Below are 57,010 nucleotides of genomic sequence, written 5' to 3' on the forward strand. Positions count from 1 at the left end.
GGGCAGCACCGCCGAGGAGGCAACTGGCCCCGTCCTCCCCCGGCGAGACCCACACCCGCCGTTCCTTCCTCCGGGCCCGCGCGCGTGCGGCCGCCCCGGCCGGATCCACCGTGTGCACGGCACGGCGGCACGCATCCGTGAACGCCCCCCGGGTCGGCCGCGCACCCCCGGCCAGCACCCGCGCCTCGACCTGCGCCGCGAGCAGACCGTCCAAGGGGCGGACCGCGTTCTCCAACGAGCGCAACCGCTGCACGTCCAGCACCCCGGACTTCAACGCCTCCACCGCGTGGGGCAGCCGGCGCGCCACCGTGCACGCGAACAGCATCTGACCCGCCGCGGCCTGCGAGGACACCCCCAGCACCGCCGCGACGTCCTCCGGAACGAACTCGTCGAACAGAACCTCCCGGCCGGCCGCCGGCGGCCGCAGGTCGGCGAACTGCGCCAACAGCCCCAGCAGGTCCGCGTTCCCCGCCGCTATCGACCGGACCGCCGCACCGATCCGCACCAGCAGCCCACGCACCCGCCCCTCGAACACCCCCTCCGTCTCCGAGAAGTCACGGGAACCGGAACCGTCCTCGTCGACCTTCGCACTCCGCACGGCATTCATGGCACCGGCACCCACCCCACCATAGGATCGAACACACGTTCGACCATAAAGGTGTGCGCGCCACCCCGACAAGCACGAACCCAACGAGACCACACCAAGTTCACATTCGGCCCGGGAAGATTTCTCGTTGCGAACAGGCGGCGGACTCTGTCTTCGATATCTTCCCCGCTGGGCTGGGTGCGGCCTTTCGTGTCCTGGCCGTCCTCGCCCTCGGCTTGTATCTCGGATTTCTCGGCCTCAGCGAACTCCTCGCCGCCACCATCTTCGAGATTCTTCGCGCCATCGTGATCGCGGCGCTGCAGTCCAAGTGACCACCCCGATCGACCCGCCCGAAGACCGACCCCCGGCGGCCTCTGTTCGCTGGGGCACCTCGCTTTCGGCGCGGCGGCGGACGGGCGCCACAAGCCGGCGGGAAGGCCAGCAGGACATCCGTGGAAAACGGGATTTTGGCGGCAGCCACCGACGGGGCGCCCGGATCTGATTACGAGTGGGGTATCGAGGTGAACCTGGGCAAGCCCGCAGGGGCGTGGATCCTGTCCTACCGCGCCCGGGCGGCCGGCGACCCGATCTCGGCGACACAACGATTGAGACTGGGGTCGGATGATCCCATCCGCGAGATCACGCTGTCCGGTAGCCCGCCGCAGGTGTTCGTCGAGGCGATGGGACGTATGGGCTCTCGTCTCGTTGCGGGCCCGCCTCCACCCCGGCCAGCGCCGCACGCCCGTGCGAGGGCACCCCGCGCCGGAAACAAGGGCCCCACCTCGCCGCTGCGGTTGTGGGAGGTGGCGACGGGTCGGCAGGTGCGGGAACTTAGTCCGCGGCGAGCGCGGACGCGAGGTCCATCGGGTTGGGGTCGCCGTTCACGATCGAGAGGACCGGGGTGGTCACCCCGTGTTCGACGTACCGTCGCAGGCCGGCCCGGCACTGCTCGACCGTCCCGTGCACGATCAGCTCGTCCACGACCTCGTCCGGGATCGCGGCCAGGGCGGCCTTGCGATCGCCGGCCGCCCACGCGCTCCACATGCCCTCCAGCGCCGCCTGGCGGCCGAGCCACAGGTGGAACTCCCGGTACACCGGCACCGTCAGGTAGGCGGCGATCATCTTCCTGAGCAGAGGGCGGGCGGCTGCCGGGTCGTCGTGCACGTACACGAAGATCCGGGCGACCACCTCGGCGTCAGAGTTGTGTTCACGCACGTGCGGCAGGACGGTGTCGCAGTCGGCCGGCGAAAGCCAGTTAAGGATCACTCCGTCCGCCTCGCGACCGGCGAACTCGAGCATCCGAGGTCGCAGTGCGGCGACCATGATCTTCGGCGGGGCGGACGGTACGACGCCGAGCCGGAAGCCGCGGACCGTGAAGGACGGGAACTCCTCGCTGATCTTCTCGCCGGCGAAGGCCCGGCGCAGGAACCGGACGGTGTCCAGCATCCGCTGGCACGGGCGGCTGAACGGGATGGAGTTCCAGTTCGAAACGATCACATCCGACGACGTGCCGAGTCCGAGGACGAACCGGCCCGGCGCGGCGGCGGCCATTGTCGCCGCGGTCTGGGCGAGCAGCGCCGGGCCGCGGGTGTAGGCCGACACGATCGCGCTGCCGAGCCGCAGCCGTGGTTCGCCGGCGGCGAGCGCCAGCGGAACGATCCCGTCCGTCGTGGTTGCCTCGGACGACCAGACGTCGGTGTAGCCGGCGTCCGCCAGTCGCCCGCACAGTGCGGGCAGGTCCGTCAGGGGCGCATCGGCCAGCGGAATCGTCATCCCCCAGCGACCAGTTCCGGACGAGGCCGGATCCTGGCCGGTGACGGTCCCGGCTGGGGCGGGGCTGGCGCCTTGTCCGCCGGAGGGCGTCCTGCCCGCGCGGTCGCTTTCGTCGCTCTGATCGCTCGTTGTCCGAGTCACCGGCGGAGTATCCCGCAGAACATTCGCATCTGACCCGGGCAGCCGTCGTATCCGGCCGTCATCCGCCGCGATCGACCCCGGCGCCTTCGGGTCGCGTCCCGCGTACCGGCGGATACAGGATGTCGACCACTCCTGGCAGGTGGTGCTACATCCCGTGACGGGGGTGGCGCAGTACCCGACGTGCAGCGTGTCCGTCACCGCGGCCCCGCCTGGCCCAGGTGGCGATCCAGCTCGGCGTCCAGGGTCGCGCGGGCGGACAGGAGTCCTGGTGGCGCATGTGGCTGGAACAGCACGCCGTGGCTCCTGCCACCATCGTACGGGTACGGGTACGGGCATCTTTAGTGGCCCCTGGAGGTGTGTTCCGGGTCCGCCAACGCAAATAGGTCGAAGTCGCGGGGATCTGGGCCGAGAATATATTCTGGCCCTTCGTCGAGGCTGCCCGGAAACCCCACGGACAGAAACACGATGACACCTTCGATCGACCGGGAAAAGCACAGCCGTGCCCCGAAGTAAACACGTTGACCGGGATTGATCTCGTCGGCGTGCTCCAGCTTCCAGCCCGCCGCGGGCGCGGCGCGGCGGTAGAAGTCCGCTACCTCGTCGACCGTGCCCGCGGAGTACAGGCGCGAGGCATACGGGATGTTGGTGCTGTCGGTGCAGCCGTAGCTGACGCCCTGATCCTGAAGTGTTACACCGGCGGGACGCAGCTCGAACTAGGCAAGATCGTTCAGCCTCGCGTCGAGGCTCCTGTCCTGGGCTGTGCATTCTCCCTCCGGCCAGCGATCGGGCAGCCAGCCGTTTTCGGACAGACGGGGGCTCGGGTGACTCTGCAATAGTCTCTCGCCGATGTCTGAACGTGGCCGGCGCGAGGCTACCATTTTGACCGCGTCCACGGTGGTTGTGTACTGCGCCGGGAAGTGCGGGCACCTGCTGGCTCCATCTGACGAAACCGTAACCGGGCAGTCGGAGAGGGGGCCACGCCCGCGACGCTACTGCGCCCCAAGCCTTCGGATCATGAAAATACCTGTGCCATGTGCGTCAGCGGCCCACCCGGGTGATCCTCTGGAAGCTCCAAAGTTGCGTGCGTCGGGGGAGTGGTGTGGATCTCGCGGCGTTATGTTGCGAGGCGGAGCGGGACGGCGAAGTGGTGTGCGGTGATGGTCATGCCGGTGTTGAGGTACAGCCGGTGCGCGTCGGCCCGGTCGAGTCCGACGCCGGAGTCCAGGTGTACCTGCGCGCACTCGAGCTGTCGCGCCTCGTCGAGGAGCCAGTCGAGTAGACGTCTGGCGTATCCCTGCCGTCGGGCGCTCGCGATCGTGGAAAGGTCGTCGACGTAGAGGAATCGGCCGGCGGACAGGGAGTGGCGGACTCGGAAGCCGGCGACGGCCGGCGCACTCGGCTGGCCCCGTTCGAACACGCCGACCAGCCGGTAGCCCTCCAGGCGTTGCACCTCGTCGACGATACGGACGAAGTCGGCCGTGCCCACCAGCGTGGGCCGTAGCTGGGAAAGCGCGGGGAACGCTGAGGCTGTCGCCGGCGGCAGGATTTCACGGATCTGGCTGGTCACGTGGAAGGACGTTAATGCGGGAGGTCGGTGCCCGGGAGCAGGATTGTGGTAGTTCCTGCGCCAGTCGGAAATCGGCCAGTCAGGAACTCGCGCATCCCTGGGACAAGATAGTCAACGATGTTGACGGCCCCTCGTTCGCTGTCGATCTTTCAGGCCGAAAAGGGGACCCGGCTGTTCCACTGCTGAAACCGCCGTTGCCACCCCTGCGCATTCGCCCCGCCGGCAGGCCCTGCATCGCAGCGCGGCCGCGGCTCGGCGGATGAGCAGGGATTCCATCCGCCCCGCGTTCGGTGGATCCGTACGTCCTCGGCCGTAGCGCGGCGATCGTGATCTCCGGTGGGGTGCTGCTACTGTCACGTCGCATGATCGTCGATCCTGGTGTGGGTTCGACTCGCGACTGCGTCGTGCGTGCGCTCGTCGAGCTGATGGTGGGCACATGCCCGGACCGAGTGCTGCGTGTCGCGATCGACGGTCCGGACGCGGCCGGCAAGACGACGCGAGGCGGCGAGCGATGCGGTGCTCATCGTCGACGGTGTCTTCCTCCTCCGGGGCGAGCTGCGCGATTATCGGGATCTCAGCGTGTTCCTTCAGATCAGCCCTGCCGAATCGCTGCGCCGTGCGCTGCGCCGCGACGTCGCCCTGTTTGGTTCACCCGACGCGGTCCGTGAACGCTACGAGGCGCGCTACCTGCCCGGCCAGGCGCTTTACCAGGCTTCCGCCGCGCCCGGGGAACGCGCGTCGACGTGCTGATCGACTACGAGCGTCCAGAGGGGGCCCCGCGTTCTGCGTTGGCCCGTGTGAGCAGCCGGCACCGTGCTGGCAGCAGAGGAGCACCGTGAACGAGATACGGACGTTGCTCACCGGGCGTGGCCTGGTCGAATCGCCGCGCTGGCATGGTGAGCGGTTGTACCTCTCGGACTGGTCGGCGGGCGAGATCGTCGCCGTCGATCTCGCCGGCGGAAGCGAGGTGGTCGCGCGGGTGAAGTCGCTGCCGCTGTGCACCGCCTGGCTGCCGGACGGCCGGCTGCTGATCGTCTCGTCCGCGGCCGGACTGCTGCTGCGGCGGGAGCCTGACGGGGCCCTCGTCACCCACGCCGACCTTGGTGGGGTCGGCTGGAACGACATCGTGGTGGACGGGCGAGGCAACGCCTACGTCAACCAGGTCGGTTTCGACCCGGTGGGCGGGGAGTCGTTCGGGCCCGGCTCCGTCGTTGTCGTCACGGTGGACGGCTCGGTGCGCCAGGTGGCCGACAACGTCGCCTTCCCCAACGGGATGGCGGTGACCTCCGACAACGCGACCCTGATCGTCGCGGACTCGTACCGCCACTGCCTGTTGGCCTTCGACATCGGCGCCGACGGCGGGCTGTCCAACCGCCGGGTCTGGGCCGACCTCGGCGTAGGTGCCCCGGACGGCATCTGCGTCGACGCGCAGAACGCGGTCTGGTACGCCGACGTGCCCAACCAACGGTGTGTGCGGGTCGCCGAGGGCGGCACGGTGCTGCGGACCGTCGAGCTGGACCGTGGCTGCTTCGCCTGCGCGCTCGGCGGTCCCGACGGGACGGAGCTGTTCATGGTGGCCGCCGAATGGCGGGGCATGACCGAAGCCGAGATGGTCTCCCCGGGCTCCGGGCAGGTGCTCGTCACCCAGGTCGACGTGCCAGGGGCGGGCTGGCCGTGACACAGCCCGCCGTGCGTCCGGGGCCCTACGGATATGGAGCCCTACTGATCGTGGGGACGGGTCGCCGCCCACTGGGTGACAGGCATCATCGGGCGCCAGCCGGCGAAGCCGCCGACGGGTGACGCACGGCTCACCGCCAGCCGGATGAGATCCCCGCCGTGCCGGGCGTGCCACTTCGCCAGGATGACCTCGGATTCGATGGTGACCGCGTTGGCGACCAGGCGGCCGCCGGGGCGCAGCGCCTCCCAGCTGCGGGTGATCGTGTCCGGCGCGGTCAGCCCGCCGCCGATGAACACCGCGTCGGGGACGCCGGTCTCGTCGGCCAGGTCGTCGAGGGCGGCGGGGGCGGTCGCCGCGACGACCCGCAGTGCCGGCACGCCGAGCGCCTCGGCGTTTCGGCCGATCATGCGGACGCGGTCGGCGTGGGGCTCGACGGCGACGGCCCGGCAGGCAGGGTGGGCCCGCATCCACTCGATGGAGATGCTGCCGCAGCCGGCGCCGACGTCCCACAGCAGCTCGCCGGGGGCCGGCGCCAGCCGGGCGAGGGTGACGGCGCGGATCTCCCGCTTGGTGAGCTGGCCGTCGTGCTCGAAGACGTCGTCGGGCAGCCCCGGGATTCGGGGGAGGTGGCGGGTCTCCGGCCCGGCGGTCAGCTCCAGCGCGACCAGGTTGAGGTCGGCGGTGGAGTCGGGGCCGGCGTCCGAGCTGTCGGCCGAGGTCGCGGTGCCCTCGTCGACGCGCGCCTCGGAGCGGGTCTCGGAGCGGGCGCCGCCGAGGGCGCTTGCCCGGGTGTCCCGGCGGCGTTCCGCCGGGCCGCCCAGGTGCTCGAAGATCGTGACCGTGCTCCCACCGAAGCCGCGGTCGGTGAGCAGCCGGCACAGTTGCGCGGGCGTCCGGCGGTCCGCGCTCAGGACGAGCAGCCGCCGGCCGGCGGTGAGCGCCGGGTGCACCGCGGCCAGGGGACGGGCGACCAGGCTGACGATCTCGGTCGTGTCCAGCGCCCAGCCCAGGCGGGCGCAGGCGAGGGAGACCGATGACGGATGGGGGAGCACCCGGACGCGGGCGGCGCCCAGCTCCCGGACGAGGGTTGTTCCCAGGCCGAAGAACATCGGGTCGCCGCTGGCCAGCGCGCAGACCCGCGTGCCGGCGTGCGCGTCGACCAGCTTCGCCAGTGCGGGCACCAGTGGCGACGGCCAGCGCACCTGGCGGGCGCGGACCGCGGCGGGGAGCAGGCCGAGCTGCCGTTCGGAGCCCATGATGACCTCGGCCCGTGACAGTTCGTCGCGGGCGGTCCGGGTGAGGCCGTCCCAGCCGTCGTCGCCGATGCCGACCACGGTGACCACCGGGCCGCCGGCCTCCTGGTGGGTGATGTCTGTGTTCCCGGGGTCAGCCATGAGATCGACCTGCCACGGACCGCACGGTAGCGGAGCCGGCGGTGACGTGTGCCCTCTGGCGTGGTCTACCCCGGCGGCCACGCGTTCCGGTAGCCAGCAAGCTCACGTTGTGTGAGTGTTCGGGTACCCGTCGGTGTCGGGATGGTCCGCGTGCCGCTCGTCCCAGGCGGTGGGCCGGACGCGAGCATGCCCGGGCGGGCCAGCAGGAAGCCCTGGACCTGATGGACCCCGGCCTCGCCGAGGACCTCCAGCTCCCTGGACGTCTCCACGCCCTCGGCGAGCACGGTCGCGCCGATGTCCTCCGCGAAACACACGAGCGCGGTGACCAGCGCCCGGCAGGCCGGGGCGTCCTCCCCGATCTTCCGGATGATGCTCTGGTCCATCTTGATGATGTCCGGCCTGAGCTGTAGCAGCTGGTGCAGGCCCGCGTAGCCGGCGCCCACGTCGTCGAGCGCGGCGCGTACCCCGCGGCCGCGCAGGGCGTCGAGCGCGAGCATGACCGTCGGGTAGTCGTCGATGCGGCTGTGTTCGGTCACCTCGATGATCACCCGCTCCGGCGGGATGGTGGCGAGCAGGTCGATCAGCGCGCCCGACACGATGGCGGCCGGTGACGCGTTCACGGACAGCGGCAGCCCGGCGGGCAGCCATGGCAGCGCCGCGAGCGCGTTGCGGATCGCCGCGACCTCCAGCTCGACGCCCAGCCCGACGGACGCCGCGTCGGTGAACCACCGCTGCGGGGACGACTCGTCCGAGCCGGCGGTGCCGGTGCCGGGGCAGCGGGAGAGGGCCTCCACACCGGCGATGTCGAGCGTCGCCCGGTCGTAGATCGGCTGGAAGACCATCGCCGGCCCGCCGTCGTCGATCAGCCGGCTGATCCGGCGCCAGACGCGGTCCTGCTCGCGCCAGTCGCCACGGTGGTCGGAGACGCAGTTCGACAGCGCGTCGGCGATCAGAGCCAGGAACGACGCGTCGCGGTCGCGCAGCGCCGGGTCCGCGGTGCGCCCGTCCCGCCCGGCGTAGCGGACGACCTGCGGCAGACGTCCCCCGAGTGCGGCCCGCGTCCGCTCGTAGCTGGCGGTCGTGCCCACGGCGATGCCGAACGACTCGATGTCGCCGTCATAGTGCTCGACGACCAGGACGTCGGCCACCCGGCGGGTGATGACGGCCAGCTCCATCCCGAGCCGGTGCCGGGCGACCGACATCAGCCCGGCCACGACCGCGCCGCACTGCTCGGTGTGGAGCGGGTCGACCGTCGGCGAGCCGGCGGACAGGTCGCGCGGATACCGGGCCGTCGCGGGCATTGCTGCCTCCCTGGGCCGCCTTACGGGAGTCCCTGGAGGCGATACCCGCTGGTGGCGGGAGGTAGGCGTCCGCGTTCAGCCGCCGGCCGTCGTGGGGAGACCGTCAGGAGGAGAACAACATCCGGGTGAGGCGGCCGTGGCCGTACCCGTGGCCGTGGCCGTGCGAGCCCCAGGCCGGCGGGGCGTAGTGGCCGCCGGGCGCCATCGGCGGAGGCGGCTGCGCCGGCTGCGCCCACTGCGACTCCAGGCGGGTGAGCGCCTCGAGCTCGCCGTAGTCGAGGAAGATCCCGCGGCAGTTGTCGCACTGCTCGATCTGGACGCCGTTGCGGTTGTAGGTCCGCATGGATCCGTGACACTTCGGACACACCATGGTCTGGTAACTCACGGCAGCAGCCTACCGGGCGGGTCGTGTCGGTCCGTACTTTTCGCGGCTGTCAGTGTCCTGACCACGCTCGTGGCTGTCAGTGTCCCGACCACATCCGGCGGGCGCAGGCCACGAAAGCGTCGGCGCCCTCGTCGAACGGGGTGCCGTCAGTGGCGAGGTCGGTGACGGCACCGGCCGCGTACTGCACGGCCACCGCCCGCGCCGGGCCGTCCAGGGCCTCCCACGGATCGCCGTCGGGGCCCGCCGCCGGGCCGCCGGCCTCCCGGTAGGCGCCGAGGAAGGTTCCCCAGACCTCGGCGGGCAGGATGCCCGCGGCGAACCAGGCCGCCGGACGGGCCAGATCCCAGGCGGGATCCCCCCAGCCCAGGTCATCGACGTCCACGATGCGCCATCCGGCGTCCGCGGCGCTGGCCGGAGCGGAGGCCACCCGGACGACCTGGCCGAGATGCCAGTCGCCGTGGATGAGGGCCGGCGCCGTACCCGGGCGGGCCGGCGTCCGCCCGAGCCAGGACGGCAGCGTCGGGTAGGCCCGCCGGACTTCGTCCGCCAGCCGCTCGATCTCGCGCACCGACGCGTCCGAGGCGGCGCCAGCCCGGGTGGCGCGGGCCACGGCGGCTTCCATGCGGTCCAGCGAGCGCCGCAGGCGGGTACAGACGCCGGCCGCCGGGACGTGCGCCGGGGCGAGCGCGGTCAGGTCCGTGGCGTGCAGGCGGGCGAGCAGCGCGGCGGCCGCCGTCCATGGCGCGTCCTCGACGCGGGCCTCCACCTCGTCGACGCGCAGCGCCCTCCCGGCCGGCCAGGCGCTGACGAGACGGCCGCCGACCGGGGCGAGCAGGCCGCCGTGGCCGCCCCGGATGCGCAGGGGAGACAGCAGTATGTCGCCGAGCCGTGGATCAGCGGCCAGCCGCAGCCGCGCGAGCAGCGGCTGGAGCTCCTCCTCGGCCATGTGTGTCTTGACGACGAGATCACCGTGCCGGACGACCAGCCGGCCCTTGCGGTCGGTGAGCACCTCGCCTCCGGGGCGGGTGAGTTCGTCGAGCGTGACCTGGGCGGGGGACGTCCCGCGCGGAGGCCGGTGCCCGGGGGCGTCGTCGCGCTGGGCGGCGCTGCTCGTCATTGGTCCGATTTTGCCGGTGTGGTCCTGAGCGGCGCGGCCCTGGGCCGGTTCCGGACGGGACGGGTGCGGTCGAGGGCGCGCGCGGAACCCGACAGGCGCGGTGGGGCGGGCCGGGCACTACCGTCGGGCAGATGCAACCGCTGAGCCAAGCCGAGGCCGTGGCCCGAGCCGCGCTCGTCCAGGTCCACTCGTACCACGTCGACCTGGACCTGACCGGGACCTCGTCCGGCCCGCGGTTCACCTCGACCACCACGGTCTCGTTCTCGTGCCGGCAACCCGGCGCGGCCACGTTCGCCGAGCTCAAGGCGATCGGGGTCGAGCTTGCCCGGCTCAACGGGCGCGACCTCGGCCCGGGTGCCGTCGCCGGGGGCCGGCTCGTGCTGCCCGACCTGCTCGCCGACAACACCCTCGAGGTGCGGGCGACCATGGAGTGCACGAACACCGGTGAGGGGCTGCACCGGTTCACCGACGCCGAGGACGGCGAGGTCTACCTCTACGCGCAGTCCTTCCTCGACGACGCCGCGCGGATCTTCGCCTGCTTCGACCAGCCCGACCTCAAGGCGCCGCTGAGCCTGACGGTGACCTCCCCGCCGTCCTGGGAGGTGCGGGGGAACGGCGCCGGCACCCGGGTCGGCCCGGGGCGCTGGGAGTTCGCGCCCACCGCCCCTCTGTCTACCTATGTGGTCTCTCTCGTCGCCGGGCCGTACCAGGTGTGGAGCGCGACCCACGACGGGGTGGCGCTGGGGCTGGTGTGTCGGCGGTCGCTCGCGCCGTACCTGGACGCCCAGGCGGCCGAGATCTTCGAGATCACCACCGGCTGCCTCGACCACTACCACGAGCTTTTCGGCATCCGGTACCCGTTCGGGAAGTACGACCAGGCGTTCGTGCCCGAGTTCAACATGGGCGCGATGGAGAACCCGGGCCTGGTCGTCTTCCGCGACGAACTGGTGTTCCGCTCCGCGGTCACCGAGGCCGAGCGCGAGCGGCGCGCCGTCGTGATCGCCCACGAGATGGCGCACATGTGGTTCGGCGACTTCGTGACCATGCGCTGGTGGGACGACCTGTGGCTCAACGAGTCGTTCGCCGAGTACCTGGGCACCCGGGTGACGGCCGCGGCGACCCGCTTCACCGACGCCTGGACGAGCTTCGCGGTGGGCCGCAAGAGCTGGGGCTACGCGGCCGACCAGCGGCCGTCCACCCACCCGGTGGCCCCCGACGACGTCGCCGACACCGCACGGGCGCTGCTCAACTTCGACGGGATCTCCTACGCGAAGGGCGCCTCCGCGCTGCGTCAGCTCGTCGAATGGGTGGGCGACGACGCGTTCCTGGCCGGGCTGCGGGCCTACTTCACCGCGCACGCCTTCGGCAACGCCACCCTGGACGACCTGCTGACGGCGCTGGCGCGGGCCAGTGGGAAGGACCTCACGGCGTGGTCCGCGGCGTGGCTGCGCCGCGCGCAGGTCGACACGCTGCGTCCCGAAGTGATCCTCGACGACAGCGGTGCCTACGTCTCCGTCGAGATCACGCGGACCGCCCCGGCGGACCATCCCGCCGAGCGACCGCACCGCGTCGGCATCGGCGTGTACGACAGTGACCCGGACAACGCCCCGGACGGCGCTCCCGGCCCGGTGACGCTCGTGCGACGTGTCCTCGTCGATCTTCCGTCGTCGCCGGCCGGCGGGCGCACGCCGGTGCCCGAGCTCGCCGGCACCCGTCCCGGCCGGCTGCTGCTGCTCAACGACGGGGACCTCACGTACGCCAAGATCAGATTCGTCGCGGGGGAGCTGCCCGGCCTCGGCGCCGTCCTGGCTGAGCTGGGCGACCCGCTCGCCCGCGCTGTCGTGTGGGCGGCCGTCGCGGACGCCACCCGGGACGCCGAATGGCCCGCGGCAGACTACCTGGCGCTCGCCGCGCGGGCGCTGCCCGCCGAACGCTCGGTCGCCGTCTTCGAGGACGCGCTGCGCTTCGCCGCCGCGACCGTCGTCGACGTCTTCCTGCCCGAACGGGACCAACCCGCCGCCCGCGCCGCGCTCGCCGGCGCCTGCCGCCGCGTCATCGCGGGTGCCGCCGGGACGTCCGGCCTGCTGCTGGCGGCGGCCCGCGGCCTGGTGCGGTGCGCGGGGACGTCCGAGGTGGACGAGCTGCGCGGCTGGCTCACCGGCCGTGGCGTCCCCGACGGCCTCGTCGTCGACCCGGACCTGCGCTGGCTGGTGCTCGACCGGCTGGTCGTCCTGGACGCCGCCGGGGAGGCCGAGATCGCCGCCGAGCTGGACCGCGACCGCAGCACCCGGGCCGCCGAGCATGCCGCGCGGAGCAGGGCGGCGATCGGCGAGCCGGCGGCCAAGGCCCGGGCGTGGCAGGCCGTCACCGAGGACCGCGCCACCTCGGTACGGCTGGTGGCGGCCACGGCCCAGGGCTTCTGGCGACCGGAGCAGGCCGAGCTCACCGCCGGCTACGTCGACCGGTACTTCGCCGACATGCCCACGCTGGCGTCGGCCCGCTCCCCGCATGCCGTCCGGCAGGTGGCCGCCGCCGCCTTTCCCCGTTACGCGGTCGAGGCCTGGACGCTTGCCGCGGCTCAGGAGATGTTGAGCCGCGGCGACGTCGGCCAGGTGCTCTCCCGCGTGGTCGTCGACGCCGCCGACGACCTGCGCCGGGCCCTCACCGCCCGCGAGCTGCACCTGCGGGTGATCAGCGCCCCGTGAAGTCGGGGGTCCGCCGCTCGGTGAACGCTGCCCGTGCCTCGGCGTAGTCCTCGGTGGACTGCACGATCGCCATGTGCGAGGCGATCATGTCGAGGCTGGCGCGCAGGTCCATGGTCTGCGACTGGTAGACGGTCTTCTTGATCATGGCGGCGGAGATGGGGGACATGCCCGCGAGCCGCCCGGCGAACGCGTAGGTCGCGTCGAGGAGCTCGTCGTCCTCGTAGACCCGGTTCACCATGCCGATCCGCTCGGCCTCGACGCCGTCCACCGTGTCGCCGGTCAGCAGCAGTTCCAGCGCCTTGGCCGGTCCGACCAGGCGGGGAAGCAGGTAGCACCCGCCATCGCCGGGAACCAGGCCGATCTTGATGTAGCCCTCGGCCAGTCGCGCCGAGCGCCCCGCGAACCGCAGGTCGCACATCAGCGCCATGTCGAGCCCGGCGCCGACGGCCACCCCGCTGATCGCCGCGATGAGCGGCTTCTCCAGGTCGAGGACGGCGCGGGCCACCTTGTGGACGCCCTCGGTGAGCATCCGCCGGCGCGCGATCGGTGTGGGCTCGATGCCGCCCAGCACCGCCAGGTCGATCCCCGAGCAGAAGGCGCCGCCGGCGCCGGTCACGACGACGACCCGCACCCGGGGGTCGGCGGCCGCGGACCGCAGCGCCTCCGCCCAACGGTCGATCATGGTCAGGGTGAACGCGTTCTTCACCTGCGGCCGGTTGAGGGTGATCGTCGCGATGGCGCCGTCCACCGTGTAGATCAGCTCGTCGGCGTCAGGGCGGGCCGGGCGGGCCGTGTTCTCGTCGCTCATCTGGCCGTCCTACCAGTCCAGCCCCGCCGGAGGCGCTGGTGTGTGCGCGAGGCCCTCTGCAGGCGTCAGTGTGAACGTTCCCACCAGTGGTGGCGGCTGTGCCGGCCGCCACCGGCGCTCGCGGGCTCGCGGATCCCGGCGGGCTCGCTGGTTCCGGCGGGCTCGCTGGTTCCGGCGGGCTCACGGGTTCCGGCGGGCGGGGTGTCCGCGCGGCGGGGCTCGTCCGGGTAGACCGACGCCTCGTCGAGGCCCGGCCCGGCGGCAGCCCGGCCGGCGGCCGCCTGGTCCGCGGCGGCCTGATCCCTGACGGCCTGGTCCCTGACGGCCTGGTCCGATGCGGGCGCGGCCGGTTGGAGCTGGCGGCGGTGGCCGCGGGCGTGCCGGCTCGGTTCGGGATGCCCGAGGCGCCGCCGCCGCGCCGTGGCGACGTCACGGACGCCGACCACGCTGAGCCGGCCGAGCGCGCTCGCGCCGAGGAAGAGCATCGCCGCGCCCAGCCCGTAGAAGAAACTGATCATGATGAGCGCCTGGAGTCCCTTGCCCCCGAGCGGGACGCCCATCGCCGCCGGGTTCCAGATCTGTGACAGCGGTGGCCCGACGACGAACCACACCCCGGCGACCGTCGCCAGCGTGGCGCCGAACGCGGCCATCGCCCGGTTCTGGCTGAATATCAGGATCAGCCCGCCCACGACCGCGACGATGCCGGGCAGGACGGACAGCCAGAAGCGGTTGGCCGTCCACTCCCACGTCTGCGTCGTGAAGCCGAAGTCGAAATAGGGCCCTACGAACGGGATGAGGGCCCCCCAGATGCCGAGCGCCACGAGCAGGAACCCGCTGAGGGCACCCTTCGTCCGCGGGACGTGCCACATGTCGCGACCACGTGGCCGATCGATCACTGCCGTGTCCATGCCTTCTCCCTCCCCGTCCGTTACCGCGGTCCGCGGGTGGTCGCCGAACGGGTCGTGCTGACGTGGGACATCACGCCCGCGGGCCACAGAGCCAGGGCCGCGAGCACGGCCACCGTCGTGGCCACGGCGAGCAGCACCCAGGCGTTGAGGATCATCCCGACCAGCGCGAGCACCAGTCCGACGACGACGACCCCCGTGAGCGCCCACACAAGAACGGGGCGCTCACGGGGCGGGCTCGAGTGCATGGTCATCGGACACCTCGGTTCCTTGGCCGGCCACGGGCCTCCCGCATGGGCCGTCGGTGCCGAGATACCCCGTCTCCACGCATTCCAGCGGCCCGGACGTGGGATGACCTCGATTCCGTCAACTGTTCGACTACTGACGTCGGTAATCTGGCGTCCCATGGGTTGGCTGTGGGGAGCCTCGCCGGCCTGGTTCGGGGCGGCCCGGTTCCGGCCTGCCCGGCTCTGGGCGGTTCGGGTCCGGCCCGGCTGGTCCCGGCTCGCCCGTTTTGTTGGGATCCGGCGGCGTGGCCTCGGGGGTGTGGTCTGCCTGGTCGCGGTGGTGTCGGCGGTTTTCGTCCCGGCGGGCGTCGCGCTGCTGACCGTGCACGAGACAGCCCAGCAGGCCCGTTTCTACCGCGGCGCGCTGGACGAGGCGCGGGTGCACGAGCGGATCGGCGACGAGGTCCTGACCGACCCGGTGCTCACGGACGTGACCGGTGACCTGCTCGCCGACCTGCCCGTGGACCCGGACCTGATGGTCGACAACCTGCAGCTCGTCGTCCCGCCGTCGGCGCTGCGCGGGATGACCGACGGCGTCGCCGACAACGTCGCCGCCTACCTCGACGGCAGCCGCGCCGAGTTCGTCCTCGCCGTCGACCTGCGGCCGATCCTCGACAACATCGGGCGGCTCGCGTCCGTTTACCTCGCCGGGCAGGTGTCGGGCGCGCCGCGGTACCGCACAGAGGACGTCGCCGCCGCCCTGCGCGACGTCCTCGACGGTGTGGACCGGGTCAGCCAGGGCCGCCCGCCCGCCTCCGTGCCCGAGATCGATCTCACCGACGATCAGGTCGCCTGGGCGACCGACCTGCTGGTGAGCCGGGTGGACGGGGCCGACCGGCCGGTCGCGCGGGAACAGGTGCTGGTCGCGCTGCGCTCCGGTGATCTCGGCGCCGCGCTGGCGGTCGTCGGCCCGCTGATCTTCGCCGGGGACGTGTCCGCCGTCGCCGACCTGCGGTCGCGCCTGGCCGGCGGCACCGTCCTCGACCTCGGCCGCCCGCTCGCGGACGCGCCCGGCGGCCCGGCCGGCTTCGTGCTCCGCACGATCCACACGATCGGCGGCACGGGCATGCTCGCCCTCGCCGCGCTCTGCTTCGCCCTGCCCGCCGGCGTGCTCGGTCTCGCCGTCCGGCGGCGCGGACCGTCGGTGCGGCTGGTGGGCGCCGCGCTCGTCGCGGGCGGGCTGTCCGCGCTGGCCGCGGGGGTCCTCGTGACCGGCCTGGTCGGCGACCCGCTCGCGCCGCTGCGCGGGCCGGACTCGCCGCTTCCCCCGGCGGGGCGGGTCCTCGCCGGAGACGTCGGCCGCGTGCTGGTCGCCAACGTGCGCGCGACCTGGAGCGAGATCGCGGCGATACCGCTCCTGGCCGGGCTCCTCCTCGGCACCGTGACGGTGGTGGTGCGCCGGCTGTCGCGCGCCGAGTGGCGCGTGCGGCGCCTGGTGGCGGTGGGCACGACCTGCTCGGTGTTCGTCGCCGTGTCCTGGGTGCTGATCCCCGGCGAGGCGGGCACCGGCACCGCGTTCTGCAACGGCGGGGCGGACCTGTGCAACCGGCGCTACTCCGACGTGGTCTACCCGACGACCCACAACGGGATGGCGTCCGTGCAGGCCGGGTTCCTCGGCGCGGTGCAGGACCCCGACCTGGTGGGCCAGCTCGACAGCGGCATCCGCGCTCTGATGCTCGACGTCCACCACTGGACGACACCCGCGGAGATCGAGTCGTTCCTGGCCGAGCTGCGCCCGCGGGCCCGCGAGGCGCTCGCCCCGTTCGCCACCGGTGCCCGTTCGAGCCGCCCCGGGCTCTGGCTCTGCCACGGCATCTGCCAGCTCGGCGCGACCCGCCTGGACGACGCGCTGGCCGGCGTCGCGGGCTGGCTGGCGCGCAACCCGGCCGAGGTCATCACCATCATCGTCCAGGACGGCGTCGCGCCCGAACCGATCATGGCCGCGTTCCGGGTGGCGGGCCTCGGTCAGTACCTGGTCCGCCCGCCCGCGCCGGGCCGGCCGTGGCCGACCCTCGGCCAGCTGATCGACCGCGGCCGGCGCCTGGTCGTCTTCGCCGAGAACGGGGACGTGCCCGGCACCTGGTACCGCAACTTCTACCGCTCCAACGCGGACACCCCGTTCGACGTCCGGATCCCCGGGGGCTTCAGCTGCCGGATCGGCCGCGGGGCCAGCCGGCCCACCATGCTCCTCATCAACCACTGGCTCACCGACCACGCCGCCACCCGCGCCGACGCGGCGCTGGTGAACACCAGCTCGTCGCTGACGGCGCATGCCGAGCAGTGCGCCGCCCGCGGGCTGCGCCCGACCTTCCTCGCGGTCAACTTCGCGACGGTCGGTGATCTTGTCGCCACCGTCGCCGCCTACAACCGGCATTCGCCCGACTGATCGCTCGGGTGCTCCCGGTCATCGGAATGTCGCTGTATGTGAGCTGTATGTGAGCTGTATGTGATGGGAAGATTCCCTACCGGGTCGGGACGGAGGTGACATCGACCCCCCGCCGCCCCGGCCGGACCGTCTAAGCCCGCCGCCCGCTGGGGAGGAACGCCTCATGGAACCGCGGCGTCACCTGCCCTTCCGGGTCCTCGGCCCGCTGGAGGTGAATGCGTCCGACGGCCACACCGTGCCGATCGGGCAGCCGAAGAAGCGGCGTCTGCTCTCGCTGCTGCTGTTCAGCCGCGGCCGCTGGACGAGCACCGAGCGGATCCGCTCGGTGCTGTGGGACGCGGACCCGCCGCCCTCGGCCCTCGGCAACATCAAGACCTACGTCTCCGACCTGCGCCAGATGCTCCCGCCGGGGGAGACGGCCGGACTCGGCCGCATCCAGAGCCGGCCGGGCGGCTACCGGCTCAACGCCGCCGCCACCGAGGTCGACGTCTGGATCTTCGAGGACGCGGCGCGCCGCGGCCAGGACGCCCGGTGGGCCGGCGACCGCGACCGGGCCGTCGATCTGTTCGGCGACGCGCTGGCCGTGTGGCGCGGCGAGCCGTACGACGAGCTTCCCGAGGAGGTCACCCGCGCCGAGTCGGCCCGCCTGCACGAACTGCGCGCGGTGGTGCACGAGGACCTCATCGACGCGCTGCTCGACCGCGGCCAGTACGACCGGGTCCTGCCGATGCTGCGGGCGCTGACCGTTCAGCACCCGCTGCGGGAGCGGCTGTGGGGCCAGTTCCTGGTGGCGGCATGCCGCTCCGGGCACCGCGCCGAGGCGCTCGCCGCCTACCGCACCGCCTACCACCTGCTGTCCCGGGAGCTGGGCGTGGAACCCAGCGGTGAGCTGCGCCGGATCCACGCACAGGTGCTCGCCGGCGAGCTCGACGCGGCCACAGCGCCGGCTGGGGCGCCGGCCGGGGCGAACGGATGGGGCGGCGGCCGCGCGCGCCCGCGCGCCGCCGGCGGACGAGAGGAACGGGTCTGACCGTGTCGACGCAGCTGCGCAAGCACGTGATCCGCACCGAGACCGAGTACGGCGCCGTCCTGCTCGACGAGCGGACCGGCCGTTACTGGACCCTGAACCCCACCGCCGACCTCGCCGTCGGCGTGCTGGCCGGCGGTGGGACGCTCGCGCAGGCCGTGAGCGCGGTGACCGCCGCCTTCGACGTCGATGCCGCGACCGCGCGGTCCGACGTCGAACGGCTGGTCGCGACGCTGCGCTCGGCCGGGCTGGCCCGGTGAGCCGCCGGCCCCGGCGTGGCGGGGCCCAGCGAGGCGGGGCCCAGCGAGGCGGGGCCTGGTGGCGGTGGCTGCGCCGGGACGCGCTCGCCCTGCTGGCCGTCACGCTCGCCCGTGTGCTGATCAGGCTGCCGCCGGGACGGCTGCGTCGGGTGATGGAACTGCTGGCCGCCGGGACGCGGCCGGCCGGGTACCGGCAGACCCTGGCGGCGATGGAGGCGGTCACGGCGGTCAGCCGGACCTGCCGCGGCCAGTCCGGGTGCCTGCCGCGCGCGGTCGCCACCGCGCTGGTCTGCCGCGTCTCGGGGAGGTGGCCAACATGGCGGACAGGAGTACGGGCCGTGGGCTCGTTCGCGGCGCACGCCTGGGTGGAGGCCGACGGCCTGATGGTCGGCGAGTCCGTCCCGCCGGACACCTACCGGCCGATGATCACGGTCCGGTCGCGGCCGCGACCGGCCGCCCGGGTGAGGTGACCACGCCCCCGCGGCCGTGGCCGCCGACCGGCGGTCCGCCGCCCGGGCCCTCGGGGCCGTTGGGTGGCCCGCCGCCCGGGTTGTCCGGGCCGCCGGGCCTGAGGCCGCCTGGTGCCGGGCCGCCGGGGCCCCGCCCGGGTTTCGGTGACCTGTGGCGGCTGCTGCGCGGGCACGGTCGGCTGATCACGTTCGCGACCACCCTCACCGCGTTCGGCACGGTGATCGGCCTGGCGCAGCCCCTGCTGGTGCGCGCGGTCATCGACGCGGCGCGGGCCGGCGGGGTGCCGGTCCTGCTGATCGTCGTGCTCGTCGCGGTCTTCCTCGTCGAGGCGGCCGTCGACACCTGGGGGCACTACCTGCTGGAGTGCACCGGGCAGCGGGTGCTGCTGGGCCTGCGGCGCAGGCTGATCGGCCACCTGCTGCGGCTCCGTATCCGCGTGTTCGACGCCGAGCGCATCGGTGACCTCCTCTCCCGCTCGAACGCGGACACCACGGTGGTCCGGGACGCCGTGGCCTACAGCCTGACCACGTTCGTCACCAGTGTGATCGGGGTGCTCGCCGCGATCGGTCTGATGGTCTGGCTCAGCCCGGTGCTGTTCGGGCTGGTGCTGGTCGCGGTGGTCGTGGCCGGCGCGATCGTGCTGACGGCACTGGCCCGGGTGCGGGCCGTCTCGGAGCAGGGGCAGGCGAGCATCGGGCGGATGACCGCCGACCTGGAACGGGCGCTGACCGCGATCCGCACCGTGCGTGCCAGCAACGCCGAGGAGCGGGAGACCGAGCGCATCGGCGGGCACGCCGACGACGCCTACCGCGCCGGGCTGCGCATGGCCCGGCTCAGCGCGGTGATCGCCCCCGCCACCCAGCTCGCGGTGCAGGGCTCCGTCCTGGTGGTCCTGCTCGCCGGCGGTGTCCTGGTCGCCCGCGGCACGACGTCCCTGGGTGACCTGGTCGCCTTCCTGCTGTACGCGACCTACCTGGTGATGCCGCTGTCGCAGCTCATCGAGTCCGCGCAGACCATCCAGCGCGGCCTGGGCGCGCTGACACGCGTGAACGTCGTGTTCACGATGCCGCCGGAGGAGGAGCCGGCACCGGCCGGGCCCGTGACGCAGGTGAGGACCCTGGCGTCGGTGGGGGACGGGGCGTCGGTGGGGGACGGGGCGGCCGCGACGCCGGCGCTGGAGTTCCGCGGCGTCTGGTTCTCCTACGTCGAGCGGCCCGTCCTGCGGGGACTGTCGTTCACCGTGCCGGCGCGGGGCCAGGTCGCGCTGGTCGGGCCGTCCGGGGCCGGTAAGTCGACGGTGCTGGGCCTGATCGAGCGGTTCTACGAGCCGGACGCGGGGGAGATCCTCGTCCACGGCGTGCCGCTGGGCTGCTCCGAACGGGCCCAGACCCGGCGGCAGGTCAACCTCGTGGAGCAGGACGCCCCGGTGCTCAGCGGCTCGCTGCGCGACAACCTCGCCTACGCCTGCCCGGACGCCACCGACGCCGAGATCGCCGAGGTCGTCGACATCGCCCGGCTCACCGCGGTCGTCCGCCGCCTGCCCGCCGGCCTCGACACCGACGTCGGGGACCACGGGGTACTGCTCTCCGGCGGGGAGCGCCAGCGCGTCGCCGTGGCCCGCGCGCTGCTGGCCCGGCCCACCCTGCTGCTGCTCGACGAGCCGACGTCCCAGATGGACGCGGTCAACGAGCACGCGCTGACCCGGGTGATGGCGGACATCGCCGCCCGCCGGGCGCTGCTGGTCATCGCGCACCGCATCTCGACGGTCCGGGCGTCGGATCTGATCGTCGTGCTCGACGAGGGCAGCGTGGTCGCCACCGGCCGGCACGAGGAGCTGCTGCGCACCTCACCGGACTACGCCCGCCTCGCCGCCGTCGGCCTGGACCGCACGGCCTGACGGGCGGTTCACGGGCCCTGCCGGCGCAGCGTCGCCGCGGCCAGGGCCAGGGCGACCAGCGTGCACGCGGCGATGACGAGGGCATCCCGGACGACCAGCGCCGGCACCCCGGGGGAGGCGCCGATCCGGGTCAGCGCGTCCACGACGTAGGTCATCGGGAGCAGGAAGCTCACCGTGGCGAGGACGGGATGCAGCTGGCTCTGCGCCACGAGGATGCCGCACAGCAGGAACTGGGGGAGCAGGACCGGTGGCAGGAACTGCACCGCCTGGAACTCGGAGTTCGCGAAGGCGCTGGTGAGCAGGCCGAGCGCGGTGCCGAACAGGGCGGCGAGCACGGCGAGCAGGCCGAGCACCGGCAGCGGCCCGGCGATGTGCAGGTCCAGCAGGACGACGGCCGTCGTGGTCGTGACGACGGCCTGCGCGACGGCGAGCAGCCCGAACGCGATGCCGTACCCGGCGAGCAGGTCGCCGCGGCCGATCGGCGTGGTCATCAGGCGCTCCAGCGTCCCGGACCGCCGTTCCCGCAGCATGGCGACCGAGGTTAGAAAAAACATCGTCATCAGCGGAAAGACGCCGAGCAGGCCCGTCCCGGCCCGGTCGAAGGCGGTGGGGCTGTTCGCGAAGATGGCCTGCAGCAGCCCCAGCAGCGTGGGTGGGAGTACGAGGACGAGCAGGACGGTGCGCCGGTCGCGGCGCATCTGGCGGATCACCCGCAGCGCGGTGCTGCTGGTGCGCGCGAGGTTCAGCGGCTGGCGCGTGTTCCTGCCACGGGCCTCCGGCGTGCCGCGGGTTCGGGGCACGCCGAGGGCCGAGGGTGCGTCGCTCGCCCGGGAAGCGCCGACAAGCCGGGGGCTGTCCCGCGGGGGAGGCGCGTCGCCGCGTACCGGGGAGTCGGCGCAGGCCGGCGCGGACGACTCCACCAGGCACAGGAACGCGTGGTCGAGGTCGCCGGCCCCGGTCAGGGCGAGCAGGTCGGCGGGCTTCTCGTCCGCGATCAGCCGGCCCTCGCGCAGCAGCAGGAGGCGGTCACAGCGGGCCGCCTCGTCCATCACGTGTGAGCTGACGAGCAGGGTCAGGCCGCGGTCGGCCATCCGGTGGAACTCGTCCCACAGCTCGCGGCGCAGCACCGGGTCGAGGCCGACGGTCGGCTCGTCCAGGACGAGCAGCTCGTGCCCGCCGATGATCGCGGCGGCCAGCGACACCCGGGAGCGCTGGCCGCCGGAGAGCTGGCCGACCGGGGTGCGGCCCTCGGTCGCCAGGCCGACCCCGGATGCGGCGCGCTCGGCCCGGCGGATGATCTCGGCTGGGCTGAGGACCCGGTCCGCGGAGAGCGCTGCGAAATAACGCAGGTTCTCGTCGACGGTGAGATCGTCGTAGACGGAGGCGGTCTGGGTGGCGTAGCCAACCCGCCGCCGGAGCTCGATCTCGCACGCGTCGAGGCCGAGTACCCGTAGCTCTCCGCTCACTCCGCGCTGGATGCCGACGACCGCCCGCATCAGCGTGGTTTTTCCGCATCCGCTCGGGCCGATGACTCCGGTGACCGATCCGCGGGGAACCTCGAACGACAGGCCGTGCACGATTTCCCGCCCGCCGTGGCCAGCATGGCCGCCCCAGCTCGTCCCACGTCGTATGTGGAGGTCCACCGCCCGGACCGCCAGATCGTCGTCGGCCTTTGGAACACGTCGTTCCGACGTTCTCGGCTCGGCCACGGGCGTCAGCCTAACGGCATCGCGAGGTCGCCGTCGCTCGCTACAATGACCGTATGGGTGAGGTTCGCGAGAATGCTGTAGTTAACAACGATGCTGTAGTTAACAAGAATACTGTGGTTAACAAGAATACTGTGGTTGGCGGGAATTCTGTGGTTGGCAAGAACGCTGTGGTCCGAGAGGATTCTGTGGTTGGCGGGAATGCTGTGACTCGTGAAGGAATGTCGGATTCGCGAAGGGTCGCCAGTTGAAGAAGGCGTGGAAGTTCCTGAAGGAATGGTAAACGAAGAAGATGCGGGAGTTCGCGTGGATGTGTCCGCTCAAGCGGGTGGTGCGTTTCGCGAGAATTCGGTGAATGGCGCGGGGTCCGATGGGGATCCGGGTGCGACCGGTGTCTGCGACGTGCCGTCGGGGCCGGGTGTCGGCCCACGGGCCGACGCCCGCAAGGCGCACGGGCGAGCTGGGAAGCAGAGCCGGTGCGTCTCGACCGATCCCGGGCGCCACTCCAGGGGTGAGCCGGGCGCGCCGGTGGTGATCGTCGAGTACGGCGACTTCGAGTGCCCCTACTGTGCCCGTGCGGCCGCCATCCTGCACGAGCTGGTCGACTCCTCTGACGGCCAGGTCCGGCAGGTGTTCCGGCACTTCCCGGTCTTCGACATCCATCCCTACGCACTCACCGCCGCGCTGGCGGCCGAGGTCGCCGGGGCGCACGGCCGGTTCTGGGAGATGCACGACCTGCTGTTCACGAACCAGGACAAGCTGGCCGACAAGTACCTCATGGCCTTCGCCCGGTCCCTGGGGATGGAGACCGACCTCGTCGTCGGCGACCCGGCCCAGCCCTACGGCGACGCCGTCGAGGCCGACTACGCCGGCGGCGCCGAGCTGCGGGTGCAGGGCACCCCGACGATCTTCATCGACGGGGTGCGGTACCGCGGCCGGCTCGAGCTCGGGCCGTTGCGGACGGCCGTCGCCCGCACGGGTTCCGGCCGGTCAGCGGATGACCGGGATGACAGCCGGCGTCGGCGAGTGCCATGGGCGCGGCGGTAGCGCCGGGATCGCCTCGTCGGAGCCCGGCGAGCACAACGACCAGCGTTCCCCGACATAGCGCAGCACGAACGTGCCCAGCACCGCGGCGGCGAAGGAGCCGACCAGAATCCCGATCTTGGCCTGCTCGGCGAGGGCCTCGTCGGTGAACGCCAGCTCGGTGACGAACAGCGAGATGGTGAACCCGATTCCGGCGAGGACGGCCGCGCCCACCAGGTGGCCGTAGCGGACACCGCCGGGCAGCGCGCCGAGCCCGGTGCGCATGGCGACCAGCGAGGTCGCCGTGATCCCGATCCCGTTGCCGACCAGGAGCGCGACCGCGACCCCGATCGTGACCGGGGAGGTGGACGCGTCCGCGAGGGTGTGGCTGTCGAGGTGCACGCCCGCGTTGGCCAGGCCGAAGATCGGCACGATCAGGTACGCGCTGAGCGGGTGCAGGGTGTACTGCAGCCGTTCGCTGGTGGAGACGGTGGACTTGGCCGCGGAGACGGCCAGCGCGGCCCGCGAGGCCGTGGAGTCCTCCCGTAGTGCCCGGACGTAGATCGGCACCTCGTCGATCTGCTCGCGGCGCGGCGGCGCGGACGGCAGGACCAGCCCGATGATCACGCCGGCGAGCGTCCCGTGCACCCCCGACGAGTAGATCGCTACCCAGAGAACGAGCGCGGCCACCACGTACGGCGGCAGCCGCCAGACACCCATCCAGCGCATGACCCCGATCACGACCAGGACGGCGGCCGCGGCGCTGAGCCAGACCGCGTCCACCTGGTCGGTGTAGAAGATCGCCACGACGGCGATCGCGCCGATGTCGTCGACGATGGCCAGCGTCAGCAGGAACAGCCGCAACCGGTCGGGGCAGCGCGGCCCGAACAGGGCGAGAATGCCGACGACGAAGGCGGTGTCGGTCGACATCGGGATGCCCCAGCCGTCTGCGGCGGGCCCGGAGGAGTTGAACAGGAAGTAGATCAGCGCCGGCAGTGTGAGACCGCCGACCGCGGCGAGCGCGGGCACGGCGACCGTCCGGCGGTCCCGCAGTTCCCCGGTGGTGAACTCGCGGTTGATCTCCAGCCCGACGACCGCGAAGAAGATCGCCATCGCGCCGTCGTTGACCCAGTGGTGCAGGGTCATCGACAGCGCCGCGTCCCCCACCCCGAGGGTGGCGGTGGTCTCCCAGAGGTCGTGGTAACTGTCCGCGACGGGGCTGTTCGCCCAGATCAGCGCCGCCGTCGCGGCGATGACGAGCAGGACGGCGCCACCCGCCTCCGTCGCGAGGAACTCGCGGACGGACGGCGCGACCTGGGGCAGCCGGACCCGCAGCTCCGGCCCCGGCCTGGTCGGAACGGTCATGCGGCCGGGATTTCTGCGCTCGGGATCGGTGGGGTCGGGCTCATCGTGTGCGGCGATCCTCTCGAGGTGAAATCGTGCGTGCCTCCGCACGTCATCCTCGTGCCTGGCGCCGGCCTGGGCGCCCGGACCGGGTGACCCGTTCGTGGGCCGCCCCGGGCCCCGGCGGTCGGTCAGACCCGGCGGACCTTCCAGATGCACTCCGAGGGCCACCGGCGCGCCCACGCCTCCTCGGCGTTGTCGCGGTGGGTGGCGTCCGCGCCGGTCTCGGGCCTCGGCTCGACGAGGTCCTCGACGACGAACCCGCTCTCGCGGAACAGCCTGATCCAGGCCCCGTACGGCAGGTTCGCGCTGACCAGGCCGTCGGTGTCGGAGATGAGGCGCAGGCCGAAGTAGTCACCGACGAGCCGGTCGCCGGCGGCCTCGGCGCCGTCCGGGATGCTGATCTCGTAGATCGGGCTCACGTGACCGAAGGCGAGCAGTCCGCCGGGGCGCAGGATCCGGGCCGCCTCGGGGATCGCCCGGTAGGGATCGGCGAACGAGAAGGCGCCGTGATCGGCGAAGACGATGTCGAACGACCCGGCCGCGAACGGCACCTCCTCCGCGCTGGCCTGCACGAGCGGGAATTCGAGCCCGGTCTCGCGCTGGAGCCGGCGGCTGTGGTGCAGCTGGCGCTCGGAGAGGTCGAGCCCCACCGGATGCGCGCCGCGGCGGGCGAGCGCGGTCGACCACTGGCTCCCGCCGCAGCCCATCTCCAGCACGTCGAGTCCGACGACGTGGCCGAGGACGTTCAGCCGCGACTCGGGGATGCCCCACACCCCCCAGGTGATGTCGCCGGTGAACGCCTGCCCGCGGATCTGGGGGGCGTTGAACCGCTGGTAGTCGTCGGAGATCTCGTTCCACCGGGTGCGATTGTTCCGCACGTGGGTGTCGTCGCCGATCATCCGTTCGTCCGCTCCTCGTTGAACGTCGCCGCCATTGCACGTCGTGGCCACCACGCGCCGTGGCGCGATGGTGGTCGGGCGCGGGGATGCCGTGGTGGGCGCCGGTGCCGGGTTCCCGCGTCATAGCCCTGACGTGGGCGTCTGCCGCGCACGCGGCAGACGCGGCATCCGCCGGGCCCCGTGACTGTACGAGACGCGACAGAAGGGGTACACGGGGGGTGCGGCGGGCGAACCGCGCAGATCGGCTCCCGGGGCCGGGTCGTGGGGCCGGGTCGTGGGAGGGCGAATCACGACGACGGAACGGTTCGAGGTGGGACGGGAGATCGCCGCGTCGCCGGCGGGCGCGGTCACCGGATCCGGGGGCCCGGTCACCCGGTCACCCGGTCAACGCTGGTACGGGTGGGTGCGCCGCTTGTCGCGCAGGGCGGACCCCCACCAGCAGAGCTGGTCCAGCAGCGCTGTCGCCGCGCCGTCCACCGGGCCGGGGTCGAGCGGCTCGCCGTCGGCACCGAACCGGCTCCAGGCGTTGTGGAAGCTGACCGTGTCGCGGATCGTGACCGCGTGCAGCTCGGCGAAGACGACCCGCAACGCCTCGACGGCGCGCAGCCCGCCGGACATCCCGCCGTAGGCGACGAACGCGACGGGCTTGGCGTGCCACTGCGGGCCGAGTGCGTCGACGGCGGTCTTGAGCGGTCCGGGGAAGCTGTGGTTGTACTCCGGGGTGACGATCACGACCGCGTCGGCGGCGCCGACGCGGTCCGCGAAGGACTCCCAGGTCATCGGGTCGACAGCGGCCGTGTCGACAACGGCGGTGTTCGCGCCGCCGATCCCGGCGATCCCGGCGAGGTCGACGACGTCCACGGTGACGTCGGGGCGCTGCCCGGCCCGGCGGGCGAACCACCCGGCCACGACCGGGCCGAACCGGCCGGCGCGGACGCTCGCGAGCACGACCGCGACCCGCAGCGGTGTGATGTCCGGGGTGTGCTCGGCGGCACTCGGTGGTGTGTCCGCGGGCCCGGCTTCAGTCGCCGCGCGCTGGTTGGAGATCGTCAGATCGCTCATGACGGCCAGACTAAAGGTTAAACCTAACTTCAGGTCAAGGTATGGGCGCGGGACGTGGCAGGGCCTGGACGGTCGGTGGAGTCCGGGGATGGACGGGCGTTCAGCGTGGTCTGACGGTCACCCGGGTCCAGGCGCCGACGAAGACGTGGTCGCCCTCGCGCACGAGCGCCGAGTCGTCCACACCCACCCTGGCCAGGTGGGCCGCGTCCGGGCCGAGCCAGGTCCCGTTCGCCGAGCGGAGGTCGGTCACCGTGACCGTCCCGTCGGCGTGCCGCTCAAGCAGTGCGTGCGAGCGGGACACGCCAGGATCCATGGGAGGCAGCGAGAGATCGAGCTCCGGTGCCTGGCCTCGGGAGCGGCTGCGCCGTCCGATGACCGCCCGTGGGGCCGTCATCCGGATCAGCCGGCCGGCCGCGTCGGTGGGGAAGACCGCGCCGTCGTTCTCCCCGCGGTCGAAGTAGGCGCGGTCGGGAGCGATCTCGACCGCCCACGCGGTGCCCGCCGATCCGGTGCCCGCCGAACCGTTGTCCGCCGACCTGGTGCCCGCCGAACCGTTGGACGCCCACCCGTCGGTCGCCTCCGGAGCGGCGCGCGTCGCCGCGCGGCCCAGTGGGACCACGCCGACCGCCCGGGGGCCTGTCCCGGCGACGGCGTTGTGACCGCACGCGCGGCAGACGGGCTCGGTCACCGGCATGGGGAACCCGCACCCGGCGCACGGGGCGTCCGCGCTGACCTGGCCCGGAGGGTGCGGCGAGCTCACCGCCGGGCGGGCATGGTGACGGTCGAGCCCGCGTCCAGGTCCATCTCGTCGAGGGTGTCGACCTGGGGACGCAGCCGTACCGCTCCGGTGGCCGCGTCGTCGATGTCGACGACCTTCGCCAGCCGTTCGAGGGTCGCGCCGTCGTCGGCGGCGGCCGCGATCCGCGCGGCCCTGCCGAGCAGGGTGACCGCGCTGACCTCGTCCCCGTCGCGGCGTGCCGCGAGCCCGCCCTGCACGGCGCGCGCCAGCTCCGTCTGGCCGGTGTAGTGCGCGACGACCTCGTCGATGCGGGTCGACAGCTCGTCATCCTCGGACCACGCGGCGAGCACCGCCGTCCGGGAGAGCTCGTCCTCGCCCGCGATCACGCTGACGCGGGCGGCGAGCCGTTCGTTCCCCACCGGCGCCGGGGGGACGTCGACGCACAGGTGGTACTCCCGTGTCCCGGTGGCCCAGGCGCCCGTCGGATGGTCGCGGGTGAGCGGATTGACCTCGACGGCCCGCGCGGTGAGGTCCTCGAGCTCGGGCGACACCTGGCGCAGGAACCGGATCGTCGCCCCCTTGGGCGTCCACACCCGCAGGCCGACCCGGTCGATCCCGCGGGCCTGTGCCCGCTCGATCAGCGAGCGGAAGTCCTCCACCATCTCCGCCGGCTCGCGCAGCAGGGCGACGCTGCCCAGCAGGGTGGAGGCGACGCGGCGCAGCTCCGCCACCTTCCAGTCGGCACCGACGCCGCGGCAGTCGCACTGGAACCGGCCCTCACACGCGGCCAGCGCGGCGGCGAAGACGGCCTCGCTCTCGCCGTTCTGGCCGTCGGTCAGCAGGATCGCGTGGTGGATGGCGTCCGGGCGGGTGGCCATCAGGTCGCGGGCGAGCAGCAGCCACCGGCCCATGGCGGTGCCGCCGTGGGGCCGCAGCCGTTTCACCGCGGCCTTCGCGGCCTCGCGGGTCCGCGGCGACGCCTCGACGAGCTCCTGGCGCGTCGGGTACACCATTTCGGCCTGCCCGGTGCCCGCCACCACGGCGAACGCGACACCGTCGTGCAGCGTGTCGACGGCGGCCTGGGCCGCCCGGCGGGCTTCGATGATTTTCGAGTGGGGGTAGTCCATCGACCCCGAGCAGTCCAGCAGGATGACCTCGGCGGCGCCCGCCGTGGCGGCGGCCCCGGCCGTCCCGGGGGCGTCGGGGCCGTCGGGAGTACCAGGGCGGACGTCGTGCGCGGTGACGGTGATGACGGCGTGCACCTCGCCCGACCCCTCGGGCAGGTACTTGTTCTGGCTGACCTCGAGACTGAAGTCCACCATCAGGTTCTCCCTGGAATGTCGATGACGATCGCGGTCACGTTGTCGGAGCCGCCCCCGCGCAGCGCCACCTCGACCAGGTGCCGCGCGACGTCGATCGCCGGCGCGCCGGGCCCGAGCGCGTCGACGTGGCCGGCGAGCGTCTCCGCCGCGGAGGCGTAGTTCCACAGGCCGTCGCTGCACAGCACGACCCGTCCCGCGCTCGGCAGCGCGACGGCGCGGATCCGGGGAATGGCGGAGGCGCTCCCGACTCCCAGCCAGCGCGTGATCGTATGGGCGTCGCGTCCGCGTTCGGCCAGCTCAGGGGCCAGCCGGCCGGCCCGCACGGCCTCGGCGGCGACGGTGTCGTCCTCGGTGAGCCGGCGTGCGCCGGAGCTGTCGACCAGGTACGCGCGGCTGTCGCCGAGCCATCCGACGACCAGCGTCGCGTCCACGACGACGGTGCCCACGAACGTGCACGCGGGGGAGAGGCCGAGCCCGGCCGCCCCCGCGACGGCCGCGTTCTGAGCCGCCCGCGCGGCGTCACGCAGGGCGGCCGCCATCTCGCCGGCCGTGTCCCGCTCCGCTTCGGGTGTCGCCGCCCCGCCTGCCCGCCCGCCACCGAGGTAGGCCTGCTGCGGTGCGAGGCCGGGGCCCGGCCCGCCCGCCGGCACCGGAACGGCCCGGGACCGCCAGGCCTCGACCCGGTCGGTCAGCAGAGCCGTCGCGGCCGCGGCAGCGGCCGCGGCAGCCGGACCGGAGCCCCGCGCACTCGACACCCCGTCGCAGACGACGCCGACCGCGCCGAGGCCGACCGCGCCGACGCTGCTGTCGGCGGCCAACGTCACGCCCATTCCGTCCTCGTTCGAGTGGTGGACGAGGCCGCGGTCGGACACACCGGCGGCGGTGCCGAGGTCGGTCTCGTACCGGTCGACGTCGGCAACGAGTACGGCGTGCATGGCGGCGGCGGTGGTACGCGAAGCGGGGCCGGTCCCGGAGGCGGCCGTCGCGGTCAGGGCCGCGCCGCACCGCTCGCAGTACCGGTCCCCGGCGAGCGGCGTCGCGGCGCACCGCGGGCAGGCGGGCGGCGTCGTGACCGGGGTCTGCTCCTCGGGGCGGGGCAGCGGCCCTGCCGGGTGCCCGCTCACCGCCGCGTCCTCGGGCGCACGGCGTTCGCGAGATCCACCAGGTCGTAGCGCTCCTGCGCGCTCCGCGCCAGGGTGGCCAGCTCCCGGTAGGCGCGCTCCAGCCCGAAGCGCAGGTCGTCCTCGCGTAGGCGGGTGCCGGCGACCTCGACGTCCGGGTCGGGTGGCGTGTCTCCCGCGAGGAGCAGGTCCAGCGCGCAGCGCAGCAGGTCCCGGGTGAGTGCCACCCGGCGCCGCCGCTCGACGTCCAGGCCAGCGAGGATGCCCGACGCGGCGACCAGGTCGGCGGGCCGCGGCACACCGGCCGCCGTCCTGGTCCCGCGGACGAGCGCGGTCCGGATCCGGGCCTCCTGATACGCCGCCGACGAGGGCGGAACCCGCTCGTAGGCGGCGACCGCGCCGGCGCGGTCCTTCGCCGCGACCCGCACCCGGGCGAGGCCGAACGCGGCGCTGGTGAATCCGTCGTCCGTCCGCGAGACCAGGTCGAACAGCGTGGCGGCCCGGGCCTGGTCGCCGGCCGCCTCGGCCGTGACGGCCAGCGCCAGCTTGGGCGCGAGCTCCCCGGGCACCTGCGCGTACACGTCGGTGAACGCCGCGGCCGCCGCGGCGGTGTCGCCGTCGCCGTCGCCGTCGCCGCCGAGCGCGAGCAGCCCCCGGTACCAGCGAACCCGCCACTCGAACGGATCCTCGGCCTCGACCTCGTCGAGCACGGCCGCGGCGGCGGCGGTGTCCCCGTTCTCGAGGTGGGCGCGGGCCAGCCGGAGCCGGACCTCGACCGTCGCCGGGCTGATGGCCGCCAGCAGCGTGGCGAGCTGCGCGGGCGAACTGTCGGGCAGCGCCGCGAGGGTGCCCGCGGCCGGATCCTCCGGGTCGACGCGCAGCCGTGGCAGGCTCGCCCACCGCGGCCTGACGACCGACCCGTCGGCGTCCTCCCCGGTCAGGTGGACGTCCCCGGTGAACCGCCGGCTCGGCGCGGGCACGGGTGCGCCCCGTTCCGCGGCGAGGATCTCGCGCAGCACGCCGAGCAGCTCGTCGCGCATCTCGTCGGCGGAGACGAACCTGTCCTCGGGCAGCCAGGCCGTGGCCCGGCGCAGGAACAGGTCGAGCGACTCGTGGCGCGCCAGGACCTCGTGCGTCGACGCCGGCGGGAGACTGTGGACGTAGGTGGTCGTGTTCCCGCGGAAGTTCAGGATCAGCGTGGCCAGCGTCCGCCCGACCGTGTACAGGTCGGAGGCGACGGTGGGCGTCTCGGTCTCGACCTCCGGGGCCGAGTAGCCGCGGGTCCGGTAGGACGCGCCGCTCTCGTCGTCGAGCCGGCGGACCGCCCCCAGGTCGATCAGCCGCAGGCTCTCGCGGCCGAGCATGACGTTGTCCGGCTTGAAGTCGCAGAACACCAGGCCGTTGCGGTGCAGGTAGGCGAACGCCGGCAGCACGGCCAGGATGTAGGCGATCGCCTGGGTGACCGGCAGTGGGTCGGGACGCCCCCCCTCCGCCCGGCGCTGCCGCAGGACCTCGCGCAGCGACGTCCCGCCGACGTACTCCATGACGATGTAGCCGGTACCCGCGTGCCTGACGAACGTGTGGATGCGCACGATCGCCGGGTCGTCCACCGCGGCGAGGAAGCGGCGCTCGGCGATCGCGGCGGCCTGGGCGTCCGGGTCATCCTTGTCGAGCAGGCCCTTGAGCACGACCCAGAAGTTGTCCGCGACCTCACGGTTGCGGGCGAGGTAGACCCAGCCCTGCCCGCCGTGCGCCAGCGCGCCCGCGATCTCGTAGGAACCCACCCGGTCACCGGCGCGCAGCGCCGGGACGAACGAGAACTGGTGCCCGCACGTGACACAGAAGCCCTCGACGGCAGCCGGCCGGCCGTCGCGGGCCCGCCCGACCTCGGCCCCGCAGGCCGAGCACACCCGCCGGTGCTCCGGAACACACGGGTCGGTGAGCAGCAGCGACTCCGGATCGGGGGTCGGCATGTCCGGGACGTCCACCAGCCCCTCCCCGAGCCGGCTCTGGGGACGACGGGCCCGGCCCGGGCGGCGACGCCGGCGCGGTGTCCCGCCCGCCGTCAAACTCCACGACGCGGATCCGCCAGCCGACCCGCTCCCGTCCGACCCGCTCGTGCCCGACCCGCTCGTGCCAGGCCCGGTCGGGTCGGGATGGGGCGGTGGCCCCGGATCAGGCTCGGGTGGCCGGTACGCCAGCCCGGTCATGTTGCAGTACCCGTCCTCGATGATTCCGTCGCAGTCGGGTTCCGGGCAGGCGATGCCGTCGACCGTCAAGAGCGTTCCTCCGTCCACGCGGCATGGCCGCCCCCGTCACCAACCTGCCGCGCCGCCGACACCGCCGACACCCCCGCCACCTCGCCCGGCGCGGACACTGAAACTGCCACCGGCGCGGACGCCGGTGCCGGTGCCGGTGGCGGTGGCGGGATGTTCAGCAGGGCGTCGCCAAATGCCGTGACCAGGGCTTGTGCCGCGTCCAGATCAACCGGGACGGTGCGCAGCGCGGTCGCGGCGCGTTCGTACAGCTCGCCGATATGAGGCGACTCGAGCTGGCCGAGCCGGCCGGCTTTCGCGCGCAGCGCGCCCAGCAGGCCACGCAGCTCGTCCCGACGGCGCAGCAGCGCCGAGTTCGTCGTGACGGTCTCCTCCGCCGCGGCGAGCGTCTCCCGCGCGACCCGGTGCCAGGCGCCCAGGCCGTGGGCGACCAGCCGCCACTCACCCGCGGCACCGGCCGCCACCAGCCGGTCCAGCCATGGCCGCAGCCCGCTGCGCGGGCCGTCGAACCATCCGTCACCCAGCCGCACCAGGCCGGTCGGGTCGCCGGTGAGGCGTTCCACCACAGTGCGGGCGGCGCGTTCACCCTCCTGCGCGACCGACACGATCCGGTGCAGCATGTCCTCGGCCGCGGCGAGCTCCGCGTCCAGCCCGTCGAAGGTCCGGCGCAGGACGGCGACCAGCTCGCCCACCTGGGCGGCCGCGGCGATGGCGGGCCCGAGGTCGTCCGGTGTGGTCTCCAGCGGGTTGGCGGTCACCGCCACGGCGGCGGCGTCCATCGCCGCGCGGGCGGCGACCAGCTCGGGCAGGTCGGGTATCGCGAGCCGCGCGCAGACGGCGCCGGTCTCGGCGAGCCCGCGCGCGGCGTCGACGAGAACCCGGTGATGCGCGGCCCGGGCCGCCGTCACCGCCGCCAACTCGGCACGGACCGCCTCGGCGATCTCCCGGGTGCCGGCGAGGAGGCGCCCGGCCGCGCCAGCAGGCAGGTTGCCGGCCGCACTCCGCGGGAGCATGTCGGTCGCACCGGCCGGCAGCTGTCCAGGGGCAGATCCCAGCTCCCTGGGCAGCGGCGCGGATAACTCCCCGGGCGGCGGTGTGGGCGGGTGCGACGGCGGCTCGCGCAGGAACGCGTCGACCCGCGCCGCCTGCCGGGCGCCGATCCGGGAATCCGGCAGGCCGCGCAAAGCCTCGACCCGGCCGAGCACCTCGCTGACGGCGCGATGGCGTTCCCACAGCCATCCCAGCCCGGCCCGGGCCACCGCGGCGCGGGCGGCGGTCCGCCCGCGCAGCCGCGTGACGTCGCCGAGCACCTGTTCCGCGGTTGCGTCGAGCTCGAGCAGGCTCGCCGACAGCGCCGCCGTCTCCGACCGGAGAACGGCCAGCGCGTCGTCCACGTCGCGTCGCAAGGTCATCCGGATCAGTCCCGGTAGACAGGTGACGGCGGCGGGGGCGGCTGGCCCCCGTCCAGCCATCGTCGGTGGATCGCCGCCCAGGCTCCGTCGCGGTCCGCCCGCTCCAGCACGCCGTTCACGAACCGGGTGAGATCCGGCGCGTCCTTGGCGATGGCGATGCCCACGGCCACGTCGAAGGCGCCGACGCCGACGATGCGGGTCTCCGGATCCTGCTTGACCATCCCGACCAGGATGGCCTCGTCGTTGACGATCGCCTCGACCGTTCCCGCCTGCAGCGCGACCAGGCAGTCGGCCGGGCTGGCAAGCTGAACGGGGATTGGCCGCGACGGCGCGTCGACGACCTGCTGCAGCGAGGTGGTGCCGGCCGCCGCGCACACCCGCCGGCCGCCAAGGTCCGCGAGGCCCTGGTAGGGCGCGTCCTCCGACACCAGCACGGCTTTGGCCGTCAGGTAGTAGGGCGCGGAGAAGTCGACCTCGGCCGCCCGGTCGCAGGTGATCGTCGTCGTGGCGGCGACCAGGTCGAGAGCGCCGTCGTGAACGAGAGCGACCCGGTCGGCGCCGGTCACCGCCCGGAACCGGACATGGCCCTCCGCGCCGAACAGCGCCCGGCCCACCAGCAGGGCCAGGTCGACCTCGAATCCCTCGAACTCGCCGGTGTCCGGGTTGCGTGACCCGAACGGCGGCGTGTCGGTACGGACCCCGACCGTGAGGTAGCCGCGGTTGACGATCTCGCGCAGGGTGGGGCTGTCCGGCTGACCGGGCGGGGGAAGCACGACCGGCGGGCGCAGGCTCGCGGTGCGGTCGCCGCACCCCGGGGACGTGGTGGAGCGCGCCGGCAGCGGCGACTGCGGGGTGACGGCGGCCGGCAGGGGGTCGCCCGCCGCCGGCAGCGCGCTCGTCACGGTGCCGCAGGCCGCGGTGGTGCCGAGCAGCGGTACGGCGACGAAGATCATCGCTCTGAACATGGTTCTCGGCGTGATCCTCGATGTGATCCGCCGGCTTCGGTGGCCTGGCCCGCGTCCGACCCTCCGCATGATCGCTGATGCTAGATCGTCGGTACTCCTCCGATCGTGACTTGTCGTGTTCTCGTCACCCGATCTCATTTCCGGCACACAACGCCCCACCCACCCCCGAAACCCCACAACCCCAACCACTCCCGCCTACCTCATCCACCCCCGCCAGCCATCCCCGTCCCTCTCCCCGCCGGGGTAGCCGGGCCCGAAACGATGCGTGGAGCTTGGGAGAGTCCATGGACTCACTGACCCGCCACGGTCGTGTTGGGGTGGCTTTTTACTGGGTGTCAGGGTTGGGAGACCCTGCCCCGGACCGTAACGGGGCAGGTGGGCGGGGTTGGTCGCGGTAGGTGGGGGTGGATGGGGAGAGCCCGGGGAGAGTCCGGGGAGCAGGTGTGGGCGAGGCGGTTCCAGCTTCCGTCGGCGATCGCCTGGGCGAGGACGCCGTTGACGAAGCGGGTCAGATCCGGGTGGTTCAGGCTCACGCGGCGGGCGGTCACCGGTGTTGCCGAGGTGCCGTCAGCGGTAGTCATTGATTCTCGACTGCACCCCGGCCAGCGTGAGGAGCATCGCCAGCCCGAGCGCCGTGCCGGTACCGGCGGCGACACCGTCGTAGGTGCCCGCGGCGGAGCTCAGCCCGGCGGCGAAACGCTCGCGGCTCGCGGTGAACGCCGTCTCGGCGTCGCCGTCGAAGCGGGTGAACGTCGAGGTTCCCTCGTCGAGGGCCACCCGCACGGCATCCTGGAAGCCGCCGACGTCGCGGACCAGGTCCCGGACCCGGACGGCGGTGTCCTGGTAGCGCTCCCAGCCGGGTACGAGCACGTCCCGTCCCGGCGCGTCCGGGCCGTCCAGCGCCGCGGCGGTGGCGAGCGCCCCCGTACCGACCGGGCGGCCCGCCGGGTCGTAGCCGAGGCGCTCGGTCACCCGGCGCGCGTCGGCGTCGAGGTCGTCGCCGTTGCCGCGGGCGATCAGGGAGAGGCTCTCGTCGCCCCAGGCCCGTAGCGCCAGCACCCGCACCTGGGCGACGACCGTCATCGGCCGGAAGGCGTCGTTCCTGCTGTCGACCAGGCGGGCCCGGGAGACACCGAAAGCCAGCAGGGTGAGACCCGTCGCGATCACGACCAGTACCGTCGCGGCGACCAGGCGCAGATTGAACATCCGGTGCGTCCGCCGGAACAGGCGGATCTGCAGGGCGACCAGGGCCGCCAGCGCCGCCGCGCCGGCCACGCCGACGAGGACCGGCTGGTACCAGCGCGTCGCCTGGGCGTACCCGCGATCGATGTCCAGCGCGTCCTCGGCGGCCAGCCGGTCGACCGCTGGGAGGATCCTGGTCTGCATGAGTTCGGAGGCCTGACGAAGGTACGCGCCGCCGACGACATTTCCGATCCGGTTGTTCGCGCGCGCCCGTTCGATCAGGCCGGTGTACACCGGCAGCTGGGCCGCCAGGACGCTCAGCGGCTCGCGCGGCCCGCCGGCGAGCGCCAGGTCGACGATGCGCCCGCTCGCCGAGGCGATGCTCTCCTGGTAGGCCGTCCGCTGGGCCGGCGGCTCCACGCCGCCGGCCAGAAACGCGCGGGCCACGGTCGCGTCGGCCACTGAGAGTTCGGCGTGCAGCTGTTGCGCCGCCACGAACGACGCACCGGAGTCGCGGGCGAGGGCGTCCACGGCGTGCTGGCGGGAGAGCGTGGACAGCAGGCAGACGGACAGCGTCACCATCAGGACACCTACGAGCCCGGCGGACAGCAGGCGCAGGAATCCGGGTGGAGTCCGGCTCCGTCGCCGGATCGTCCCCGCCGCCGCGGCGACGGAGGCCGTGGCGCCCGAAACCGTGGAGACAGCAGTCGCCGAGCCGGACGCGGGAGCCGGGTTACCGGCGGCCGGTGCTGCGGACGGCGTTCCCACCGTGCTCATGTCTGATGATCTTAATTCTGCTGTGGCGCGGGGAAAGACCCGCGCACTGTCGGGTGCGCGTCATGGCCGCGGCGGTTTTGTCGGAGGTGCTGGCTAGCCTTGGTTCTGGGCGTCGGTGACCCGCGGCGGCCGATCGGGGCGGTGAATCAGGAGGGCGAATCGAGGTGACCTCTGATGGGTGACGTTCCTCCCGGCGGCAGAACCGGCGGGGCTGCTCTGACCGGGGCGGAGGCGGGTGTCGAGAACCTTCTCGAGCCGTACCGCCGCGAGCTGACCGGCTATTGCTACCGAATGCTCGGCTCGCCGTTCGAGGCGGAGGACGCCGTGCAGGACACGATGATCCGCGCCTGGCGCGGAATCGACCGGTTCGAAGGCCGGGCCGCGCTGCGGTCGTGGCTGTACCGCATCGCGACGAACGTGTGCCTGTCGATGCTCGGCGCCAGTCAGCGGCGGGCCCGGCCGATGGACCTCGCCGGCCCGTCGACGGCCGACTCCCCGCTGCCCGCTCCGCTGCCGGAGACGGCCTGGATCGTGCCCGCGCCGGACGGCCAGGTCTACTCCAGCGCCGCCGACGCGGCCGACCCCGCCGATCTCGCCGCCCGCCGCGAGACGATCAGGCTCGCGTTCGTCGTCGCGCTGCAGCACCTGCCGGCCCGCCAGCGGGCGGTGCTCATCCTGCGCGAGGTGTTCGGCTGGTCGGCCGCCGAGGTCGCCGACCTGCTGGAGACCTCCGTCGCCTCGGTCAACAGCGCCCTGCAGCGGGCGCGCGCCACGATCGCCGCGTCGGAGATCTCCGACGCCGACCCGCTGCGCCCCGCCGACGCCGAGCAGCGGGAGCTGCTCGCCCGCTATGTCGACGCGTTCGAGCGGTACGACCTCGAGTCCCTCGCGGCGCTGCTGCACGAGGACGTCACGATGTCGATGCCGCCGCTGGGCCTGTGGCTGCGGGGCCACGCCGACGTCCGGGCATGGATGCTCGGTACGGGCCAGGGCTGCCGGGGCTCGCGGCTGCTGCCAGCCGTGGCCAACGGCCACCCGGCCTTCGGGCAGTACCGGCCCAGCGCCACGGGTTCCGGGCACGACCCGTGGGGCCTGGTCGTCCTGGAGGTCTCGGCCGGGCGGGTCGCCGGCATCAACACGTTCCTGGACGTCGAGCGCCTCTTCCCGCTGTTCGGCCTGCCGGCCCGGTTGCCTGGCTAGTGCTGCCCGGTCAACGCCGGCCGGGCACGTCCTGTGCCTGCTGCGTCGAGGTCGGCGCGGCGGCGGGAGTGAGGCGTCCGACGAGCGGGGCGAGGCCGGTGAGAGCCAGCAGCTCCCAGACCCGTGGTGGTGCGTGCACCTGGACGAGCCGGTGGTGCCTTCGCGCGGCGAGCACGAGCCTGGCGATCGCCTCGACGACGACGGCGTCCGGCCGGCCCACCGGGGTCGTGTCGAGGAGGACGGCGGCTTCCGTGTCGGCGCGCAGGAGCTCGTCGAGCCGCGCGCACAGCTCGGGAACGGCCTCCCGCCGGAGCCCGGGAGGGAAGGGCAGCACAACCGTGGCAGCGGCGCCTGGCGGCGGCGATCCGTCATCGGGCATGATCGGCCTCCCATCCGTGGGTGCGCGTACCGTGGCCCACCCACCGACGTGGCCCACCCACCGACACAGACCGATCGGTCACCCCGAACTCATCGCCCCCGCCACCGGCCGCGCCGCCGTCACCGGTCTCGGCCTGCCCGGATCAGTCGATGACGTCCGGCTCGAGGCCCACGGTGAGCCAGTCGGCGTAGGACTGGCCGGTGACCTGCTCGAGCAGCGCGATGTCCGCGGTGAAGTAGGGCAGGACGGCGGCGCGCTGTGCCGGTGTCATCGTCGGCCTTCCGCCCCGCTGCCGCTGCAGGGCCGTCAGCAACGGCCCGCGTGGCACGGCGCGCACCGGGGCCGGGAAATGGTGCCCGATCCGCCCACCGGTGCGAAGGACGGCGCGCAGCACCGCGTTCGCCGCCGTGTCGGCGACGAACGGCGTCACGTTCTGGGACGGGACGGCGTCGAGCAGCCCGGTCTGCACGCCCAGGAACTCGCACACCCGGTCGAGCGTCGGCACCGGCGAGTCCCGCAGGTCGCGGTAGCGCAGCACCAGCACCTGCTCCCGGGCGAACAGGCCGAACAGGTGCTCGAGCTGCCGGCCGTAGAGCCCCTGACTGACGTAGTGCCAGAAGTGCGCCCAGCCGGCGTCGCGGCGGCGCTCCTCCAGAGCGCACGCCCGCACGAAGTCACGTTCGGACTCCAGGCCGGCGGCCCACAGATGCGTCCAGTTCGAGTGGGCGCGGTCGACCGGGTTGCGCAGCAGGACGACGAGCCGGGCCTTCGGGATCAGCCGGCGGATGCGGTTCTGCGCGTCGAGGTCGTACAGGTAGAACGGCGTCGCCTCGCCGCGGAGGGCGCCGTCGGGCGCGGGGTCGGACAGTGCCTCGTAGTCCGCCCGGCGCCAGACGTGCTCCTGGTAGGTCTGCGCGTCCCCGGGGCCGCCGCGCGCGGGCGGCGGGCCTTCCGAGAGGAAGAACTTCGGTTCCTTGACCCGGGAGAGGAACAGCTCGGGGTGGCGGCTGAGCGCGGCGTGCAACGCCGTGGTGCCGGCCTTGGGAACCCCGATCACGAGGAAGTCGGGCAGGGACATCGACGACTGCTCCAGGGGCCGGCGCGGCTGATGTGGGATCGGAACAGACTAAGTGACATTCCCGATTGAAAAAAGTGAAAAGCATCGCGCCGGGCACCCCCGTGGGTGTTCCGTGGCAGGCCGGCGTTCTGGCCGACGCTACGGTCGAGGCCCTGGTAGGAGCCCGGATCGACTGCGGTGAGTGACCGACCGTGTCGGTTGCCGGGTTTGTTCATCAGCTAAGTAGGATTCCGCCCGTGGTGACGTACGAGGTCGAGCGGACAGCCGTGAACGTGCCCCTGCCTACGCCGGACAACGCGGTGACGGTGGTGTCGCCCCCGGGCGAGGGGCCGGGCTTCTGGGCCGGGGCGCCGAGCGCCGTGCTCGTCGACGGCACGTTCTACCTCGCCTACCGGCTGCGCCGCCCGGTCGGGCACGGCCGCGGGTACGCGGTGGTGATCGCCCGTTCCGACGACGGTGAGCGGTTCACCCCGATCCACACGATTCACCGGGACGCCTTCCCCGCGGAGTCGCTGGAGCGGCCGGCCCTGGTGCCCACCCCGTGGGGGAGCTGGCGGCTCTACGTGAGCTGCGCGACGCCGGACAGCCCGCACTGGTGGGTCGACGTGCTCGAGGCGGACGCGCCGGACGCCTTCGACCCCGCCACCCGGCGCACCGTGCTCCCCGGCGACCGGTTGACCGCGGTCAAGGACCCGGTCGTCGTCTGGCATGACGGCCTGTGGCATCTGTGGGCCTCCTGCCATCCGCTGGACGACCCGGCGGCCACCGACCGCATGGACAGCCGGCACGCGACCAGCCCGGACGGGCTGACCTGGACGTGGCAGGGCACGGCGCTCGCGCCCCGGCCCGGCGCGTGGGACGCCCGCGGGGTCCGGATCTCGGCCGTCCTGCTCGGCGACGCCGGTGACGGCGTCGGGGGCGGCGTCGGCGTCGGGGGCGGTCTCGACGGCGCGGGCGCCCGGCTGGACGCCGTCGCCTACTACGACGGCCGGGCCAGCGCGACGGAGAACTGGTCGGAGCGCACCGGCATCGCCGTCGGTGGGCTCGACGGGTTCGCGGCGGTCGGCGACACTCCGATCGCGGTCTCACCGTACGGCGGCGCGCTGCGGTACGTCAGCGTGGTGCCGCTGCCCGATGGCGGCCACCGGCTTTACTACGAGCAGGCCCGTCCCGACGGTTCGCACGAGCTGCGCACCGACCTGCACCCCCGGAGCTGACCCGGCCCGCACGCGCAGCCCGAACCGCACCATCCCCGCCACCACTGGTGGCGGGTCATGTGCCTGACCGGCGTCGACTACTTCTCCACGCTGGGCTACCAGCCGGGCATCGCCATCCTCGCGGCCGGCGCGGTGAGCCCGATCGCCACGGCGGTGCTCGTCGCCGTGACACTGTTCGGGGCGCTGCCGGTCTACCGGCGGGCGGGTCGCCGGCGAGAGCCCGCGTGGTGAGGGCTCGATCGCGATCCTGGAGAAGCAGCTCTCCTGGTGGAAGGGCAAGCTGCTGGTCCTGGTGCTCCTCGGCTTCGCCTGCACCGACTTCCTGATCACGATCACCCTCTCGGTCGCGGACGCCACCGCGCACATCCTGGAGAACCCGTACGCGCCGGACCTGCTCGCCGGCCACGAGGTCGCCGTCACGCTGGTGCTCCTGGCCCTGCTCGCGGCCGTGTTCCCGCGCGGGTTCACCGAGGGGCGGTGGGGATCGCCGTCGTCCTGGTCGTGGTGTACCTGGCCCTGATCGTCTTCCCGAAGCTCGCGCTGGGACTCTCCGGCTTCGAGACCGGTGTAGCGGTGATGCCGCTGATCCGCGGCGGCCCGGACAGCCCCGACAGCCCCGACAGCCCCGACTACACCGACTACACCGCCGACACCGACGCGAACCCCGCCGGCCGGATCCGCGGCGCGCGGCGGCTGCTCACCACGGCGGCGCTGATCATGGCCGTGCTGCTGCTCACCAGCAGCCTCGCGACAACGGTCCTCATCCCCGAGCGGCTCGCGGAGCCCGGCGGCCCGGCGAACGGGCGGGCGCTGGCGTGCGCCTCGACGAGACGGCCACCCGGTGGGTCACCGAGGCGGCCCGTTCCGGGGCGCTGCACCTGGTCGCCAACGAGTTCGACACCGGCGACGCCGCCGAGTACGCCGACAACCCGGACTCGTCGGAGTTCGAGGGGCGGCTCGACGTCTGCGGACGGGAGCGGCACGGGTACCGGATCCTGCAGCTGACCAGCAACTCCGTCCCGAACGCGATCGCGGCCCTGCTCCTGCACCTGCGCGACCTCACCGGCACCAGGCCGAACGTGTACTTCGAGTGGTCCGAGGGCAACCCGCTGCAGAATCTGGCGCGCTTCGTGTTCTTCGGAGCCGGCGAGGTCGCCTCGACGACCCGGGAGATCCTCCGCGAGGCCGAGCCCGACCCACAGCGCCGCCTGTTCGTCCACGTGGCCTGAGCGGTTCCGACGAGGGGGTGTGGCGCTCGCCCATGGCGCCGGCCCTAGGACGGTCGACCGCCGTAGCCTCGTCCCTCGTGAGACGAGGCGGCAACGGCGACCGAGCGGAGCACGAGCGGTCTGCGGGCGGGCGGTCGGCGAGGGCGCGGACGGGGGAGGCACATCCCTCGAAGCACTCGGCGGGCGCGGGGTGGCTGCGTCCCGCGGTGTTCGGGGCGATGGACGGTCTGGTCAGTAACGTCGCGCTGATCAGCGGGTTCGCGGGCGGGGCCGCCGGGCGGCCGGCGGTCGTGCTGGCCGGGCTCGCGGGCCTGGCCTCCGGGGCGTTCTCGATGGCGACCGGGGAGTACACCTCCGTCCGCTCGCAGAACGAGGCGATGCGGGCACAGATCGAGGTCGAACGGCGGGAGCTGGCGCTGTATCCGCAGGCAGAGCACGCCGAGCTGGTCGGGTTCTTCCGCGATCAGGGGGTCGACGCGCCGACCGCCGAGTCGGTGGCCCGCCAGCTGGCGCACAGCCCGGACACGGCGCTGCGCGTGCATGCCCGCAACGAGCTCGGCCTGGATGTGGACGATCTGCCGTCCCCGCTCGGCGCGGCCGGTGCGTCGTTCGGTGCGTTCGCCCTCGGCGCGCTGGTGCCGGTGGTGCCCTACCTGGCCGGGTTCGCCTCGTTCGCGATCGCGGCCGTGCTCGCCGGGCTGGGGCTGTTCGCCCTCGGGGCCGCGGTCAGCCGCTTCACCGAGCGCTCGGCGTTCTACAGCGGCGCCCGCCAGCTCCTGCTGGGCCTGGTCGCGGCTGCCGCCACCTACGGCATCGGCGTCCTGGTCAACGCCTTCATCGCCTGACGCCTCGCTGTCACACCTGACTTCGAGGCCAGCCGCAGCGGCTCCCGCCGCGGCGGCCGGCGGGCGGCGATCCAATCGCCGCGCACCGGCCGCCGCCGGTGGTCAGGAGGAGAACGCCTGCTCGAGCTCGGTGCGCAGCACCCGGCGGAGCAGCTTGCCGTTCTCGTTGAACGGCAGCTCCGAGCGGAACTGGATGTGCTCCGGGGTGCGGCTGGACCGGAGCTGGGCTCGCACGTGGCCGCGCAGCTCGTCCTCGGTGACCTCGCCGGAGGTGACGACCGCGGCCACCACCTGCTCCCCCCAGTCCCGGTGCGGGATGCCGACGACGGCGGCCTCCTCGACGGCGGGATGGGCGATGAGCACAGCCTCGATCTCGCCCGGGGACATGTTCTCCCCGCCGCGCACGATGACGTCGTCGAGCCGGCCGTGGACGTACAGGTAGCCGCCCGAGTCGAGGTGGCCCTCGTCGCGGGTCGGGAACCAGCCGTCGTTCTCGATCCGCCCGATGCCCAGGTACTCGCCGGAGACCTGCCCGCCGCGGACCCAGATCTCACCGTGCTCGCCGGTGGGGACCTCCTGGCCGCCCGGGTCGCGGATCGTGACCTCCAGGCTCGGCAGCGGCTTGCCGACCGACCCCAGCCGCGCCCGTACCTCCGGGTCGTCGCTGCCGATCGCGGCCTGGTGGTCGTCCGGGCCGAGGACGGCGATCGTGCTCGAGGTCTCGGTGAGCCCGTAGGCGTTCACGAACCCCACGTGCGGGAGTGCGGTGACCGCGCGCTCGATGACCGGCAGTGGCATGGGCCCGCCGCCGTAGGAGATCGACCGCAGGGACGGCAGCCCCTGGCCGTCGGCCTCGATGACGTCGAGGATGCGGCCGAGCATGGTCGGCACCACCATCGCGTGCGTGACCGACTCCGCCCGGACGAGGTCGACCCAGGCCCGGGGCTCGAAGCTCTCGAGCTGGACGACCCGACGTCCCGAGTAGGTCGACGAGCAGGACGCCGACACCCCGGCGATGTGATACGGCGGGACGCTGACGATCGCGACCTCGTCCTCGGCGGAACCGGCGAACTCGACCGTGGAGATGACGTACTCGGTCAGGTTGCGGTGGCGCAGCACAGCGGCCTTGGGCTCGCCGGTGGTGCCGCTGGTGAACAGCAGCACGGCGATGTCCTCGGGGTCGCCGCCCCAGCCGTCGGCCTCCTTGGCCTCGGTGTCCGCGGCGATGGCGAGCAGCTCGTCCCGGGTGACCAGGTGGATGCCGTCGATGTCGCCCAGCCGCTCGGCGACGCCGGCCCCGACGACGACGGTGGCCGGCGCGGTCCGGGTGACGATCGCGCGCAGCTGCTCGTCGGCGAGCCGGTAGTTGATCGGCACGAACGGTTTGCCCGCGATCGCCGACCCGAACAGGGTCAGCGGGACGGCGGGCGAGTTCAGGTCGATCAGCCCGACCCGGTCTCCAGGCAGGGTCTGCAGCGCGGCACCGACCCGGCGCGCCTGGTGCGCGAGTTCGGCGAAGCTCAGCCCGCCGACGCGCGGACCGAGCGCGACCCGGTCGGCCAGGCCGTCCGCGGCCATCTCCAACAGCATCCCGAGGTGCATGTGCTTGTCGCCCGTCAGTCCGAGGAGGGGAGAGGCTTGGCGTCCTTCAGCGGGAGCGGGACGTCGCCGATCGACAGCGATCCGGCGCCGGCCTTGGTGCACAGCAGCTCGAGCCCGGACTCGGGGTCGGCGAACCGCTTGCCCAGCGGGGTGCCGGCGCTGAACGCCGGGTCGAGGGTGAGCCCGGCGGGTGCCTCCGCGCCGACCTCGATCACCGGGTGGCCGCCGCAGCGCAGGTCGACGGCGGCCGCCGGCGGCTTGACGACGATCACCTCGGTGTCGCACACCGTGGACTTGTAACGCGTACCCGGCTTGACCAGGGTGCTCACCCGTGTGACCTCCTCGTTCGGGCATCCCACCGCACATCCGCGCGGGGGGGCCATTCTCCTCGCACCAGACTCTCAGAATCGCCGCCGAGATGCCGTGCCACCAGCCGATTGCCGGGCACGACGCCGCCGAGAGTCACCAGGCGTGAGGACGGCGGCCCCCGACGGTGACGGTGGCGGGGGCCGCCTGCGAGAAGCCGGCGTCAGGGCCGGGGGAGGTGGCGTCCCGAGGGGACGGACGTGGCGTCGGCCCGGGCGCTGTCGCGGTCGGCGCCGGCGGGCTGGGAGTCGTGGGGGCCGCTCTGGGGGCACAGGTGCGCGCGTTCGAGCACCGTGGCGACGAGGTCGACGATCTCCGCGAGCGGGCGGTCCGGCTCGGCCGCCACCATCGCCTCGGGCAGTCGCTCCAGCAGGGTGAAGAACGCGATGCTGGCGACCCGCGGATCAAGCGGATGCGACCAGCGCGCCGGGCCCAGCAGGGCGGTGTAGCCGGTGTGCAGCCGTTCGCCGACGAGCCGGCGGGCCGCGTCGAGACGTGGGTGGCACGGCCGCCGGTCGAGCCAGGCCCGGGTGACGCCCAGGTACCGCAGGTGGAACGCGACGGCGTCACCGAGCCAGCTCCGTAGCTGGGCGGGGTCGCTCCCGAGAGCCGGGCCGATCCGCCGCAGCCGGCCGTCGAGCTCGGTGATCGTCTCGATCGCCTCGTCGCTCAGCGCCACCAGCAGGTCGAGTTTCTCGTCGAAATACTTGTAGAACGTGCCGCGCGCGTAACCCGCCTCGGTGACGATGTCGTCGACCGAGCATTGGTGGTAGCCCTTTTCGGTGAAACATCTGATCCCGGCGTCGAGAAGCCGCCGAACGGTCACCGTGGCGCGGCTGCTGAGTTGCCGCAGACGGCCGTCCGGCGGCAAGGCCGGCAACGGCCCGGTCGCCGGTGCCGGTACGGACCAGAGGCGTTCTCCGGTGCTCGGCGGGCGCGGGGTTGGGATCTCCCGGCCCAGCTGGGCGAAAACACTCACGGGGGTGTGCGGGAAAAGAACGAGCTGGACCAGCACGGCGAGGTTGTCGGTCAGGTAGTCGGTACCCATCGCCGTGCCGCGGGCGGCCGGCCCGGTGCCGGGGTGTTCACGGCCGAGCGGCGCATCGGCATGGCGCGTGTAGTTACAGCTGCTCACCAGCGCGGTCAGCGCCAGCGCCGCGTCGGCGGCGGCGAGGCCGGTCACCCCCGACGAGGTGAGCCGCTGCGCGATCCGCTCCCGGTAGGCGGCCGAGAAGCGGCTGACCAGCGGCGGTATCGCGGTGCCGGGCGAACTGACGTTCGCCCACTGCACGAACATCGTCGCGTACCTGTCGTACACCCAGGCCCACTCACCGAGCCACCAGTGCAGATTGTCGAAGCCGAGCTCGCCGGGTTCCAGCGGGCCGATGCGGCGAACCACCCGCATGAGCGCGCCGCCGCATTCCTCGAGCAGCTCGACGAAGATCTGCTCCTTGCTCTCGAAATACTGGTACAACGTGGCCCGGGACACCTCGGCGGCCTTCGCGATGTCGTCCACCGACGTGCCGTGGAAGCCCTGGGATTCGAATAGCGCCAGCGCCGTGTCGACGATGCGCGTGCGGGTGCGTGAACCGCGTGCCCCCACCACCGGACTGGTGGGGCCGTAGCTCGCCCGTCGCAGGATCTCGTTCTCGGACATCCATGTCAGAGTATGCGAACGGATCGCGATGCTTTCCGTTCCGCGGCGCGGAACGCCGTCGCCCGCCGAAAGGTGGAATTCAGTCGGCTGGTCGGCTCCCGGCTGTCTCACCGCTCCTGGTGGACGGCGGGTCGTCGCGGAGCCTGGCGCGGCTCGCCCGGCCATCGCTACGATTTCGGCCGGCTCCGCGGCCTGCGCGCCGGCGCGCCGGCGGACTCTGCGGGCCTGCGGATGCACGGGCCCACGGGCGCACATGGACGAGGGGGAGGCACGTGGGCGAGGCGCTGGACACGGTGCGGCGGATGCTGACCGCCTTCGACGAGGCGGACGACGTCACGCTGCGGTCACTGCTCGCCGCCGACGTCGTCATGGAGGCGCCCGGCCCGGTCCGGCTGAGCGGGCGGGACGCGGTCGCCGACTACAGCGCCCGGTTCCTCTCCGCCTTCGCCGACCTGACGGTGCAGACCCATGTCCTGGCCGAGCAGGGCGAGATGGTCGTCGAGGAGTACACGCTCGTCGCCACGCACGCCGCGACGTTCACCACACCCGCGGGTGAGGCGCTGCCGCCCACCGGGCGGCGGGTCTCGGTGCGCATCGCCGAGGTCTACCGGGTGCAGGACGGCCACATCACGGAGAACCGCTTCTACTTCGACGCGGCCCATCTGTACCACCAGCTCACCTCCGCGCCAGCTCACCCCGCTGTCAGCTCACCCTCTGCCCGCTCATCCACCGCCCGCTGAGCCGTGACGAAGTAGCCGGCGACGGGCATCTCCGCCGGGATCGGCCGGCGCAGCTCGATCGCCACGGTGGTGGAGTCGATCTCCCGGCCGTGCCAGCCGTGGTCACCCAGCCAGGCGGGGGAGGCCCCCTCCAGGCCGCCCTTCCACAGGTCGGCGAACTCCCCCAGCGGGGGGACGTGCCGGGCCTCCTCGACCATCTCCTCGGCCAGGCCCTTCGCGTCCTCCAGCGCGAGCCGGCTGCCCGGAGCCGAAAGACGGGTGACGTCGGTGAGCAGGCGTTCGGCCTCCTCCGCGGACAGGTAGACGATGATGCCTTCGGCCAGCCAGGCGGTGGGCTCGGCCGGGCGGAAGCCGGCATCGAGGATCTCATCGGCCCAGTCCTCGGTCAGGTCGGCCGACACGGCGTGACGTTCGCACCGCGGCCCGGTCCCACCCGCGGCCAGGACCCGCTCCTTGAAGGCCAGCATGTCCGGCCGGTCGACCTCGAACAGGCGCGTCCCGGCCGGCCAGGGGAGGCGGAAGGCGCGGCTGTCGAGACCGGCCGCGAGCAGCACCATCTGCCGGACGCCCGCCTCCGCGGCGGCGAGCAGCTCGTCGTCGAAGAACCTGGTTCGCACGGCCAGATAGGCGTTCATCATCTCGGCGAGTGCGCCCAGCCGGCCGCCGGCGTCGGGTGGGATCAGCGGCAGCGCGTCGCCCGCCGCGGCCACGAACGTCGGTGCCAGCCAGTCGTCGAACAGCCGGTCCGGACGCTCGCTCTCCCCGGCCCGGATCCACGCCGTGGCCAGAGCCGTCCGTCCCACACCATGCGGAACCTCGTTCATGTATCGAACGTAGTTCAGCCCTTCCGCAGGGTGCTGACGGTCGGCCCATTGTGGTATAGGTGTGGCCTTCGTCCCGACTGGCCCGGCCCGGCGGTCGTGCCGGCGGTCGTGCCGGCGTCAGTGGCGGCGTCAGTGGCGCCATGGACGCCGGCCCGCACCCGCTCCGGCGGCCCGGGTCAGAGCGGGCGCGGTGGCCATCCGGCCCGCCCGCCGCGTCCGGACGGCGGGTCCCGCGCCGGCCGCATGCACCGGCGGATCGCGGCGACAGGCCCTGCCTGCCCCGGTCTGGCCGGGCCTACGGTGGCCCAGGTACCGAGGGATCACCCCGGTACCGGACCAGAGCCGTCTCGGCGACGCCGTCCGGCGCCCCGGCGGCGACCTACGACCACGGAGGCCGTCATGACGCGGACCGACGCTCCTGCTCCGGCGACCATCGGCGCTCCGCTGGGCTCCGGTGCTGCGCAGCGCACCAGCGACCGGGGGAGCATCCCCCGGTCGGGCATCCCGCGTGACCACGCCGGCTTCGGCGTCCTGACCTTCGACATCTGCGTGCGGCTCGTCGCCGGCGAGCGGATCGGCCGGGTCGCGTTCGTCGCGGACGGCGAGATCCTGGTGCTCCCCGTGAACTACATCGTGGACGGCAACACCGTCGCGTTCCGGTCCCGGGTGGGCTCGAAGCTGTCCGCCGCCACCAACCACAGCGTCGTCGCCTTCGAGGTGGACGGCTACGACGCCACCGTCGGTGTCGGCTGGAGCGTGCTGATCAACGGGTGCGCGGAGGCCGTCCGGGAGGACGCGGAGATCGCCCGGCTCGAGGCCAGCGGGCTGGCTCCCTGGTCGGTGAACCTGGAGCGGCCGAGCTGGGTCCGCATCCACTGGGACTCGGTCTCCGGGCGGACCACCATGCGTCCGCCGACCGCCGACGAGTGCTGAGCCGCCCGCCGAGCCGCGCTCTCGGGCGGCCGCCGAACCGGCCCCTGGGCCGTCCGTCGAGCCGGCCGCCGACCCGGCGGCGGGGACGCCGGGCCCGCCGGTGCCCCCGCGCGGCCGGCGCCCCCGCCCAGGCTGTCAGCCGCCCGCGCGCCGTCAGTCCCGCCGTCAGCCCGTGACGCTGCCGTTCGGGGACTGGCCGATGCGGTGGCAGGTGGAGATGTCCTGCTGGTAGCCGAGGTCGAACGCCTGCGCCCGCTGCATCGGCGTGCCGTGGGCGTCGGGCGCGGACGCCTCCTGGTCGAACCAGCCGCCGCGGGTGTCGCCCAGGCTGAAGAAGAGCATCGAGCCGTTCACCGCCTCGGTCGAGGTGAGCCGGCCCGCGTCGACCGCGAAGCGGGCCTGCCCACCGGCCAGGCAGTCCGCCTGGTTCTCCTCGGCCCGGGACACCGCGCCGAGGGTCCCGCCGATCCGGTCGCCGCGGTGGCCCAGCTCGTGCATGATCACAAATGCCGGATAGGACGGGCCGCCGGTCTGATCGAGCTGGGCCATGAAGTCGGTGCTGTACGCGACCGTGTCGTCGGTCGTGCAGTAGAGGGCGTTGTCGGCGAACACCTTCGGGTCGGTGACGCCGTCCGCGCACGCGATCTTGGGAATCTCGCCGTTGCGGTAGGGGACGTAGTGCGGCTGGGTCCACGCGGCGCCCAGATGGGCGCGCCAGTAGCCGTTCACCGACCCCGGGCACTCGGCGGGCTCCGAGATCAGCGTGTCGACATCCGCCAGGGTCCCGATCTTCCCTCCGCAGGACGGGGTCTGTGCCCAGGCCGCCGAGGCACCCGTCGGAGGGATGCCCAACCAGCCCGCAAGCAGAAAGAGCGAAAGGGCGAATACGGCCGCAACGGCCTTTCTGGCGCGCACGACGGCCACCGTAGAGGTCATTTCGGCCATCCGGGGCGGGCCGGTCGACTCCGTGGCACACCCGTCGTCGCCGGGATGGCCGCAATGGGTGTGCCCGTATTTCCCGGATTACCGGTTCAGCCTGGACAACGCCGTGCGGGTGACCTTCGCCATGCGGTCCGCGGCATTGTGTGACGGTCGTCCCGTACCCGCTCCGGGAGGCACCGACGGGTCATCCGAAATCCGCTTCGGGCCGGGGCCGCAGCCGGGCCCGAAGCGGATTTCGTCCGACTCGGTCCTACGTCCGGCAGGTCGCTCCGGCGCATGTGGCGAGCGCGTCCAGGCGGCTGTCGAGGCGTGCGACGAGCTCGGCGTTCGCCGCCCGTCCCGCCGGGGTCGCCAGCAGGTTCGTGAGCTCGTACGGATCGTTGGACAGGTCGTAGAGCTCGCGCTCGTGGACCACGGTCCGGTCCGTGTCGTACCAGCGCACGTACGTGTACCGGTCGGTGCGCAGCCCGCTCCAGGCTGGGATGTCCAGGTAGTGGGCGACCGGGTCGGTGGCGGCCGCCACGATCGGCTGGCCGGGCACCTGCTCGGCGGCGATGCCGTCGTCACCCTGGCCGCCCGGGCCGGCGTACTGGCCCAGCAGGTCCGAGCGCCACTGCGCCGGGTCCTGCCCGCGCAGCAGCGGCGCGAGTGACATGCCGTCGACGTCCGCCGGGACGGGCACCCCGGCCAGCTCCAGGAACGTCGGCGCGATGTCGATCGCGGCGACCATGTGGTCGTCGGTTCCCCTGGTCACCCCAGGCCCGGCGACGACCAGCGGGACCCGCAGCGACTCCTCGTACGGCGCCATCTTGTGAATCAGCCGGTGCGCGCCGAGGTTGTAGCCGTTGTCCGAGGTGAAGACCAGGTAGGTGTGGTCGAGCTCGCCGGTGTCGCGCAACGTCGTGACGATGTCGCCGACCATGTCGTCGAGCGCGAGGAGCGATCCCATCCTGTTCCGGTAGTCGTTGTCGTTGATCAGGTTCACCTGGGCGCTGCGGACCCCGGCGCTCGTCCGCAGCCACGCGGGCTTGTCGCTGACGTCCGGCTCCTGGTAGTTGGGCGAGCGTGGCGCGAGATCGTCCGTGAACGGATTGTTGCTGTCGCGCGGCGCTGGCGGCAGCGGCAGGTGCGGGGCGGTCGAGGCGGCGTAGAGCATGAACGGCTCGTCCTTCGCCGCCGCCCGCTCGAGGAAGTCCACCGACTTCGCGGCGACGACGTCGGTGGAGTAGTTCGCGGGATCGGACGGGCCGCCGTAGTGCACGATCGTCCCGTTCTCGTTCAGCGCGTAGTTGTAGCCGGTGTAGAAGAAGTTGTCGACGCTGCCGTACCACTCCGTCCAGCCCGGAGGAACGTGGTCGGGCACGTCCTCGATGCCGTTCATGTACTTGCCGACGAGCGCGGTGTTGTAGCCGCTGTCCTGCAGGTACTTCGCGAAGGTGCGCTCCTCGTTGCCGTTCGCCGCGAACGTCGCCCAGCCGCCCTCGTCGCCGCTGTTGGTGAGCACCCCGGTGTTGTGCCCGTACTTTCCGGTGAGCAGCGACCCGCGGGCCGGGCAGCAGATCGGGGTGGGCGCGAAGCTCTCGGTGAAGGTCAGGCCGGCGTCGCGGATGAGCGCTGCCGTCCTCGGCATCGCCTCCCAGTAGGGCGAGGTGGTCGCGTCGAGGTCGTCGGCGGGGATGAAGACGAAGTTGGGCCGCTGCGTGTCGGCTGCCAGCGGCGTGGCCGACAGCGGCGTGGCCGACAGCCCGGGCGGCGTCGATGGCTCCGGGCCGCCCGCGGCGGCGAACACCGCCGCGCCGAGGGCCGCGACCAGGAGGCTGGCCGTCCCGATCCGGGCGCGTGTTCCGAGCGGCCGATGTCGTCCGGGCACAGAGCACTCCCTTTTCCGTGGTTGCGTCCGGCCGGGATTCGTGCGCACCGGCCGTGGCCGCGCCGGCGGGCGGCGGCCGGCCCATCCTGGCCGGCGCGGATTCGAGAAAGACGAACGGAACATGTGCCCGGGATGTGAGCGCGCACGGCGTGCCCGCAACAGTTCCACGAACCGGTGAACCCGTGGACCCGTTTGGCCCGCGAATCCGCCAACTAGTTCTGTCGAGGAATTCGTGAGTCGATGCGCTCAACCCGGTACACGGCGTTCAGGCGTGTGGGTCCGGCCCGTGGTGGTCCGTGGCGTACGCGTCGACGTACTCCTGGCCCGAGTGGTCGGCCAGCACCCGCATGAGTTCGTCCGTCGCGGATCTGATCACCATCCGCTCGGTCGGCGCCGGGCAGCCCGGCGGGCCGTCGGCGAGCACGCGGCGGTACCGGGAGAAGTCCAGGGGACGGCCGACGATGATCTGGACCCGCCCGCGCCGCCACCGGCGCCGGCCACGCGGGCTCACGGTCTCGGTGCCCTTCACCGCCACCGGGACGACCGGTGCCCCGGTGGCGAGCGCGACCCTGGCCACCCCCGTCCGGCCCCGGTAGAGCCGGCCGTCCGGCGATCTCGTGCCCTCGGGGTAGATCCCCCACGCGCCGCCGGCCTCGAGGACCCGGACCGCCGCGGCGAGTGCCCCCGCCGCCGCGACGCCACCGCGCCGGTCGACCGGCACCTGTCCGGCGGCCGTGAAGAACCAGCGGACCAGCCGCCCCCGCACCCCCCACCCGGTGAAGTACTCCTGCTTGGCCAGGAACGTGATCCGCCGGGGGACGAGGCGGACCAGGAAGAACGAGTCGGCCACGGCCAGGTGGTTGCCGGCCAGGATGACCGGCCCATGTCGCGGGATGTGCTCCGCGCCGGTGACGGCCGGACGTCCCAGCAGGCCGAGCAGCGGCCCCACCACCAGCACCTTGATCAGCCAGTACGCCATGCGCCCGCGCCCTCCTGGTCCATCCGGCCGGCGGGCGGCGTCCCGCCGAGTAGACACTGTCTACTTCGGGGATGGTAGACACTGCCTACGTGGCGGGTGAAGGGGCGCTGCGGCGCCGGCTGGTCGAGGTGGGCACGGCGATGCTCGACGAGGGTGGGCTGGCCGCCGTCAGCCTGCGGGCGATCGCGCGGCAGGCGGGTGTCTCGCACGGCGCGCCCCGGCGGCACTTCCCCACCCACGCGGCGCTGCTCGCGGCGATCGCGGCCGAGGGGCTGGCCGATCTCGCCTCCCGTCTGGCCGGGGTCCGGGCGGCCGGCGAGGCGGCCGGAGCCTCCCCGCACGAGTGCGTCGTCGACGCCGGGTCCGCGTACGTCCGCTTCGCTCGCGAGCGGCCCGCCATGTTCGAGCTGATGTTCCGGCACGACATCCTGGTCGGGTCGGGGGAGAACCTCCGTGAGCGGAGCCTGCCGCTGTTCGACGCCTGGACCGATCTCGTCCGGGCCGCGCTGCCCGCGCTGCCCGCCGGAGCGGGCGCGGGCGCGCCGGAGCAGGTGCGCAGGCGGGCACTGCTGGCGTGGACGCACCTGCACGGCATCGCCGTGCTCGCGGCCAACGAGAGCCTGGGGCTGGTCACCGCATCACCCGATCCCACCGAGCTGGTCGTCGAGGCGATCGGTGTCCACCTGTGCCTGGACGCGGGGCCGCACTGATCCGCCTGCTGCCGGCGTCGACACTGTGAGCGAGGATGGCCGGATTCCCGACATGCCACGGGCGATCGCCGAAGCCCGGATCGCCGAAGCCCCGGAGTGACCAGCCGTGTCCCGACCTGCCGCCGTGCCGTTCCAGCTCGCCGTGCTCGAGGCCGTCCTCGAACGGATCACCTACGCCAACGAGGAGACCGGCTACACGGTCGCCCGGGTCGACACGGGCCGCGGCGCGGACCTGCTGACGGTCGTCGGCGCGCTGCTCGGCGCCCAGCCCGGCGAGTCGCTGCGGATGCGCGGGCGGTGGGGCTCGCATCCTCAGTACGGCCGCCAGTTCCAGGTCGAGGACTACACCACCGTCCTGCCGGCCACCGTCCAGGGCATCCAGCGGTACCTCGGATCAGGCCTGGTCAAGGGGATCGGGCCCCGGTTCGCCGAGCGCATCGTCGAGCACTTCGGCGTCGACGCGCTGGACGTCATCGAGACCGAGCCGGCGCGGCTCATCGAGGTGCCGGGCCTCGGCCCCAAGCGGACGAAGGCGATCGCCGCGGCCTGGGAGGAACAGAAGGCCATCAAGGAGGTCATGGTCTTCCTGCAGGGCGTGGGCGTCTCGACCTCGCTGGCGATCAAGATCTACAAGCAGTACGGGGACGCCTCGATCGGGGTGGTGCGCACCGAGCCCTACCGGCTGGCCGCCGACGTGTGGGGCATCGGGTTCCGCACCGCGGACACCATCGCGCAGGCGGTCGGCATCCCACACGACAGCCCGCAGCGCATCAAGGCCGGCCTCGCGTTCACCCTCTCCGAGGCCACCGACAGCGGCCACTGCTTCCTGCCCGAGACCCGGCTGATCGCCGACGCCGTGCGCATTCTCGGCGTCGACACCGGCGCGGTGATCGAGGGGCTCGGCGAGCTGATCACCGAGGAGGGGGTGGTGCGCGAGGAGGTCCCCGGCGAGGATCCGGAGCAGCCGGTCGCCGCGGTGTACCTCGTCCCGTTCCACCGCGCCGAGATCTCCGTCGCGGGGCAGCTGCTGCGCCTGCTGCGGGCCGACGAGGACCGCCTCGCCGCGTTCGCCGCCGTTGACTGGGAGAAGGCGCTCGGCTGGCTGCACACCCGTACCGGGGTCGAGCTGGCGGCGGCGCAGCGGGAGGCGGTCACCCTCGCTCTCACCTCCCGGGTGGCGGTGCTGACCGGCGGGCCCGGCTGCGGGAAGAGCTTCACGGTGCGCTCGGTCGTCGAGCTGGCCCGCGCCCGGCGGGCGAAGGTCGTCCTCACCGCCCCGACCGGACGGGCCGCCAAGCGGCTCGCCGAGCTGACCGGCCACGAGGCGTCGACGGTGCACCGGCTGCTCGAGCTGCGTCCCGGCGGCGACGCCGCCTACGACCGGGACCGCCCGCTCGACGCCGACCTCGTCGTGGTGGACGAGGCGTCCATGGTCGACCTGCTGCTGATGAACAAGCTGGTCAAGGCCGTCCCGCCGGGCGGGCACCTGCTGCTGGTCGGCGACGTCGACCAGCTTCCCTCCGTCGGCGCCGGGCAGGTGCTGCGTGATCTGCTCACCACCGGCACGCCGATCCCGCACGTGCGGCTGACCCAGGTGTTCCGCCAGGCCAGCGAGTCGGGCGTGGTGACCAACGCGCACCGCATCAACCGCGGGGACCATCCGCTGGTGCGCGGCCTGGACGACTTCTTCCTCTTCGTCGCAGAGGAGGCCGAGGATGCCGCCCGGATCACCGCGGAGGTGGTGGCGCGGCGGATCCCGGCCAAGTTCGGCCTCGACCCGCGGCGCGACATCCAGGTGCTCGCGCCGATGCACCGCGGCCCGGCCGGCGCCGGGGCGCTCAACATCGCGCTGCAGGAGGCACTCACGCCGAGCCTGCCGGACCGCCCCGAGCGCCGCTTCGGCGGCCGGGTGTTCCGGGTCGGCGACAAGGTCACCCAGGTGCGCAACAACTACGACAAGGGCGCGAACGGGGTGTTCAACGGGACGCTCGGGGTGGTCACCGCGCTCGACAACGACAGCCAGACCCTGACCGTCCGCACCGACGAGGACGAGGACGTCGACTACGAGTTCACCGAGCTCGACGAGCTGACCCACGCCTACGCGGTGACGATCCACCGTTCGCAGGGCAGCGAGTACCCGGCCGTGGTCATCCCGCTGACGACCAGCGCATGGATGATGCTGCAGCGCAACCTGCTGTACACCGCGGTGACGCGGGCGAAGAAGCTGGTGGTCCTGGTCGGCTCGCGCCGGGCCATCGGGCAGGCGGTCCGCTCGGCCGGCCACGGGCAGCGCCACACCGCGCTCGCGCACCGCCTGCAGTCCGCCGGGCGCTCCGGATAATTTTCCGCGGCTCGCGGCTCGCGGCTCGCGGCTCGCGGCTCGCGGCTCGCGGTCGAAGCGCGCGATTCGCCGTCTGCTGGATGTTCCGGGTATTTCGGCCCGGTCTCGGTGTCTCTGCGGTGTCCGTCCGGCACGGGCTGCTACAGTTTTCGCCAGGTCCTGAGCGCCAGCGTCAAGCCCCGGCTTGCTGGCCGGCAACCCTCCTCCGCGGTGGGGTGCCCCGGGTGTGACCAGGCCCGCGGCGAACCCGCCGTCGGCAAGTGCGGACCCCCTCTGGGTCCACCGGGGCCCAAGGAGGCTTCGTCGTGTCCTTTTCGTATGCCACCACGTCTCCCGACGTTGATCGGGAAGGGCCCGCCGTCGGCGCGCTGCTCGACGTGGTGGGGGCCGGCATCCCCGTTCCGCTCGCCGACGGACGCGAGGTCCCGTACGCCAATCTCGACCAGGCCGCCAGCGCCCCCTGCCTGCGCGGGGTCGCCGAGCACGTCGAGCGCGTCCTGCCGTACTCGGCGAGCGTGCACCGCGGAACCGGCTACTCCTCCGCGGTCTGCACCGCGCTCTACGAGGGGGCCCGCGACGCCGTGCGCACGTTCGTCGGCGGCCGCCCGGACGACGTCGTGATCTTCACCCGGAACACCACCGACTCGGTGAACCTGCTCGCCCGCTGCCTCCCGCCGCAGCCGCCCGACCCGCCGCAGCCGCCCGACCCGGCGCGGACGTCCGACCCGGGCCACGCCGTGCCCGGCGGGGTCGTCGTGTTCGACCTGGAGCATCACGCGAACCTTCTCCCGTGGCGGTCCCGGCCGGGCTGCCGGTGGGTGCCCGCCGCGCCCACCCGCGCCGACACGCTGCGCGCGCTCGCCACCGCCCTGGACACGGCACCGACCTCGCTCGTCGCGGTGACCGGCGCGTCCAACGTCACCGGCGAGGTGCCGCCGCTCGCCGAGATCGTCCGGCTGGCGCGCGCGGCCGGCGCGCGGGTCTTCGTGGACGGCGCCCAGCTCGTCCCGCACCGTCGGGTCGACATGGCCGCGCTCGGCATCGCCTACCTCGCGTTCTCCGGGCACAAGCTGTACGCGCCGTTCGGCGCCGGCGTGCTCGTCGGACGTCCGGACTGGCTGGCGGCGGCCCCGCCCTATCTCGCCGGCGGGGGCGCCGTGCGCGAGGTGACCAGCTCCGCCGTGGCCTGGGCGGACGGCCCGGCCCGGCACGAGGCCGGCAGCCCCAACCTCCTCGGCGCGACGGCGATCGCGGCCGCCTGCCGGCTGCTGGGCGCGCTCGACGCCCGCGACCTGCACCAGCACGAGGACCTGCTGCGCCGCCGCCTGGTGGACGGGCTACGCGCGATCGAGGGGGTCACCATCCACTCCCTGTGGGCCGACGGAGACGATCCCGCCGCTGGCGAGGCCGCCGGAGACGGGGCTGCCGGTGGCGCTGCCGCCGGAGGCGAGGCTGCCGTAGGCGAGGGCCCGGACGGGACCCTGGCCACGGGGCCCGTCGGGGTCGTCACCTTCTCGGT

The 57,010-nt window shown here is 73.2% G+C and carries 51 protein-coding genes and 1 riboswitch (1 of these 52 cut by a window edge); of the genes, 21 read left to right on the forward strand and 30 right to left on the reverse strand.

Annotated features, from left to right (window positions below; translation table 11 throughout):
* On the reverse strand, window positions 1-607 hold a 607-nt coding region (locus AC559T_RS06675), incomplete at its 3' end, for a DUF222 domain-containing protein (protein WP_498868119.1).
* A 53-nt stretch (window positions 608-660) separates the two neighbouring features.
* On the opposite strand from AC559T_RS06675, the gene AC559T_RS06680 reads away from it, so the two are divergent.
* A complete protein-coding gene (locus tag AC559T_RS06680; protein ID WP_498868120.1) occupies window positions 661-918 on the forward strand; it encodes a hypothetical protein in 258 nt (85 codons plus the stop codon).
* Window positions 919-1,417: 499 nt separating this feature from the next.
* Here the strand turns inward: AC559T_RS06680 and AC559T_RS06685 are convergent, their stop codons facing one another.
* Both AC559T_RS06685 and AC559T_RS06690 read right to left on the reverse strand, forming a co-directional pair.
* A complete protein-coding gene (locus tag AC559T_RS06685; RefSeq protein ID WP_498868121.1) occupies window positions 1,418-2,359 on the reverse strand; it encodes an LLM class F420-dependent oxidoreductase in 942 nt (313 codons plus the stop codon).
* Between the two features lie 1,255 nt (window positions 2,360-3,614).
* Window positions 3,615-4,067 (reverse strand): GNAT family N-acetyltransferase, encoded by a 453-nt coding sequence (locus AC559T_RS06690; RefSeq protein ID WP_498868122.1) that lies wholly within the window; start codon window positions 4,065-4,067, stop codon window positions 3,615-3,617.
* 516 nt (window positions 4,068-4,583) lie between these two features.
* Between AC559T_RS06690 and AC559T_RS06695 the strand changes: the two genes are divergently transcribed.
* Both AC559T_RS06695 and AC559T_RS06700 read left to right on the forward strand, forming a co-directional pair.
* Window positions 4,584-4,817, forward strand: coding sequence for a hypothetical protein (locus tag AC559T_RS06695; RefSeq protein WP_498868123.1), 234 nt, complete (start codon window positions 4,584-4,586; stop codon window positions 4,815-4,817).
* Window positions 4,818-4,902: 85 nt separating this feature from the next.
* Entirely contained in the window at window positions 4,903-5,745 is an 843-nt protein-coding gene (locus AC559T_RS06700; RefSeq protein ID WP_112104703.1) for an SMP-30/gluconolactonase/LRE family protein, read from the forward strand.
* 41 nt (window positions 5,746-5,786) lie between these two features.
* Here the strand turns inward: AC559T_RS06700 and cbiE are convergent, their stop codons facing one another.
* From cbiE to AC559T_RS06720, 4 genes are all read right to left on the reverse strand, one after another.
* Window positions 5,787-7,139 (reverse strand): precorrin-6y C5,15-methyltransferase (decarboxylating) subunit CbiE, encoded by a 1,353-nt coding sequence (gene cbiE / locus AC559T_RS06705; RefSeq protein WP_498868124.1) that lies wholly within the window; start codon window positions 7,137-7,139, stop codon window positions 5,787-5,789.
* Window positions 7,140-7,204: 65 nt separating this feature from the next.
* On the reverse strand, window positions 7,205-8,440 hold the full coding sequence (locus tag AC559T_RS06710; protein ID WP_498868125.1) for an EAL domain-containing protein: 1,236 nt from the start codon (window positions 8,438-8,440) through the stop codon (window positions 7,205-7,207).
* Between the two features lie 103 nt (window positions 8,441-8,543).
* Window positions 8,544-8,810 (reverse strand): TFIIB-type zinc ribbon-containing protein, encoded by a 267-nt coding sequence (locus AC559T_RS06715; protein ID WP_071063896.1) that lies wholly within the window; start codon window positions 8,808-8,810, stop codon window positions 8,544-8,546.
* Window positions 8,811-8,901: 91 nt separating this feature from the next.
* The gene (locus AC559T_RS06720; RefSeq protein WP_498868126.1) at window positions 8,902-9,942 is read right to left on the reverse strand and encodes a phosphotransferase family protein; all 1,041 of its coding nucleotides are present in this window, start codon (window positions 9,940-9,942) and stop codon (window positions 8,902-8,904) included.
* A gap of 131 nt (window positions 9,943-10,073) precedes the next feature.
* On the opposite strand from AC559T_RS06720, the gene pepN reads away from it, so the two are divergent.
* Complete coding sequence (pepN, locus tag AC559T_RS06725; protein WP_498868127.1) at window positions 10,074-12,647, forward strand: aminopeptidase N; 2,574 nt, start codon at window positions 10,074-10,076, stop codon at window positions 12,645-12,647.
* On the opposite strand, the gene AC559T_RS06730 is transcribed toward pepN, so the two are convergent.
* The 3 genes from AC559T_RS06730 to AC559T_RS06740 all read right to left on the reverse strand — a co-directional run bounded on the left by AC559T_RS06730 (window position 12,634) and on the right by AC559T_RS06740 (window position 14,614).
* A complete protein-coding gene (locus tag AC559T_RS06730; RefSeq protein ID WP_071063684.1) occupies window positions 12,634-13,455 on the reverse strand; it encodes an enoyl-CoA hydratase/isomerase family protein in 822 nt (273 codons plus the stop codon). The two genes, pepN and AC559T_RS06730, sit on opposite strands and share 14 nt — an antisense overlap.
* A 65-nt stretch (window positions 13,456-13,520) precedes the next feature.
* Window positions 13,521-14,363: a hypothetical protein gene (locus tag AC559T_RS06735; RefSeq protein ID WP_498868128.1), complete on the reverse strand. Its 843-nt coding sequence runs from the start codon at window positions 14,361-14,363 to the stop codon at window positions 13,521-13,523.
* Window positions 14,364-14,383: 20 nt separating this feature from the next.
* Entirely contained in the window at window positions 14,384-14,614 is a 231-nt protein-coding gene (locus tag AC559T_RS06740) for a hypothetical protein (RefSeq protein WP_071063682.1), read from the reverse strand.
* A gap of 151 nt (window positions 14,615-14,765) precedes the next feature.
* On the opposite strand from AC559T_RS06740, the gene AC559T_RS06745 reads away from it, so the two are divergent.
* From AC559T_RS06745 to AC559T_RS06765, 5 genes are all read left to right on the forward strand, one after another.
* A complete protein-coding gene (locus AC559T_RS06745) occupies window positions 14,766-17,033 on the forward strand; it encodes a phosphoinositide-specific phospholipase C-related protein (RefSeq protein ID WP_498868129.1) in 2,268 nt (755 codons plus the stop codon).
* A 163-nt stretch (window positions 17,034-17,196) separates the two neighbouring features.
* On the forward strand, window positions 17,197-18,063 hold the full coding sequence (locus AC559T_RS06750) for an AfsR/SARP family transcriptional regulator (protein WP_071063680.1): 867 nt from the start codon (window positions 17,197-17,199) through the stop codon (window positions 18,061-18,063).
* Window positions 18,064-18,065: 2 nt separating this feature from the next.
* Entirely contained in the window at window positions 18,066-18,320 is a 255-nt protein-coding gene (locus AC559T_RS06755; protein ID WP_071063678.1) for a lasso peptide biosynthesis PqqD family chaperone, read from the forward strand.
* Window positions 18,317-18,790, forward strand: coding sequence for a lasso peptide biosynthesis B2 protein (locus AC559T_RS06760; protein WP_498868130.1), 474 nt, complete (start codon window positions 18,317-18,319; stop codon window positions 18,788-18,790). The genes AC559T_RS06755 and AC559T_RS06760 overlap by 4 nt, the downstream gene beginning before the upstream one ends.
* Window positions 18,787-20,688 (forward strand): ABC transporter ATP-binding protein, encoded by a 1,902-nt coding sequence (locus AC559T_RS06765; RefSeq protein ID WP_131626922.1) that lies wholly within the window; start codon window positions 18,787-18,789, stop codon window positions 20,686-20,688. Before AC559T_RS06760 ends, AC559T_RS06765 begins: the two co-directional genes overlap by 4 nt.
* Before the next feature lie 8 nt (window positions 20,689-20,696).
* On the opposite strand, the gene AC559T_RS06770 is transcribed toward AC559T_RS06765, so the two are convergent.
* The gene (locus tag AC559T_RS06770; protein ID WP_498868131.1) at window positions 20,697-22,397 is read right to left on the reverse strand and encodes an ABC transporter ATP-binding protein/permease; all 1,701 of its coding nucleotides are present in this window, start codon (window positions 22,395-22,397) and stop codon (window positions 20,697-20,699) included.
* 399 nt (window positions 22,398-22,796) lie between these two features.
* Between AC559T_RS06770 and AC559T_RS06775 the strand changes: the two genes are divergently transcribed.
* Window positions 22,797-23,441, forward strand: coding sequence for a DsbA family protein (locus tag AC559T_RS06775; RefSeq protein ID WP_498868132.1), 645 nt, complete (start codon window positions 22,797-22,799; stop codon window positions 23,439-23,441).
* Here AC559T_RS06775 and nhaA read toward each other — a convergent pair.
* The 10 genes from nhaA to AC559T_RS06825 all read right to left on the reverse strand — a co-directional run bounded on the left by nhaA (window position 23,385) and on the right by AC559T_RS06825 (window position 36,579).
* Window positions 23,385-24,782 (reverse strand): Na+/H+ antiporter NhaA, encoded by a 1,398-nt coding sequence (nhaA, locus tag AC559T_RS06780; protein ID WP_498868133.1) that lies wholly within the window; start codon window positions 24,780-24,782, stop codon window positions 23,385-23,387. The two genes, AC559T_RS06775 and nhaA, sit on opposite strands and share 57 nt — an antisense overlap.
* A 170-nt stretch (window positions 24,783-24,952) precedes the next feature.
* Window positions 24,953-25,723 (reverse strand): class I SAM-dependent methyltransferase, encoded by a 771-nt coding sequence (locus AC559T_RS06785; protein WP_071063670.1) that lies wholly within the window; start codon window positions 25,721-25,723, stop codon window positions 24,953-24,955.
* Between the two features lie 384 nt (window positions 25,724-26,107).
* The gene (locus tag AC559T_RS06790) at window positions 26,108-26,785 is read right to left on the reverse strand and encodes an NADPH-dependent FMN reductase (RefSeq protein WP_498868134.1); all 678 of its coding nucleotides are present in this window, start codon (window positions 26,783-26,785) and stop codon (window positions 26,108-26,110) included.
* A gap of 100 nt (window positions 26,786-26,885) precedes the next feature.
* The gene (locus AC559T_RS06795) at window positions 26,886-27,479 is read right to left on the reverse strand and encodes an FHA domain-containing protein (RefSeq protein WP_498868135.1); all 594 of its coding nucleotides are present in this window, start codon (window positions 27,477-27,479) and stop codon (window positions 26,886-26,888) included.
* Between the two features lie 62 nt (window positions 27,480-27,541).
* Window positions 27,542-28,846: a VWA domain-containing protein gene (locus tag AC559T_RS06800; protein ID WP_498868136.1), complete on the reverse strand. Its 1,305-nt coding sequence runs from the start codon at window positions 28,844-28,846 to the stop codon at window positions 27,542-27,544.
* Window positions 28,846-29,970: a protein phosphatase 2C domain-containing protein gene (locus AC559T_RS06805; RefSeq protein WP_498868137.1), complete on the reverse strand. Its 1,125-nt coding sequence runs from the start codon at window positions 29,968-29,970 to the stop codon at window positions 28,846-28,848. The genes AC559T_RS06800 and AC559T_RS06805 overlap by 1 nt, the downstream gene beginning before the upstream one ends.
* On the reverse strand, window positions 29,967-32,246 hold the full coding sequence (locus AC559T_RS06810) for a serine/threonine-protein kinase (protein WP_498868138.1): 2,280 nt from the start codon (window positions 32,244-32,246) through the stop codon (window positions 29,967-29,969). The genes AC559T_RS06805 and AC559T_RS06810 overlap by 4 nt, the downstream gene beginning before the upstream one ends.
* Complete coding sequence (locus AC559T_RS06815; RefSeq protein ID WP_498868139.1) at window positions 32,243-33,655, reverse strand: hypothetical protein; 1,413 nt, start codon at window positions 33,653-33,655, stop codon at window positions 32,243-32,245. The genes AC559T_RS06810 and AC559T_RS06815 overlap by 4 nt, the downstream gene beginning before the upstream one ends.
* Before the next feature lie 5 nt (window positions 33,656-33,660).
* A complete protein-coding gene (locus tag AC559T_RS06820) occupies window positions 33,661-34,689 on the reverse strand; it encodes a glutamate ABC transporter substrate-binding protein (protein WP_498868140.1) in 1,029 nt (342 codons plus the stop codon).
* Between the two features lie 498 nt (window positions 34,690-35,187).
* Window positions 35,188-36,579, reverse strand: a complete 1,392-nt coding sequence (locus AC559T_RS06825; RefSeq protein ID WP_498868141.1) for a GlnX family signal transduction membrane protein — start codon at window positions 36,577-36,579, stop codon at window positions 35,188-35,190.
* A 174-nt stretch (window positions 36,580-36,753) separates the two neighbouring features.
* On the opposite strand from AC559T_RS06825, the gene AC559T_RS06830 reads away from it, so the two are divergent.
* Window positions 36,754-37,779 carry a sigma-70 family RNA polymerase sigma factor gene (locus AC559T_RS06830; RefSeq protein ID WP_498868142.1) on the forward strand — a complete coding sequence of 342 codons (1,026 nt, stop codon included), beginning with the start codon at window positions 36,754-36,756 and terminating at the stop codon, window positions 37,777-37,779.
* Window positions 37,780-37,789: 10 nt separating this feature from the next.
* Here the strand turns inward: AC559T_RS06830 and AC559T_RS06835 are convergent, their stop codons facing one another.
* Entirely contained in the window at window positions 37,790-38,158 is a 369-nt protein-coding gene (locus tag AC559T_RS06835) for an STAS domain-containing protein (RefSeq protein WP_498868143.1), read from the reverse strand.
* Between the two features lie 142 nt (window positions 38,159-38,300).
* A complete protein-coding gene (locus AC559T_RS06840) occupies window positions 38,301-39,236 on the reverse strand; it encodes a sulfotransferase family protein (RefSeq protein ID WP_498868144.1) in 936 nt (311 codons plus the stop codon).
* A 236-nt stretch (window positions 39,237-39,472) separates the two neighbouring features.
* Between AC559T_RS06840 and AC559T_RS06845 the strand changes: the two genes are divergently transcribed.
* From AC559T_RS06845 to AC559T_RS06865, 5 genes are all read left to right on the forward strand, one after another.
* Window positions 39,473-40,453 carry a hypothetical protein gene (locus AC559T_RS06845; protein ID WP_498868145.1) on the forward strand — a complete coding sequence of 327 codons (981 nt, stop codon included), beginning with the start codon at window positions 39,473-39,475 and terminating at the stop codon, window positions 40,451-40,453.
* Window positions 40,454-40,510: 57 nt separating this feature from the next.
* Window positions 40,511-40,684: a hypothetical protein gene (locus tag AC559T_RS06850; RefSeq protein WP_498868146.1), complete on the forward strand. Its 174-nt coding sequence runs from the start codon at window positions 40,511-40,513 to the stop codon at window positions 40,682-40,684.
* Window positions 40,685-40,745: 61 nt separating this feature from the next.
* The gene (locus AC559T_RS06855) at window positions 40,746-40,973 is read left to right on the forward strand and encodes a hypothetical protein (RefSeq protein ID WP_498868147.1); all 228 of its coding nucleotides are present in this window, start codon (window positions 40,746-40,748) and stop codon (window positions 40,971-40,973) included.
* A gap of 295 nt (window positions 40,974-41,268) precedes the next feature.
* Window positions 41,269-41,682, forward strand: a complete 414-nt coding sequence (locus AC559T_RS06860) for a hypothetical protein (RefSeq protein WP_235013651.1) — start codon at window positions 41,269-41,271, stop codon at window positions 41,680-41,682.
* Window positions 41,683-41,714: 32 nt separating this feature from the next.
* Window positions 41,715-42,527, forward strand: a complete 813-nt coding sequence (locus AC559T_RS06865) for a VIT1/CCC1 transporter family protein (protein ID WP_498868148.1) — start codon at window positions 41,715-41,717, stop codon at window positions 42,525-42,527.
* A gap of 102 nt (window positions 42,528-42,629) precedes the next feature.
* Here AC559T_RS06865 and AC559T_RS06870 read toward each other — a convergent pair whose 3' ends face one another.
* The 3 genes from AC559T_RS06870 to AC559T_RS06880 all read right to left on the reverse strand — a co-directional run bounded on the left by AC559T_RS06870 (window position 42,630) and on the right by AC559T_RS06880 (window position 46,152).
* Entirely contained in the window at window positions 42,630-44,129 is a 1,500-nt protein-coding gene (locus AC559T_RS06870; RefSeq protein WP_112104931.1) for a class I adenylate-forming enzyme family protein, read from the reverse strand.
* A 14-nt stretch (window positions 44,130-44,143) separates the two neighbouring features.
* Complete coding sequence (locus AC559T_RS06875; protein ID WP_071063881.1) at window positions 44,144-44,458, reverse strand: hypothetical protein; 315 nt, start codon at window positions 44,456-44,458, stop codon at window positions 44,144-44,146.
* Window positions 44,459-44,658: 200 nt separating this feature from the next.
* Complete coding sequence (locus AC559T_RS06880; RefSeq protein WP_498868149.1) at window positions 44,659-46,152, reverse strand: TetR/AcrR family transcriptional regulator; 1,494 nt, start codon at window positions 46,150-46,152, stop codon at window positions 44,659-44,661.
* 272 nt (window positions 46,153-46,424) lie between these two features.
* On the opposite strand from AC559T_RS06880, the gene AC559T_RS06885 reads away from it, so the two are divergent.
* A complete protein-coding gene (locus tag AC559T_RS06885; RefSeq protein ID WP_071063638.1) occupies window positions 46,425-46,892 on the forward strand; it encodes an ester cyclase in 468 nt (155 codons plus the stop codon).
* Here the strand turns inward: AC559T_RS06885 and AC559T_RS06890 are convergent.
* Complete coding sequence (locus AC559T_RS06890) at window positions 46,844-47,716, reverse strand: SAM-dependent methyltransferase (protein ID WP_498868150.1); 873 nt, start codon at window positions 47,714-47,716, stop codon at window positions 46,844-46,846. The genes AC559T_RS06885 and AC559T_RS06890 overlap by 49 nt on opposite strands.
* A gap of 399 nt (window positions 47,717-48,115) precedes the next feature.
* On the opposite strand from AC559T_RS06890, the gene AC559T_RS06895 reads away from it, so the two are divergent.
* Window positions 48,116-48,649 carry a pyridoxamine 5'-phosphate oxidase family protein gene (locus AC559T_RS06895; RefSeq protein ID WP_020462410.1) on the forward strand — a complete coding sequence of 178 codons (534 nt, stop codon included), beginning with the start codon at window positions 48,116-48,118 and terminating at the stop codon, window positions 48,647-48,649.
* 165 nt (window positions 48,650-48,814) lie between these two features.
* Here the strand turns inward: AC559T_RS06895 and AC559T_RS06900 are convergent, their stop codons facing one another.
* From AC559T_RS06900 to AC559T_RS06910, 3 genes are all read right to left on the reverse strand, one after another.
* On the reverse strand, window positions 48,815-49,564 hold the full coding sequence (locus AC559T_RS06900) for a neutral zinc metallopeptidase (protein WP_498868151.1): 750 nt from the start codon (window positions 49,562-49,564) through the stop codon (window positions 48,815-48,817).
* 277 nt (window positions 49,565-49,841) lie between these two features.
* Window positions 49,842-51,461, reverse strand: a complete 1,620-nt coding sequence (locus AC559T_RS06905; protein ID WP_498868152.1) for a sulfatase family protein — start codon at window positions 51,459-51,461, stop codon at window positions 49,842-49,844.
* 265 nt (window positions 51,462-51,726) lie between these two features.
* Window positions 51,727-52,440: a lysophospholipid acyltransferase family protein gene (locus tag AC559T_RS06910; RefSeq protein WP_498868153.1), complete on the reverse strand. Its 714-nt coding sequence runs from the start codon at window positions 52,438-52,440 to the stop codon at window positions 51,727-51,729.
* A gap of 71 nt (window positions 52,441-52,511) precedes the next feature.
* On the opposite strand from AC559T_RS06910, the gene AC559T_RS06915 reads away from it, so the two are divergent.
* The 3 genes from AC559T_RS06915 to AC559T_RS06925 form a co-directional block, all read left to right on the forward strand.
* Window positions 52,512-53,150, forward strand: coding sequence for a TetR/AcrR family transcriptional regulator (locus tag AC559T_RS06915; protein ID WP_498868154.1), 639 nt, complete (start codon window positions 52,512-52,514; stop codon window positions 53,148-53,150).
* A gap of 106 nt (window positions 53,151-53,256) precedes the next feature.
* Entirely contained in the window at window positions 53,257-55,491 is a 2,235-nt protein-coding gene (gene recD2, locus AC559T_RS06920; RefSeq protein WP_498868155.1) for an SF1B family DNA helicase RecD2, read from the forward strand.
* A gap of 155 nt (window positions 55,492-55,646) precedes the next feature.
* A riboswitch (SAM riboswitch) is annotated at window positions 55,647-55,760 on the forward strand.
* A 36-nt stretch (window positions 55,761-55,796) separates the two neighbouring features.
* Window positions 55,797-57,010, forward strand: partial view of an aminotransferase class V-fold PLP-dependent enzyme gene (locus tag AC559T_RS06925; RefSeq protein WP_498868156.1) — the 5' portion only. Its footprint extends 388 nt past the window's final position; 1,214 of the gene's 1,602 nt are visible here — the first part of the coding sequence; its start codon is at window positions 55,797-55,799; the stop codon falls past the right edge of the window.

The organism is Frankia sp. Hr75.2 (assembly GCF_949319125.1).
In the GTDB taxonomy this organism is placed as follows: domain Bacteria; phylum Actinomycetota; class Actinomycetes; order Frankiales; family Frankiaceae; genus Parafrankia; species Parafrankia soli.

Coding starts and splice junctions, on each gene's coding strand:
- AC559T_RS06685 (WP_498868121.1), bottom strand. CDS start 2,359: ATGACGATTCCGCTGGCCGATGCGCCCCTGACGGACCTGCCCGCACTG.
- cbiE (WP_498868124.1), bottom strand. CDS start 7,139: ATGGCTGACCCCGGGAACACAGACATCACCCACCAGGAGGCCGGCGGC.
- AC559T_RS06710 (WP_498868125.1), bottom strand. CDS start 8,440: ATGCCCGCGACGGCCCGGTATCCGCGCGACCTGTCCGCCGGCTCGCCG.
- AC559T_RS06715 (WP_071063896.1), bottom strand. CDS start 8,810: ATGGTGTGTCCGAAGTGTCACGGATCCATGCGGACCTACAACCGCAAC.
- AC559T_RS06720 (WP_498868126.1), bottom strand. CDS start 9,942: ATGACGAGCAGCGCCGCCCAGCGCGACGACGCCCCCGGGCACCGGCCT.
- pepN (WP_498868127.1), top strand. CDS start 10,074: ATGCAACCGCTGAGCCAAGCCGAGGCCGTGGCCCGAGCCGCGCTCGTC.
- AC559T_RS06730 (WP_071063684.1), bottom strand. CDS start 13,455: ATGAGCGACGAGAACACGGCCCGCCCGGCCCGCCCTGACGCCGACGAG.
- AC559T_RS06735 (WP_498868128.1), bottom strand. CDS start 14,363: ATGGACACGGCAGTGATCGATCGGCCACGTGGTCGCGACATGTGGCAC.
- AC559T_RS06740 (WP_071063682.1), bottom strand. CDS start 14,614: ATGACCATGCACTCGAGCCCGCCCCGTGAGCGCCCCGTTCTTGTGTGG.
- AC559T_RS06745 (WP_498868129.1), top strand. CDS start 14,766: ATGGGTTGGCTGTGGGGAGCCTCGCCGGCCTGGTTCGGGGCGGCCCGG.
- AC559T_RS06750 (WP_071063680.1), top strand. CDS start 17,197: ATGGAACCGCGGCGTCACCTGCCCTTCCGGGTCCTCGGCCCGCTGGAG.
- nhaA (WP_498868133.1), bottom strand. CDS start 24,782: ATGACCGTTCCGACCAGGCCGGGGCCGGAGCTGCGGGTCCGGCTGCCC.
- AC559T_RS06785 (WP_071063670.1), bottom strand. CDS start 25,723: ATGATCGGCGACGACACCCACGTGCGGAACAATCGCACCCGGTGGAAC.
- AC559T_RS06790 (WP_498868134.1), bottom strand. CDS start 26,785: ATGAGCGATCTGACGATCTCCAACCAGCGCGCGGCGACTGAAGCCGGG.
- AC559T_RS06795 (WP_498868135.1), bottom strand. CDS start 27,479: ATGCCGGTGACCGAGCCCGTCTGCCGCGCGTGCGGTCACAACGCCGTC.
- AC559T_RS06800 (WP_498868136.1), bottom strand. CDS start 28,846: ATGGTGGACTTCAGTCTCGAGGTCAGCCAGAACAAGTACCTGCCCGAG.
- AC559T_RS06815 (WP_498868139.1), bottom strand. CDS start 33,655: ATGACCTTGCGACGCGACGTGGACGACGCGCTGGCCGTTCTCCGGTCG.
- AC559T_RS06820 (WP_498868140.1), bottom strand. CDS start 34,689: ATGCGGAGGGTCGGACGCGGGCCAGGCCACCGAAGCCGGCGGATCACA.
- AC559T_RS06825 (WP_498868141.1), bottom strand. CDS start 36,579: ATGAGCACGGTGGGAACGCCGTCCGCAGCACCGGCCGCCGGTAACCCG.
- AC559T_RS06830 (WP_498868142.1), top strand. CDS start 36,754: ATGGGTGACGTTCCTCCCGGCGGCAGAACCGGCGGGGCTGCTCTGACC.
- AC559T_RS06835 (WP_498868143.1), bottom strand. CDS start 38,158: ATGCCCGATGACGGATCGCCGCCGCCAGGCGCCGCTGCCACGGTTGTG.
- AC559T_RS06840 (WP_498868144.1), bottom strand. CDS start 39,236: ATGTCCCTGCCCGACTTCCTCGTGATCGGGGTTCCCAAGGCCGGCACC.
- AC559T_RS06850 (WP_498868146.1), top strand. CDS start 40,511: ATGTGCCTGACCGGCGTCGACTACTTCTCCACGCTGGGCTACCAGCCG.
- AC559T_RS06865 (WP_498868148.1), top strand. CDS start 41,715: ATGGCGCCGGCCCTAGGACGGTCGACCGCCGTAGCCTCGTCCCTCGTG.
- AC559T_RS06870 (WP_112104931.1), bottom strand. CDS start 44,129: ATGCACCTCGGGATGCTGTTGGAGATGGCCGCGGACGGCCTGGCCGAC.
- AC559T_RS06880 (WP_498868149.1), bottom strand. CDS start 46,152: ATGTCCGAGAACGAGATCCTGCGACGGGCGAGCTACGGCCCCACCAGT.
- AC559T_RS06890 (WP_498868150.1), bottom strand. CDS start 47,716: ATGAACGAGGTTCCGCATGGTGTGGGACGGACGGCTCTGGCCACGGCG.
- AC559T_RS06895 (WP_020462410.1), top strand. CDS start 48,116: ATGACGCGGACCGACGCTCCTGCTCCGGCGACCATCGGCGCTCCGCTG.
- AC559T_RS06910 (WP_498868153.1), bottom strand. CDS start 52,440: ATGGCGTACTGGCTGATCAAGGTGCTGGTGGTGGGGCCGCTGCTCGGC.
- AC559T_RS06915 (WP_498868154.1), top strand. CDS start 52,512: ATGGTAGACACTGCCTACGTGGCGGGTGAAGGGGCGCTGCGGCGCCGG.